At 38.4% G+C, this 57,671-nt stretch carries 54 protein-coding genes, 1 tRNA gene and 1 pseudogene (2 of these 56 running past the window's edge); 37 read left to right on the top strand and 19 right to left on the bottom strand.

Features of this window, described 5'->3' with window-relative positions; translation table 11 throughout:
- The 4 genes in view from ileS to ACKGJN_RS03445 are tightly spaced (at most 41 nt apart) and all read left to right on the top strand, a layout consistent with a single transcriptional unit that may run on beyond the window.
- Positions 1–878, top strand: partial view of an isoleucine--tRNA ligase gene (gene ileS, locus ACKGJN_RS03430; protein WP_409538028.1) — the final stretch only. The gene continues 2,545 nt to the left of window position 1, outside the view; only the last 878 of its 3,423 coding nucleotides appear in the window; its start codon lies beyond the left edge, outside the window; it ends in the stop codon at positions 876–878.
- 4 nt (positions 879–882) lie between these two features.
- Positions 883–1,266 carry a TraR/DksA family transcriptional regulator gene (locus ACKGJN_RS03435; protein ID WP_409538029.1) on the top strand — a complete coding sequence of 128 codons (384 nt, stop codon included), beginning with the start codon at positions 883–885 and terminating at the stop codon, positions 1,264–1,266.
- A 31-nt stretch (positions 1,267–1,297) separates the two neighbouring features.
- Positions 1,298–1,972, top strand: a complete 675-nt coding sequence (locus ACKGJN_RS03440) for a DUF4097 family beta strand repeat-containing protein (protein WP_409538030.1) — start codon at positions 1,298–1,300, stop codon at positions 1,970–1,972.
- A gap of 41 nt (positions 1,973–2,013) precedes the next feature.
- Complete coding sequence (locus tag ACKGJN_RS03445) at positions 2,014–2,631, top strand: lipoprotein signal peptidase (protein WP_409538031.1); 618 nt, start codon at positions 2,014–2,016, stop codon at positions 2,629–2,631.
- 5 nt (positions 2,632–2,636) lie between these two features.
- Here ACKGJN_RS03445 and ACKGJN_RS03450 read toward each other — a convergent pair whose 3' ends face one another.
- The 6 genes from ACKGJN_RS03450 to ACKGJN_RS03475 form a co-directional block, all read right to left on the bottom strand.
- Positions 2,637–3,050, bottom strand: a complete 414-nt coding sequence (locus tag ACKGJN_RS03450; protein WP_409538032.1) for a response regulator — start codon at positions 3,048–3,050, stop codon at positions 2,637–2,639.
- A gap of 6 nt (positions 3,051–3,056) precedes the next feature.
- Positions 3,057–4,508 carry a PAS domain-containing sensor histidine kinase gene (locus ACKGJN_RS03455; RefSeq protein ID WP_409538033.1) on the bottom strand — a complete coding sequence of 484 codons (1,452 nt, stop codon included), beginning with the start codon at positions 4,506–4,508 and terminating at the stop codon, positions 3,057–3,059.
- 61 nt (positions 4,509–4,569) lie between these two features.
- Positions 4,570–5,136 (bottom strand): 5-formyltetrahydrofolate cyclo-ligase, encoded by a 567-nt coding sequence (locus ACKGJN_RS03460; RefSeq protein WP_409538034.1) that lies wholly within the window; start codon positions 5,134–5,136, stop codon positions 4,570–4,572.
- Positions 5,114–6,115, bottom strand: coding sequence for a succinylglutamate desuccinylase/aspartoacylase family protein (locus ACKGJN_RS03465; protein ID WP_409538035.1), 1,002 nt, complete (start codon positions 6,113–6,115; stop codon positions 5,114–5,116). Before ACKGJN_RS03465 ends, ACKGJN_RS03460 begins: the two co-directional genes overlap by 23 nt.
- A gap of 3 nt (positions 6,116–6,118) precedes the next feature.
- Positions 6,119–6,991: a 30S ribosomal protein S6--L-glutamate ligase gene (rimK, locus tag ACKGJN_RS03470; RefSeq protein WP_409538036.1), complete on the bottom strand. Its 873-nt coding sequence runs from the start codon at positions 6,989–6,991 to the stop codon at positions 6,119–6,121.
- Positions 6,963–7,412, bottom strand: coding sequence for an ATP-dependent zinc protease family protein (locus tag ACKGJN_RS03475; RefSeq protein WP_409538037.1), 450 nt, complete (start codon positions 7,410–7,412; stop codon positions 6,963–6,965). Before ACKGJN_RS03475 ends, rimK begins: the two co-directional genes overlap by 29 nt.
- A gap of 177 nt (positions 7,413–7,589) precedes the next feature.
- Between ACKGJN_RS03475 and uvrC the strand changes: the two genes are divergently transcribed.
- The 15 genes from uvrC (at position 7,590) to ACKGJN_RS03550 (ending at position 30,270) form a co-directional block, all read left to right on the top strand.
- Positions 7,590–9,380, top strand: coding sequence for an excinuclease ABC subunit UvrC (gene uvrC, locus ACKGJN_RS03480; protein ID WP_409538378.1), 1,791 nt, complete (start codon positions 7,590–7,592; stop codon positions 9,378–9,380).
- A 205-nt stretch (positions 9,381–9,585) separates the two neighbouring features.
- Positions 9,586–11,811 (top strand): patatin-like phospholipase family protein, encoded by a 2,226-nt coding sequence (locus ACKGJN_RS03485; protein WP_409538038.1) that lies wholly within the window; start codon positions 9,586–9,588, stop codon positions 11,809–11,811.
- 54 nt (positions 11,812–11,865) lie between these two features.
- On the top strand, positions 11,866–12,498 hold the full coding sequence (locus ACKGJN_RS03490) for a Crp/Fnr family transcriptional regulator (RefSeq protein ID WP_409538039.1): 633 nt from the start codon (positions 11,866–11,868) through the stop codon (positions 12,496–12,498).
- Between the two features lie 92 nt (positions 12,499–12,590).
- Positions 12,591–13,058, top strand: a complete 468-nt coding sequence (locus tag ACKGJN_RS03495) for a methyltransferase family protein (protein WP_409538040.1) — start codon at positions 12,591–12,593, stop codon at positions 13,056–13,058.
- Between the two features lie 264 nt (positions 13,059–13,322).
- Entirely contained in the window at positions 13,323–14,483 is a 1,161-nt protein-coding gene (locus ACKGJN_RS03500; RefSeq protein WP_409538041.1) for a homogentisate 1,2-dioxygenase, read from the top strand.
- Positions 14,484–14,607: 124 nt separating this feature from the next.
- Positions 14,608–15,750, top strand: a complete 1,143-nt coding sequence (gene hppD, locus ACKGJN_RS03505) for a 4-hydroxyphenylpyruvate dioxygenase (RefSeq protein ID WP_409538042.1) — start codon at positions 14,608–14,610, stop codon at positions 15,748–15,750.
- A 306-nt stretch (positions 15,751–16,056) separates the two neighbouring features.
- Positions 16,057–16,833, top strand: a complete 777-nt coding sequence (locus ACKGJN_RS03510) for a DUF3108 domain-containing protein (protein WP_409538043.1) — start codon at positions 16,057–16,059, stop codon at positions 16,831–16,833.
- Position 16,834: 1 nt separating this feature from the next.
- On the top strand, positions 16,835–17,797 hold the full coding sequence (locus tag ACKGJN_RS03515; RefSeq protein WP_409538044.1) for a tryptophan 2,3-dioxygenase family protein: 963 nt from the start codon (positions 16,835–16,837) through the stop codon (positions 17,795–17,797).
- A gap of 8 nt (positions 17,798–17,805) precedes the next feature.
- A complete protein-coding gene (locus tag ACKGJN_RS03520; protein ID WP_409538045.1) occupies positions 17,806–19,041 on the top strand; it encodes a M23 family metallopeptidase in 1,236 nt (411 codons plus the stop codon).
- A gap of 6 nt (positions 19,042–19,047) precedes the next feature.
- A complete protein-coding gene (gene pgi / locus ACKGJN_RS03525; protein ID WP_409538046.1) occupies positions 19,048–20,679 on the top strand; it encodes a glucose-6-phosphate isomerase in 1,632 nt (543 codons plus the stop codon).
- 187 nt (positions 20,680–20,866) lie between these two features.
- Complete coding sequence (locus ACKGJN_RS03530; protein ID WP_409538047.1) at positions 20,867–23,401, top strand: TonB-dependent receptor; 2,535 nt, start codon at positions 20,867–20,869, stop codon at positions 23,399–23,401.
- Between the two features lie 10 nt (positions 23,402–23,411).
- On the top strand, positions 23,412–25,130 hold the full coding sequence (locus ACKGJN_RS03535; RefSeq protein WP_409538048.1) for a hypothetical protein: 1,719 nt from the start codon (positions 23,412–23,414) through the stop codon (positions 25,128–25,130).
- Between the two features lie 101 nt (positions 25,131–25,231).
- On the top strand, positions 25,232–26,866 hold the full coding sequence (locus ACKGJN_RS03540) for an Ig-like domain-containing protein (protein WP_409538049.1): 1,635 nt from the start codon (positions 25,232–25,234) through the stop codon (positions 26,864–26,866).
- A 199-nt stretch (positions 26,867–27,065) separates the two neighbouring features.
- Positions 27,066–29,741 (top strand): TonB-dependent receptor, encoded by a 2,676-nt coding sequence (locus ACKGJN_RS03545; protein WP_409538051.1) that lies wholly within the window; start codon positions 27,066–27,068, stop codon positions 29,739–29,741.
- A 91-nt stretch (positions 29,742–29,832) separates the two neighbouring features.
- Entirely contained in the window at positions 29,833–30,270 is a 438-nt protein-coding gene (locus ACKGJN_RS03550; protein ID WP_409538052.1) for a hypothetical protein, read from the top strand.
- A 110-nt stretch (positions 30,271–30,380) separates the two neighbouring features.
- On the opposite strand, the gene ACKGJN_RS03555 is transcribed toward ACKGJN_RS03550, so the two are convergent.
- From ACKGJN_RS03555 to ACKGJN_RS03575, 5 genes are all read right to left on the bottom strand, one after another.
- Complete coding sequence (locus tag ACKGJN_RS03555) at positions 30,381–31,034, bottom strand: HD domain-containing protein (protein ID WP_409538053.1); 654 nt, start codon at positions 31,032–31,034, stop codon at positions 30,381–30,383.
- A 107-nt stretch (positions 31,035–31,141) separates the two neighbouring features.
- Positions 31,142–31,873 (bottom strand): lysophospholipid acyltransferase family protein, encoded by a 732-nt coding sequence (locus ACKGJN_RS03560; RefSeq protein WP_409538054.1) that lies wholly within the window; start codon positions 31,871–31,873, stop codon positions 31,142–31,144.
- Between the two features lie 150 nt (positions 31,874–32,023).
- Positions 32,024–32,401: a hypothetical protein gene (locus tag ACKGJN_RS03565; RefSeq protein WP_409538055.1), complete on the bottom strand. Its 378-nt coding sequence runs from the start codon at positions 32,399–32,401 to the stop codon at positions 32,024–32,026.
- A gap of 129 nt (positions 32,402–32,530) precedes the next feature.
- Positions 32,531–32,941 carry a BrxA/BrxB family bacilliredoxin gene (locus ACKGJN_RS03570; RefSeq protein ID WP_409538056.1) on the bottom strand — a complete coding sequence of 137 codons (411 nt, stop codon included), beginning with the start codon at positions 32,939–32,941 and terminating at the stop codon, positions 32,531–32,533.
- A 90-nt stretch (positions 32,942–33,031) separates the two neighbouring features.
- Entirely contained in the window at positions 33,032–33,208 is a 177-nt protein-coding gene (locus tag ACKGJN_RS03575; RefSeq protein ID WP_409538057.1) for a hypothetical protein, read from the bottom strand.
- Between ACKGJN_RS03575 and ACKGJN_RS03580 the strand changes: the two genes are divergently transcribed.
- The 3 genes from ACKGJN_RS03580 (at position 33,207) to ACKGJN_RS03590 (ending at position 35,293) form a co-directional block, all read left to right on the top strand.
- Positions 33,207–33,920: a TerB family tellurite resistance protein gene (locus ACKGJN_RS03580; RefSeq protein WP_409538058.1), complete on the top strand. Its 714-nt coding sequence runs from the start codon at positions 33,207–33,209 to the stop codon at positions 33,918–33,920. The two genes, ACKGJN_RS03575 and ACKGJN_RS03580, sit on opposite strands and share 2 nt — an antisense overlap.
- A 414-nt stretch (positions 33,921–34,334) precedes the next feature.
- Positions 34,335–34,835, top strand: coding sequence for a type II RES/Xre toxin-antitoxin system antitoxin (parS, locus tag ACKGJN_RS03585; RefSeq protein WP_409538059.1), 501 nt, complete (start codon positions 34,335–34,337; stop codon positions 34,833–34,835).
- Entirely contained in the window at positions 34,835–35,293 is a 459-nt protein-coding gene (locus tag ACKGJN_RS03590) for an RES family NAD+ phosphorylase (RefSeq protein ID WP_409538060.1), read from the top strand. Before parS ends, ACKGJN_RS03590 begins: the two co-directional genes overlap by 1 nt.
- A gap of 658 nt (positions 35,294–35,951) precedes the next feature.
- Here the strand turns inward: ACKGJN_RS03590 and ACKGJN_RS03595 are convergent.
- Entirely contained in the window at positions 35,952–38,222 is a 2,271-nt protein-coding gene (locus ACKGJN_RS03595) for a TonB-dependent receptor (protein ID WP_409538061.1), read from the bottom strand.
- Between the two features lie 101 nt (positions 38,223–38,323).
- Between ACKGJN_RS03595 and ACKGJN_RS03600 the strand changes: the two genes are divergently transcribed.
- From ACKGJN_RS03600 to ACKGJN_RS03610, 3 genes are read left to right on the top strand one after another with little or no spacing between them, the layout of a single operon-like run.
- Positions 38,324–38,980: a metal-dependent transcriptional regulator gene (locus ACKGJN_RS03600; protein WP_409538062.1), complete on the top strand. Its 657-nt coding sequence runs from the start codon at positions 38,324–38,326 to the stop codon at positions 38,978–38,980.
- Positions 38,981–38,982: 2 nt separating this feature from the next.
- On the top strand, positions 38,983–39,804 hold the full coding sequence (locus tag ACKGJN_RS03605) for a ZIP family metal transporter (RefSeq protein ID WP_409538063.1): 822 nt from the start codon (positions 38,983–38,985) through the stop codon (positions 39,802–39,804).
- A gap of 51 nt (positions 39,805–39,855) precedes the next feature.
- Positions 39,856–40,263, top strand: coding sequence for a hypothetical protein (locus ACKGJN_RS03610; protein WP_409538064.1), 408 nt, complete (start codon positions 39,856–39,858; stop codon positions 40,261–40,263).
- Positions 40,264–40,683: 420 nt separating this feature from the next.
- Here the strand turns inward: ACKGJN_RS03610 and feoB are convergent, their stop codons facing one another.
- From feoB to ACKGJN_RS03625, 3 genes are all read right to left on the bottom strand, one after another.
- Entirely contained in the window at positions 40,684–42,777 is a 2,094-nt protein-coding gene (gene feoB, locus ACKGJN_RS03615; protein ID WP_409538065.1) for a ferrous iron transport protein B, read from the bottom strand.
- Position 42,778: 1 nt separating this feature from the next.
- Positions 42,779–43,006, bottom strand: a complete 228-nt coding sequence (locus ACKGJN_RS03620; protein ID WP_409538066.1) for a FeoA family protein — start codon at positions 43,004–43,006, stop codon at positions 42,779–42,781.
- A gap of 73 nt (positions 43,007–43,079) precedes the next feature.
- Positions 43,080–43,754 (bottom strand): SCO family protein, encoded by a 675-nt coding sequence (locus tag ACKGJN_RS03625; protein WP_409538067.1) that lies wholly within the window; start codon positions 43,752–43,754, stop codon positions 43,080–43,082.
- Between the two features lie 149 nt (positions 43,755–43,903).
- Here ACKGJN_RS03625 and rseP point away from each other — a divergent pair, with 149 nt between their 5' ends.
- From rseP to pncA, 9 genes and pseudogenes are all read left to right on the top strand, one after another.
- On the top strand, positions 43,904–45,220 hold the full coding sequence (rseP, locus tag ACKGJN_RS03630; protein WP_409538068.1) for an RIP metalloprotease RseP: 1,317 nt from the start codon (positions 43,904–43,906) through the stop codon (positions 45,218–45,220).
- A 122-nt stretch (positions 45,221–45,342) separates the two neighbouring features.
- Positions 45,343–45,416 (top strand) — tRNA-Asn (locus ACKGJN_RS03635).
- 54 nt (positions 45,417–45,470) lie between these two features.
- Entirely contained in the window at positions 45,471–45,752 is a 282-nt protein-coding gene (locus tag ACKGJN_RS03640) for a GIY-YIG nuclease family protein (RefSeq protein ID WP_409538069.1), read from the top strand.
- Between the two features lie 109 nt (positions 45,753–45,861).
- Entirely contained in the window at positions 45,862–46,143 is a 282-nt protein-coding gene (locus ACKGJN_RS03645; protein ID WP_409538069.1) for a GIY-YIG nuclease family protein, read from the top strand.
- A 164-nt stretch (positions 46,144–46,307) separates the two neighbouring features.
- Positions 46,308–46,415: pseudogene (locus tag ACKGJN_RS03650) on the top strand (IS1595 family transposase); the annotation flags it as partial.
- A 153-nt stretch (positions 46,416–46,568) separates the two neighbouring features.
- Entirely contained in the window at positions 46,569–47,690 is a 1,122-nt protein-coding gene (locus ACKGJN_RS03655) for an ATP-binding protein (RefSeq protein ID WP_409538070.1), read from the top strand.
- A gap of 516 nt (positions 47,691–48,206) precedes the next feature.
- The gene (locus tag ACKGJN_RS03660; RefSeq protein WP_409538071.1) at positions 48,207–48,737 is read left to right on the top strand and encodes a macro domain-containing protein; all 531 of its coding nucleotides are present in this window, start codon (positions 48,207–48,209) and stop codon (positions 48,735–48,737) included.
- A gap of 28 nt (positions 48,738–48,765) precedes the next feature.
- Positions 48,766–50,169, top strand: a complete 1,404-nt coding sequence (locus tag ACKGJN_RS03665; protein WP_409538072.1) for a nicotinate phosphoribosyltransferase — start codon at positions 48,766–48,768, stop codon at positions 50,167–50,169.
- A 3-nt stretch (positions 50,170–50,172) separates the two neighbouring features.
- A complete protein-coding gene (gene pncA / locus ACKGJN_RS03670) occupies positions 50,173–50,790 on the top strand; it encodes a bifunctional nicotinamidase/pyrazinamidase (RefSeq protein WP_409538073.1) in 618 nt (205 codons plus the stop codon).
- On the opposite strand, the gene ACKGJN_RS03675 is transcribed toward pncA, so the two are convergent.
- The gene (locus ACKGJN_RS03675; RefSeq protein WP_409538074.1) at positions 50,787–52,010 is read right to left on the bottom strand and encodes a cysteine desulfurase-like protein; all 1,224 of its coding nucleotides are present in this window, start codon (positions 52,008–52,010) and stop codon (positions 50,787–50,789) included. The genes pncA and ACKGJN_RS03675 overlap by 4 nt on opposite strands.
- A gap of 450 nt (positions 52,011–52,460) precedes the next feature.
- On the opposite strand from ACKGJN_RS03675, the gene ACKGJN_RS03680 reads away from it, so the two are divergent.
- The 3 genes from ACKGJN_RS03680 to ACKGJN_RS03690 all read left to right on the top strand — a co-directional run bounded on the left by ACKGJN_RS03680 (position 52,461) and on the right by ACKGJN_RS03690 (position 55,362).
- A complete protein-coding gene (locus tag ACKGJN_RS03680; RefSeq protein WP_409538075.1) occupies positions 52,461–52,592 on the top strand; it encodes a hypothetical protein in 132 nt (43 codons plus the stop codon).
- Between the two features lie 231 nt (positions 52,593–52,823).
- Positions 52,824–53,654, top strand: a complete 831-nt coding sequence (locus ACKGJN_RS03685; protein WP_409538076.1) for a DUF5602 domain-containing protein — start codon at positions 52,824–52,826, stop codon at positions 53,652–53,654.
- 157 nt (positions 53,655–53,811) lie between these two features.
- Positions 53,812–55,362, top strand: coding sequence for a M20/M25/M40 family metallo-hydrolase (locus tag ACKGJN_RS03690; RefSeq protein WP_409538077.1), 1,551 nt, complete (start codon positions 53,812–53,814; stop codon positions 55,360–55,362).
- 30 nt (positions 55,363–55,392) lie between these two features.
- On the opposite strand, the gene ACKGJN_RS03695 is transcribed toward ACKGJN_RS03690, so the two are convergent.
- From ACKGJN_RS03695 to ACKGJN_RS03705, 3 genes are all read right to left on the bottom strand, one after another.
- Positions 55,393–56,556 carry a DUF3095 family protein gene (locus ACKGJN_RS03695; protein WP_409538078.1) on the bottom strand — a complete coding sequence of 388 codons (1,164 nt, stop codon included), beginning with the start codon at positions 56,554–56,556 and terminating at the stop codon, positions 55,393–55,395.
- Between the two features lie 160 nt (positions 56,557–56,716).
- The gene (locus ACKGJN_RS03700) at positions 56,717–57,079 is read right to left on the bottom strand and encodes a hypothetical protein (RefSeq protein WP_409538079.1); all 363 of its coding nucleotides are present in this window, start codon (positions 57,077–57,079) and stop codon (positions 56,717–56,719) included.
- Positions 57,080–57,141: 62 nt separating this feature from the next.
- Positions 57,142–57,671, bottom strand: partial view of a DUF1028 domain-containing protein gene (locus ACKGJN_RS03705; protein WP_409538080.1) — the 3' portion only. It continues 400 nt past the right edge of the window; only the last 530 of its 930 coding nucleotides appear in the window; its start codon lies off the right edge, out of view; it ends in the stop codon at positions 57,142–57,144.

Below are 57,671 nucleotides of genomic sequence, written 5' to 3' on the forward strand. Positions count from 1 at the left end.
CGAAATTAAGCGCACCGGTTGCTCCGTTTTTTATGGAAAAACTGTACAGGGATCTTAATGCGGTAACCGGTAGGGAAGCCTTTGAATCGGTTCATTTAGCCGATTTTCCAACCTTTGACAGTGCTTTTCTGGATAAGGACCTGGAACATAAAATGGAAAAGGCTCAAATTATTTCTTCCCTGGTTTTATCCCTTCGGAAAAAAGAGATGATCAAGGTGCGCCAGCCTTTGCAACGAATTATGATCCCTGTGTTGGATGAAAAGCAAAAAGCAGAAATCCGTGCGGTGGAGGATTTGATAAAATCGGAGGTGAACGTTAAGGAAATACAGCTTATAGATGATGCATCGGGGATTCTTGTAAAACAGGCGAAACCCAATTTTAAGACCTTGGGTCCGAAGTTTGGAAAGGAGATGAAATTTGTTGTGAATGTTATTAATAAGCTTACTTCAGTAGATATAGCAACGCTGGAGCGGGAAAGCGAATTATTTGTGGATATTAATGGAAAAATGACTAAATTGGTATCCGAATACGTAGTAATTACGTCCCAGGATATTGAAGGATGGCTGGTTGCCAGCAATAAAAACATCACTGTTGCTTTAGATGTTCATATTTCTGAAGAACTTAAGAAGGAGGGAATTGCCAGGGAGTTGGTTAACAGAATTCAGAACCTGCGAAAAGATTCCGGATTGGAAGTAACAGATACTATAGATGTGACCCTACTGAAGGATAGCGTTGTCGAGAACGCCGTCTTAGAAAATTTAAAGTATATAAAAAACGAGACACTCACTGCAAACCTCGAATTTGCGGACGTGGTTGCAGACGGAACAGAAATAGAATTCGACGATGTGACTACCAAATTGTCTATTAAAAAACATTAAACCCATGTCAACAGAAACCAAAGAACGTTACAACGATGCCGAACTGGCAGAATTTAAGGACTTAATCAAAGGAAAAATTCAAAAAGCCCAGGAACAATTGGCCCTTTACAAGAGTGCTTATGTCAACGACGGCAATAATGGTACAGATGACACTTCCCCCACTTTTAAAGCATTTGAGGAAGGGAGTGAAACCATGAGCAAGGAAGCAAATTCTCAATTGGCCATTCGCCAGGAAAAATTTATAAGAGACCTTAAAAATGCGCTGATTCGAATTGAAAGCAAGACTTATGGTATTTGCAGGGTGACCAATAAATTAATAGCTAAAGAGCGTTTAAAATTGGTGCCACACGCCACTTTGAGTATGGAAGCGAAGAATTTGCAGCGTTAAGCGTTAGGCAATATTATTATTAATTATATATGTGCTCCAGTTTGATCTTATTCATATTGGAGCATTTTTTATATCCTTTGGTTGGATGAAGTTTTATGTTTCATTTTTGATATTTTTCAGTGTTGTTTTAAGCGCATTTTCCCAAAAGGATTTGTCGGCAACTTATGATGCTCAAAATATTAAAAAGGTCTATATTTTTACCGATGAGGTATTCAGGATCAATTTGAAAACTTCGGAAAAAGATAAAATCATTCTCACTTCCCATTCTGAAGGGGAATATTTCAATGATATATCGCTAAATGTGGAGCTTTTGCAGGACAGGGTGATTCTAACAACTCAATTCCGGAAAATTCTTCAAAGCGGATATGATAAGCTGAGTGCGCACAAGGTTTTTTCCCTGGAAATCACCCTGGAAATACCTGAAGGTCTTGAGGTGTTTATAAAATCCAATATAGCCTCTGTTTCCGGTAGCGGAACTTATAAAAATCTGGAAGTTGAGTTGAAGTCAGGATATTGTGAACTTACATCTTTTATGGGAAATGCCCTTGTAAATACATACAATGGCTCCATTGATGTGCAAACCCAAAATGCGGAGATCACTGCAATCTCAAGAAATGGGAACGTGCTGGTTTCTCCCGAAATCACGGGAAAAAATAAAATTCATCTCACAACTATTAATGGAAATATCAGGGTACGAGAAAACTAAATAAAATTAGTATTTTTGTGCCGTTTTAATACAAACCTTTCATGTCCTTAAAAAAAGCGAGTCTCATTATTATTCTGATCTTACTGATAGATCAAATTTCCAAATTTTACATCAAGACCAATTTCATTCTTGGAGAAGAAGTTAGAGTAACTGACTGGTTCAGGATTCTTTTTGTTGAAAACGAGGGAATGGCCTGGGGGGCAAAAATCCCGGGAGAATATGGAAAATTACTGCTTACTTTGTTCCGTTTGGGAGCTATTGTAGGAATAGGCTATTGGTTGTGGGATTCCATTAGAAACAATGGTTCCAGGATCCTGATTACCGCCATCGCATTCATTTTTGCAGGTGCGTTTGGGAATATAATAGATTCTGTGTTCTACGGAATCATTTTCGACGACAGTTATGGGCACGTAGCTACTTTTATGCCTGATGCTGGTGCTTATGGCACTTTATTCCATGGGAAAGTAGTAGACATGCTTTATTTCCCCTTATATGATGGAATTTTACCGGAATGGATCCCATTTTGGGGCGGTGAGCACTTCACTTTTTTTGAGCCGGTTTTCAATGTTGCAGATACCGCAATAAGCACAGGTGTGGTGCTTCTTTTATTATTCAATAAAAAAGCTTTCCCAAATAAAGAGGAAGAAAAAAAGGAATAAGAGAATCAGGCCACGTCCCTGTCAAATATTTGCTCAAACTTCTTAAGTTCAATAGGTTTTATCAAATAATCGGTAACCAGATTAAAGGATTTTGCCCTTTCAAGATCTCTAGGATCTATGGAGGATGAAACTACATAAAGGATGATCTTCTTGTCGAAGTTATTCTTGATCTTAATAAATTCCCCAAGAAATTCCCATCCATCCATTACTGGCATATTAAGGTCCAGGAAAATGATATCCGGCAGTTTGTCTTCGGTCATATTGGTTAGGATCACTTTGAAGTAATCTAAAGCCTCCAGACCGTTTTTAAAGATTAGTAAATTTTCAGAAAGATGTTTAATCTCAATGATCTTCCGCACTAAGTTCACGTATATTTTATCATCATCGATAATACACGCCAATTCTATTTTTTGCCCCATTTTAATCTAAAATTTAATTTTAAAAGTTGTTCCAATATTTACGGTGCTTGTAACCGAAATAGAACCTCCCAGGGTTTCTACCTGGTTTTTGGTAATAAACAAGCCAATTCCTTTTGCATCGGAATTCCTATGAAAAGTTTTATACATCCCGAACATTTTTTCCCCAAATTGATCGAGATCTATTCCCATTCCATTATCGCTTATTTCCATAAACGATTGTTCATTAAACAGATAGGTTTGAATGAAAATCACAGGTTTTCTACCAGGCTGTTTATACTTTATTGCATTAGTTATTAAATTTAGTAAAATACTTTCAAGATATTCAGGAATATATTGAATTTCTTTATGGGCTTTAAAATCGGAAATAATGGTAGCACCTTCCCTTTTTATTAGTGAAGAGACCGATGCCATAACCACATCCAGGGCACTGCTGAAACTTGTGGTTTTTCGCTCTTTTGTCATTACATCCTGATGCGTCACCATTTCATTTAGCTTAGAGATCGCGACATCCAGGTTTTCAGAAATATCAGAGATATTTTCCAGCAATTCCATTTTATCTTTTAAAGGCTGGGTTTCAGAAAGCAACTGAACCACCAGGCTAAGATTGCTGCTGTGAGATCTTAAGTTATGCGAAACGATGTGTGCAAAATTGAACAACCTTGAATTTTGTGCCGCAATGATATCCAGGGAGTTTTGTAAATTGAGCTCATTGTTTTTGTTTTCATCTATATTTTGAAAAACTCCACGAATCCCTATGATTTCCTGTTCCTCATTATAAACCGGCTTTCCTGTGGCCCTTACCCAAAATTCTTTTCCATAAAGGGTGACCATTTTTATTTCGGTTTTAAAAGGAATTCCGTATTTCTCACATTTTGTAAACATGGAAAGCGCTTTTTCCTGATGATCTGTGGCGTAAAAACGTAAACGTTCATCATAATTTACCTGGTAATCACCCGGGCAATCCAGGATTTTTTTAGTGACATCGTCCCAGTAAATCGCCTTGTGGAGGGTGTCTATATACCAACCACCGGTAGAGGTCATCTCTGCGGTTTCCCGGTAATAGAAAAAATTCTCCTCAATGGTGTATTGATCCCGTTTACTCTGGTGGATATTTACAAAAAGCAATACCGCAGTATCTTTATTGCTGTTTTCCTTACTTTTTAAATTCCGGCATTCAAACCAACGGTATTTATCATTTTGGAGCTTTAATTTTATTTCCTGGCTTATTTGCGGGGTTTCGGAAGAAAGACTTTCGAAGGCTGTCCTAAAATCGTATTTATAATCTTTATGGAGAATGTTATTTAAAAAATAGGTGAAAATGGAATCCTGGGTGGAAGGTTTACCTACAAGCGCTTCAAAATGCTCGGACCATGTGATTTCGTTTGTAAGAGTATTGATTTTCCAGTAGGCAATATCAAAATCTTCCAGAATACTGTTTAACTGAAGGTCGTTGAGCATCAATTGTGTATATAGTGGTCTAAATGTAGGACAATGTTAAAAATAATGCAAATATACTTACTTATTTTTTGAACTTGTAGATATGATGGGGGCTTACGCAGTAGTCTAAAGCCACGTCACTACTTAAAATCCCGGGAATCTCGTCTTCCGCTTCAAAAAGGGAAAGTCCTATTTTAATCACATCTTTCCTGCAATTGGCGAGGAAAATGTCATAAAATCCTTTTCCATAACCTACCCGGTGCCCGGATTTGTCAAAGGCAAGTAAAGGAACAAATACCACATCTATTTTAGAAGCAGGAACTTCAATACCATCCACAGGTTCTGGAATATCCCATTTGTTCTTTTTGATAAGGGTAGTATCTGTGAGAAGAAAATTTTGCAGTTCTCTCGTTTCAAAATCGCTTTTGGATAGAACGATATTTTTATCTTTTCCCTGTAAAATATGAAGTAGAGGCTCTGTGTGGATCTCTTTTTTTTCTGAAATAGTTAAAAAAAGGTGATAGAATTCGTACTCCCAAACTGGAAGTTTAAGAAGATTGTTGGCTATTTCCAGACTTTGACTTTCAATGTTTTCAGAAGTCAGCGCCTTCCGTAAGCTTCGGTATTTACTTCGCAACGAGCTCTTCATCCTGGATTTTTGGTGGTAGTGTAATATGAAAAATTGCATCACCCTGGTACACAATAGGAGATTCATTTACGTTTATAACATGACCTGTGTGAGGGGAGGAAATTTTATGCCTGAATTTCCCGTAAGGATCGGTAATCGTACCAAGATACTCTCCTTTTTCAACGTGTTTTCCACATTCGATCTTTATATGGAGGAGTCCGCTATATTTTGCACGCATCCAGGTACTATTTTCAACGATAATACTTGGCATAAGGGCTTCCGGGCAATCAAACCTGGGTTTTAGCATCCCAAGGTGGCTTAAGATACGCATCGTGCCTTCCACCCCGTGTTTTGCGATTTCCTTATTGCTGTCCATGGATTTCCCACCTTCAAAAAGCAACACTTTTTTTCCTGCTTTGTGGCAGGTTTCACGATAGGATTTCGTAATGGTTTTAGAATACACCGTGAAAGGGGCATTAAAAATCCTGGCATATTTCATGCTGTTTTCATCCCCTTTATGAACGCGTAACTGGGCCGCATTAAACCTGCTGGAGCCACCGGTATGGAAGTCCAGGCAGAAATCGGCAACGGGAAGAATTTTGCTCGAAAACTGAAATGCAAATCGGCTGGCCAGCGACCCATTTTTAGTTCCCGGAAATACCCGGTTTAGATCCCGGCCATCGGGAAATTCCCGTGCCAGGTTTAAAAAACCAAAAACGTTTACCACCGGAATACAGATAATAGTTCCTTTTACCGGTTTATTTATATTTTTTGATATGATTTGACGAACAATTTCAACCCCGTTTAGCTCGTCCCCATGTATTCCTGCAGTAATTAGCATTACAGGACCCGGTTTTTTAGAACGTTCAATAATAACAGGAACTTCAACCGAAGTAGTGGTATATAATTTTGCCATGTTCAAATTGATCACAGCCCCCTTTCCGGGATGGATTTTTTTACCTAAAATTTCGAGTACATCATCCTTGTCAATGTGAGCCATAAACTAAACGTTTCTTTCTATATATCGTATAATAGTTTTTGCGATGTCCTTTCCGGTTGCCGCTTCAATACCTTCCAATCCCGGTGAAGAATTCACCTCAAGAATAAGTGGCCCTCTGGCACTTTGCAACATATCAACTCCGGCAACTCCAAGGCCCATAGCTTTGGCTGCTTTGATAGCCGCAGTCTCTTCCTCATCGGTTAATTCTATCACAGTAGCCGAACCACCACGGTGAAGGTTGGATCTAAATTCCCCTTCTTTCCCCTGTCTTTTCATAGCTCCTACCACGTGACCGTCAACAACCAGTGCCCTGATATCGGCGCCACCGGCTTCTTTTATAAATTCCTGAACAATGACCCTGGCCTGAAGACCATTAAAGGCTTCAATTACAGATTCGGCCGCATTTTTTGTTTCGGCTAAAACAACTCCAAGACCCTGAGTTCCTTCCAATAATTTTATAATTAAAGGTGCTCCTCCTACGTGGTCTATCACTTCACCTACATCCTTGGAGTAATTGGTGAAAACCGTTTTAGGCAAACCAAGTCTTGCTCTGGATAACACCTGCAAACTTCTTAATTTGTCTCGGCTTCTTACCAGGGATTGAGATTCGGTAGTGGTAAAAACCCCCATCATCTCAAACTGGCGCACTACCGCGGTTCCGTAAAATGTTACGGAAGCTCCAATCCTGGGAATCACAGCATCGGTTTCAAGGATCATCCGTCCTTTGTAAAAAATAGACGGTTTCCTTTTCTCTATGATCAAGTCACATTTTAGGGGATCTATTACTTCCACATGGTGATGTCTTTTCTTTGCGGCTTCAATAAGCCTTTGGGTGGAATAAAGATTGCTATTCCTGGATAGGATTCTTATGTTCATCGTTTTTTGAATTGTAAGATATATCTATTAACTCGGGATCTACTATAAATTTTGTGCTAAGGAACTTTCTTCCTATCAAAACAGGATATCGCATATCTTGCCGGGCAGACAAAGAAAGGGAAATTTTAAAAACCTTTTCAAAAATTTTTATGGTAGATTGAACCTGAAACCTCTTTTGTATCAAACCATTACTGCTTTTCACAAATACAATGTCGTAATCCCTGAAAATGAATTCTTTTCCGTTGTATAACGGATGTTCTTCATCCAGAAAAGTACAGTGAAGAAAGCCCTCTTTTTCAATGATATTGTCACAGTGAATGGATGAGGTATACGCCCCGGTGTCAATTTTAACAGAGATATCCTTCAGGTGTAATAATGGGAAATCAGCCTTATCAAATCGGCCTATTACTGTCTTTTCCATGGGCGCAAGGTACTAAAATGATTAATTATGCTATCTTATAAAGACCTTAAATTATTCAAATAAAATACAAAAAAGTTCCCTTTTTAGATGTTGATTTTTCTCCTCTAAATAAAATTTTAACATTAGTTGATGGCGCTTATTTTATCGCTCCCGGTAATATGTAATATCTTTGGCGGGATGGAAACACCCTCATTGGAAATACAACTGCAAACTTTACCCCAAAGTCCCGGAGTATATCAGTATTACGATAAGAATGGGCGGATTCTTTATGTAGGAAAAGCTAAAAACCTTAAGAAACGGGTTACTTCGTATTTCAATAAAACCCACGACAATCACCGCACAAGTGTTATGGTTAAGAAGATCTACGATATTAAGCATATTGTGGTAGCTTCTGAAACCGATGCTTTATTGCTGGAAAATAACCTGATTAAAAAATATCAGCCGCGCTTTAATGTGATGCTCAAGGATGATAAAACCTATCCCTGGATATGTATTAAAAACGAACGCTTTCCCAGGGTTTTTCCTACCAGAAGATTGATAAAGGACGGAAGTGAATATTACGGACCTTTCACCAATTTTAAAACTGTCAACACCTTGCTGGATTTAATAAAAGGTCTTTATCAATTACGCACCTGCAATTACGATCTTTCTTCAGAAAAAATTAAGAATGGAAAATTTAAGGTATGCCTGGAATACCATTTGGGGAATTGCAAAGGGCCGTGTGAAGCTTTTCAGGAAGAAAAGGAGTATAATGAAAATATAGAAGCCATCAGGCAGATCGTGAAGGGAAATTTTAAGGATTCCCTTCAGCAATTCCGCCATCAGATGAAGGCTCATTCCGAAAAAATGGAATTTGAAGAAGCACAGCGCATCAAGGAAAAGATTGATGTTTTGGAGAACTATCAGTCAAAATCTACCGTGGTAAATTCAAAGATCAATAATGTAGATGTTTTTTCCATTGTAAGTGATGAGGGTTACGGATATGTGAATTTTCTTCAGATCTCTCATGGGGCCATTATTAGATCCCACACCATTGAAATGAAAAAGAAACTCGATGAAAGCGATAAGGAGTTGCTGGAATTGGGTATAGTGGAGATAAGGCAGCGGTTTCGTTCAAATTCAAAAGAAGTTTATGTGCCTTTTAAAGTGGATGTTGGAGAAGATGTTATTATTTATGTTCCGAAATTGGGCGATAAAAAGAAAATCATCGATTTTTCTATCAGAAATGCCCGGTACTACAGGCAGGAGCAATTTAAACAGATGAAAATTGTGGATCCGGACAGGCACGTGAACCGGATTATGGCTCAAATGAAGGAAGATCTTAGGCTGAGTGAGGAACCCAGGCACATTGAATGTTTTGACAATTCAAACATTCAGGGAACCAATCCGGTAGCGGCCTGTGTGGTATTTAAAAATGGAAAAGCAAGTAAAAAAGATTATCGTAAATTTAATATCAAAACTGTAGAGGGACCCGATGATTTTGCTTCTATGGAAGAAGTGGTTTTTAGAAGATACAAAAGACTGCTGGAGGAAGAGGAACCTTTGCCCCAACTCATTATTGTAGATGGCGGAAAAGGTCAGCTTTCTTCAGGTGTAAAAGCACTGGAAGACTTGGGGTTAAGAGGAAAAATTGCGATTATAGGAATCGCTAAAAGGCTGGAAGAATTGTACTACCCCGGAGATTCTATTCCGCTATATTTGGATAAGAAATCGGAAACCTTAAAAATAATTCAGCAATTGCGAAATGAAGCGCATAGATTTGGGATTACCTTTCATAGAAATAAACGAAGTAAAACTGCCTTAAATACAGAGTTGGAAGCCATAACGGGCATTGGGGATAAAACAGTTGTGGAATTGTTAACGCATTTTAGGTCATTAAAAAGAATTAAGGAAGCATCCCTGGAAGATTTGTCCAAATTGGTTGGTCAGGCAAAAGCAAACATTATTTACAGTAACTATCATCAGTAATAAATGAAACATCCTTAACGGCAAGTCGATACACAGGTGGATGATTATTATGGGTGTTACTCCCGACAGCTCGGGAGACTGATAAAAAACAATAAAAAACAGATGAAATGAGCATAACGGAAATAAGATACAAACACCGATGAAAATATGCGAATTACTCCCGACAGCTATCGGGAGACCAATAAAAGACAATAAGTATCTACTTATGAAAAAATTAATCTGTATTATATTTATAATCCTTTCTTTTCAGGGATTTTCCCAGGAAAAAAATGAGGTAAAAGTGGGATTGGTTTTAAGTGGGGGTGGTGCAAAAGGACTGGCTCATATAGGTGCTTTAAAGGTTATTGAAGAGGCGGGAGTAAAGATAGATTACATTGGAGGAAGCAGCATGGGGGCTATTGTTGGGGCATTATATGCTTCGGGATATAGCGCGACACAATTGGATTCTCTTTTTCACGATATCAATTTTAATATTCTTATTCAGGATCAGGTGCCGCGAAGCGCTAAAACCTTTTATGAAAAGGAGGATACTGAAAAATATGCGATCACCCTTCCCTTTGACGGTTTTAAAGTTTCTTTTCCTTCCGGACTTTCCAAAGGCCAGAACATCTATAATTTAGTATCAAAACTTACCCTGCACCTGGGAAATGTTCGCGAATTTAAGAATTTACCAATTCCATTTTTTTGTGTTGCAGCAAATATAGAAACCGGGGAGCAGGTAATTTTAGACAGTGGTTCTTTAGCTAAAGCGGTTTCAGCCAGCAGTGCGATCCCTTCGGTTTTTAGTCCGGTAAGAATAGATGGTAAACTCCTTACAGATGGCGGAGTTGCAAATAATTATCCTATAGAGGAACTTAAACGTAGAGGAGCGGAGTTGATTATTGGGGTCGATGTACAGGATAGTCTGGTAGACCGTGAACAGCTTAAAAGCGTTTTTGAGATCTTGACACAAATTAATAATTTCAGGACTATAAGCGATATGCGTCAAAAAATAAAGATGACAGATCTCTATATTAAACCCGATATCACCAGATTTAATATATTGTCATTTGATAAGGGATCTGCCATAATCGACTCCGGGGAAGTGGCAGCACGGGCAAGGATAGAGGATTTGAAGCGAATAGCTGAGAGCCAAACTTCAGCTCCTTTAAAGCTGAAAAAAGTTAAACCCATTGATAGCATTAATATAAGTTCACTTACAATTGAAGGAAACAATTCCTATCCGCGCACTTATATTCTGGGAAAGTTGAGGCTTAAGTACGGCCGGGGATATACCATGGGGGACTTGGCAGATGGTATTAATAACCTTTCAGCTACCGGAAATTTTGACAGGATCAATTACAATCTTTTTCCCATAGATACTTCATATACGCTGGCTATTCAGCTGGAAGAAAGTCAAAATAAAACCTTCCTGAGGTTGTCCCTTCATTATGATGATCTTTATAAAAGCGGAGCATTAATCAACCTTACAAGGAAAAGTTCCCTTTTCACGAATGATGTAGCCTCACTGGATGTTGTTTTGGGAGATAATTTCAGATATAATTTTCAATATTATATCGATAAGGGGTACTACTGGAGTTTAGGGGTAAAATCGAGATACAATAATTTTAATAAGGGAGTGGCCTTTGATTTTGCCAGGGAGAATGCGGGTATTGAAAATATTGGGATCAACAGGATAGAAGTGGATTATAAGGATTATACCAATCAATTATATGGGGAAACCTTTTTTAAACAGATTTTCTCCCTGGGAATTGGCGTGGAGCACAAACATTTAAAGATAACCTCTGAAACTTTGCTTGAAAATCCCGGCAATGACCTATCCTCTGCAGTCTTTGAGAATAGCAACTACTACAGCGCTTTTGGGTACCTAAAACTGGATAGTTTCGACAATAAATATTTCCCTAAAAAGGGCGTTTATTTTGACGGGGATTTTCATCTTTATTTATTTTCTTCAGATTATAATAATAATTTCTCTGAGTTTTCCATCGCAAAAGGGAAATTAGGATATGTATTTTCTATACTTCCAAAGTTCACCGGCAGAATATTTTCTGAATCGGGTTTTAGGATAGGTACCTCCGGCAGCAACACGTTGGACTTCTTTTTGGGCGGCTATGGAAATGATTTTATCAATAATTTTGTTCCGTTTTTAGGATATGATTTTATAAGTATTTCCGGAGATAGTTATATTAAGGGCATGGTGGAACTGGATTATGAGATCTTTAATAAAAATCATTTAACTGGCAGTGCCAATTTTGCCAACGTAGAAAACAATTTATACGCTAGCGGAAACTGGTTTTCTATCCCTGATTATACAGGATATGCGTTAGGGTATGGTTTGGAGACACTGCTGGGCCCTGTAGAGGTGAAATATTCTTTTTCCCCGGAAATTAAAAGAAGTCAATGGTTTTTTAGTTTGGGGTATTGGTTTTAAGGGGTAAAAGCCGGGTTAAAAACCTTATTTTTAACCTTTGAAAAAAATCAGCCAATGTTAGACGAGTTAAAAAAATCTTATACCGGTATTCTTGAAGATGCAATCCTTGAAGAAATTGCAGAATCAGGAATCCTAAAAACATTTCACGAGAACGAAAAGATCATTGATTATGGAGAATATGTGAAATTCCTTCCGTTGCTTTTGAGCGGAGCCATCAAGATTTTGAGGGAAGATAAAGAAGGGGATGAATTGCTGCTTTATTTCCTGGAAAGCGGGGATACCTGTGCAATGACACTGTCTTGTTGTTTAGGGCAAACCCGAAGCGAAATACGCGCGGTTGCCGAAAAGGAAACTCAACTTATCATGATCCCCATTCAAAAGATGGAGGAATGGACTTCCAAATATAAAAGCTGGCGCAACTTCGTATTTGACAGTTATCATTCCAGGCTTACTGAAATGTTGGAAACCATAGACACCATCGCTTTTTTAAACATGGATAAACGTCTTATGAGGTATCTTCAGGATAAAGCAAAGATCAATCAAAATGAATTGATACAGGTTACACATCAGGAAATAGCTTACGATTTACACACCTCCAGGGTAGTAATATCAAGATTATTAAAGAAACTTGAAATCGACGGAAAAATAGAACTACAGCGAAATGCTATTAGGGTATTGGACCTTTAAAAAAGCCAAAATTTTGATGAAACCCCGGTCTTTTAAACTCCCTTGGGGGAGACCAAATCCCTGAATTAGGGGTAACAAATCTTTTATAGTGTATGAAAGTAGCAGGAAAAGATATTATTTATGTAGCAATTCAGATACTCCTGTTTCTTACTTTTTTGTTAGATGTAAATCTGTTCTCATTTGAAAGTCCCTCATTTTTAGAATTTATCCTAGTTTTAATTGGAATTGTTGGTTTGCTTCTAATTATAATTGCCTTTTTTCAGCTCAATAAAAACCTGTCGCCTTTTCCAACTCCAAAGGAATATTCCAGCTTACTCACCAATGGTGTTTTTAAATTGATAAGGCATCCTATTTATACAGGGATCCTGCTCATATTTTTTGCCATTGCTGTTTTTCAGGGTTCGGGTTATAGATTGTTGATTTCTTTTCTTTTGCTGATTTTATTTCATTTTAAAACCCTGTACGAGGAAAAGAAATTGTCAGAAAAGTTTCCCGAATATGAAATCTATAAAAAGAATACAGGGAGATTACTTCCAAAAATTAAAAACAGATACTCATAATTTATAATGTTTCAGGGGGGGGTTGAGACATTTAAAATTCCTGTTTTATCAATGCTGAACAGCAAAGATAAATTGTGAGTTTTTGAAACTCAGGGAGCTTCTGCCTGTTATTTAAAAAAGGAAATTCAGCAGTTCTTTTAATCCTTCTTTAAGAGAAATTTTCAATATAAATAGCGATATTTGTTACTTTGGATGATAAACTTCAGAATTAATAAGAATAATGAATTTTTTCTTCCGAAGTAATAATTTTAAAACTGAAATCTCATGCCTTTTTATCATAAACTAGGGAAGATTCCACATAAGCGACATACGGTATTTAGAAAACCAGATGGCAGTTTGTATTATGAGCAGCTGTTCGGGACCATTGGCTTTGATGGAATGTCGTCCAATATGTATCACGAACATCGCCCAACCCAGGTTAAGGACATAAAGGGCAGTTACAGCGTTAAACCAAAAATCGCTTCTGAAAACAATATAAAATCCTATAGATTTAAAGGTTTTCAGGTGCCTCCACATCCGGATTACCTTGAAAGCCGAAAGGTGGTGCTAACCAATAGTGACGTGGATATAACTCTGGCAGCTCCGCAGGAATCCACAAAAGATTATTTTTATAAAAATACCGATTCCGATGAGTTGCTCTTTATTCATAAAGGGAGTGGGAAATTAAGAACCCATTTAGGGAATCTTGATTTTAAATATGGAGATTATTTAGTGATCCCGCGTGGTGTTATTTATAAACTCGACTTTGATGATGATAACAACCGGCTTTTTATTGTGGAATCCAGAAGCCCAATTTACACCCCGAAAAGGTACAGAAACTGGTTTGGGCAATTGCTTGAACATTCACCTTTTTGTGAGCGGGATATTAGACAACCCTATGAATTGGAAACCAACGATGAAAAAGGTGATTTTCTTATCAAGGTAAAAAAGCAGGGAGAGATCTTTGATATGATCTATGCCACGCATCCTTTTGATGTTGTGGGATATGATGGGTACAATTATCCATATGCATTTTCCATTCACGATTTTGAACCCATAACGGGAAGGATACACCAGCCGCCACCGGTGCATCAAACCTTTGAGACAGATACCTTTGTGGTATGCAGTTTCTGCCCCAGAAAGTATGATTATCATCCTGAAAGTATTCCGGCGCCTTACAGTCATAGCAATATAGATAGTGATGAGGTATTGTATTATGTTGATGGCGATTTTATGAGTCGAAATGATGTGGAAGCAGGACATATTTCACTGCATCCGGCTGGAATTCCTCACGGTCCGCACCCGGGAGCAGCAGAACGCAGTATTGGACAAACCGAAACCGAAGAACTCGCCGTTATGGTAGATACCTTTAAGCCGTTAAAACTTACCGAGGAAGCGATGAAAATTGCGGATGAGACTTATTACACCTCCTGGTTGGATCATTAGTAAATCTTAAGAATAAAAGGTCATCGAAAAAATAGAATTTATAAACAGAGGGTTTGAATTATTAAATGAAGATTATAGGATCTTTTTTTTCTATGAATCTTAAACCTTCTAAATTAAAAAGATTATGAGCACAGATAACACATCTTTAAAACTAAAGAAAAAGTTTCAGGAAGCAGAAGATTTTTTGCCATTGCTTGGAACAGATTTCGTTGAATTATATGTTGGGAATGCCAAGCAGGCTGCATTTTATTATCAGCAGGCCTGGGGATTTCAGCCGGTGGCGTATGCTGGTTTGGAAACGGGGAGAAAAGACAGTGTTTCCTACGTTTTACAACAGGACAAGATTCGCCTTGTTTTAACTTCTCCGCTGCAACCTGATGGGCCTATTAACGAACATATCAATAAACACGGGGACGGAGTAAAAGTAGTTGCGCTTTGGGTAGATGATGCCAGAAAAAGTTATGAAGAAACTACAAGTCGTGGAGCAAAATCCTACGTGGAGCCTTACGTTATGGAGGATGATAATGGTACGGTGGTAATTTCCGGAATCCATACCTATGGGGAAACCGTACATTTATTCGTGGAGCGAAAAAATTATTCAGGTCCTTTTTTGCCAGGATACAGAACGTACGCTCCAAATTTTAAATCGGAACCCACTGGATTAAAATTTATAGATCATATGGTAGGGAATGTTGGATGGAATGAAATGAACAAATGGTGTGAATTTTATGCCAAAGTAATGGGATTTGCTCAGCTTGTTTCATTTGATGACAAAGATATTTCTACAGATTATACCGCTCTTATGAGCAAGGTGATGAGCAATGGGAATGGAAGGATCAAATTTCCTATAAATGAACCGGCCGTAGGGAAAAAGAAATCCCAGATAGAGGAATATATAGATTTTTACAACGGTGCCGGAGTTCAGCATATAGCCCTGGCTACAGATAATATTATAGCTACGGTAACCGCCCTTAGGGATCGTGGGGTAGAATTTTTATATGTTCCGGAAGCCTATTACGATACCGTCCTGGACAGGGTGGGAGAAATAGACGAGGACCTGGCGCCATTAAAAGAATTAGGTGTATTGATAGACAGGGATGATGAGGGCTATCTTTTACAGATATTTACAAAACCGGTTTTGGACCGTCCAACAATGTTTTTTGAGATCATTCAACGAAAAGGAGCGCAATCTTTTGGAAAAGGGAATTTTAAAGCGCTTTTTGAAGCTATTGAAAGGGAACAGGACTTAAGGGGTACCTTATCCTAAGTATTAAAAAAATGCTATTTCCTTATTTAAATTATTTTAAAAATACCAACTTGATAAATTTATGGTTAAAGTGACATTTTGGGTTGTAAATACTGTATAAAAAACAGACTTTTGCACCGCATTTTGGAGTGGTTACCAAAATGTTTTAATTATTTTCATAATTTAAGTTTTAGTTGGTTAATAAGATAAAAACTCCATCATAATATTTGATGGAGTTTTTTGTTTTAATACATTTGGAATAGTAATTGTAATTCTTCGCATAAATTGAACCCTTCCCGCTGTATGGCGGGTGTTAAACTTACTATTATGAAAATTAGAATTGCTATATTCAGTCTTCTTTTAATGTTCCTGCCATTAAGCGTATTTTCTCAAAAGGCTTTTGATTCTGGTGAATGGTTTAAGTTCCGGGTTCATTATGGCTGGTTTAACGCCAGTTATGCAACTTTGCAGGTAAATGAAGCGAAACTGGATGATAAAAATGTCTTTCACATTGTAGGAAAAGGAAAATCTACTGGCTTGCTGCATTTATTTTTTAAGGTTGACGATAATTATGAAACCTATATCGATAAAAAAACCAATCTTCCATACAGGTTTATCAGAAAAATAGATGAGGGCGGATACACCAAAGATCTGGAAATCGATTTTGACCAAAAGCAGAATAAAGCACACGTCTTTGATAGAAAGCATAATGAAAACTCCACCTTTACTACCAGGGACAACGTTCATGATTTGCTCTCGGCCTTTTATTATGTTCGTAATGATCTTAATGTCAATAAGTTAAATATAGGGGATGAATTTAATTTTCCTATGTTTTTTGATAAGGAAAACCATGATTTTAAATTAAAGTTCATGGGAAGAGAGGTTATCAATACAAAATTCGGTAAAATTGCAACATTAAAATTCAGGCCTTACGTTTTAGCCGGAAGAGTGTTTAAGGAGAAGGAGAGCCTCACTATATGGATAAGCGATGATAAAAATAAAATGCCTGTAAAAATTTCTGCAAATCTGGCAATTGGTTCCCTGGATGCAGATATTGACGAATTTAGAGGATTAAAACATCCATTTAAAATAATTATGAATTAGAATGGAGAAAATCAAGCCTGAAATTGCGGAGCGCATATTAAAACTTGAAGAAAAATTTAAAAATTCAGGACAGGATATGGGTTCTTACCTGGATGGGCTTTTATATGACAAGTATATTACCTATTGGGATTATGTAAACCTTGATACATTACTGAGTTTACAAGTGCCAAAAACACATTTTCCGGACGAGGAGATTTTTATCACCTACCATCAAATCACAGAGCTTTATTTCAAACTCATCATTCATGAGCAAAAACAAATTATTGAAAATCAATCTCTTAATGCAGCCTATTTTACTGAAAAACTGATTAGGATAAACCGGTATATCAGGATTTTAATTAATTCTTTTGATGTGATGATCAAGGGGATGGAACGGGAGCAGTTTTTAAAATTCAGGATGGCACTTTTACCGGCCAGTGGTTTTCAATCGGCTCAATTTCGAATGATTGAACTCTATTCTTCCCCAATAGAACATCTTATCCCATTTAAGGAACGGGAAAACTTTTCTTCAGAAAACAGTATTGAAGAACTTTATGAGAATTTATACTGGAAAAAAGGAGGAATCGATCTGGCAACCGGTGAAAAAACACTCACCCTTAAACAATTTGAAATTCGCTATACCGGGCGTTTTCTAAGGCTTGCTCATCAATTGAAAGGTAATACCCTCTTTCATAAATACCTTGATCTTCCGCAGGAAGAAAAAAACAATCCAGCTCTTATTGAAGCTTTGCGAACTTTTGATACCAATCTTAATATCAATTGGCTGCTTATGCATATGGGGGCAGCGCACCGCTATTTAAACAAAGACAGAAAAACGATAGAGGCAACTGGAGGGACAAACTGGAAAGATTTTTTGCCTCCAAGTTTCCAAAAAAACAGTTTTTTTCCCAATCTTTGGAGCAGTGAAGAATTTGAAAATTGGGGTAAGGAATGGGTTACCCATATGTTTAATACAGAAAAATAAATTTTAAGTTGAAAAAATTAAGTTACCTGTTATTGCTGGCGTTAGCCTTTACAGCCTGTAAAAAGGAAGTTGAAAACAAGGATCTCGGAGAGGTAAAAGTCATTGAAGTGGCACCGCCTGTGCTGGAAGAATATGGGTTTGTGCTGAATGATTTTGAGGTGATCCGGGATACAATTCGGACCGGAGATATCTTTGGGAAGATTTTGGATACCCAGGGAATAACGCCTGGAAAAGTTTATGAAATCACTGAGAAGGTGCGGGAAACCTTAGATCCTACCAGGTTAGTAATTGGGAAACCTTATACTGTTCTAAGATCCAGAGATTCTGCAAGAACAGCACAATTTTTTATCTACGAAAATGATCGTATTGAATATACGGTGGTTAGTATTGGAGATAACATAGCAGCTTATAAAGGAAGTAAGCCTATAAGTATTAAGAAAAGAATGATCTCGGGCGTTATTGTAAGCAATCTTTCAGAAGCGATGCAAAACCAGGGTTTAAGTGTGCTTTTGTCACATGAATTGAGCAGTATTTATCAATGGAGTATAGATTTTTGGAAACTTCAAAAAGGGGATCAATTCAAGATGGTATATAATGAAAAGTATATAAACGACACTATTTATGCCGGTATAGAAAACATTGAAGGAGCTGTATTTGTGCATCAGGACAAGCCTTACTACGCATTTAGTTATATGGTAGATACCGAATCTGGCAAAAGTGATTATTATGATGAAAAGGCACGCCCATTACAAAGTTTTTTCTTAAAAGCACCTTTAAATTTTAGCAGGATCTCATCCAGATATTCCGGCAGCAGGTTTCATCCTGTTCAGAAACGATGGAAAGCACACCGGGGAACAGATTATGCAGCACCGCACGGAACTCCAATATGGAGTACAGCAAATGGAACTGTGATCGCATCTGGATATACAGGCGGAAACGGAAACTACGTAAAGGTTAAACACAATGATACGTACACCACCCAATACCTGCACATGTCTAAAAGACTGGTTAAGGTAGGCGACCGAGTAAAACAGGGAGATGTTATTGGTAAGGTTGGAAGCACAGGCCTTGCTACAGGGCCTCATGTTTGTTATCGGTTCTGGGTTCGTGGAAAACAGGTGGACCCATTCCGTCAAAATCTTCCTGAGGCTGAGCCTATTGCAGAAAATTTAAAAGAGGATTATTTTGCAGCAATTGAGTCTGTAAGAATGGCTATTGATGAAATTGAATTTAAAGAAATATAAAATACCATGAAAAATATAGATCCTACCAAGACAAAAGCCTGGAAAAAACTAGAAAAACACTTTTTGGAGATCAGGGAGTTGGAGATAAAAAACCTGTTTCAGGAAGATCCTCAAAGAGCTGAAGATCTTAAAATTGAATGGGAGGATTTTTATGTGGATTTTAGTAAAAACAGGATCACGGTTGAAACTCAGAAAATTCTTCTTAAACTCGCTGAAGAATGTGGTTTAAAAGAGGCTATAAAATCCTATTACGGCGGAGAAGCTATCAACAAAACAGAGAATCGCCCTGTGCTCCATACGGCATTAAGAGTTCCACAAACTGAGGAAGTGATTTTAGATGGGAAAAATGTGGTCCCGGAGGTGTATGAAGCTAAGGATAAGATAAGGAAATTTTCAACTGAAGTTATTAATGGTGTTCTGAAAGGTCACACGGGATTGGCATTTACAGATATAGTGAATATTGGTATTGGCGGATCAGATCTTGGACCGGCCATGGTAACCGAATCCTTAAAATTCTATAAAAATCATTTAAACCTGCATTATATTTCCAATGTGGACGGGGATCATGTTCATGAAACCTTACAGGATCTCAATCCGGAAACCACCTTGTTTTTAATAGTTTCCAAAACATTTACCACCCAGGAAACCTTGTCTAATGCTAATACTGCCAGAGCCTGGTTAAAAAGAACAGCACCGGATGAGGCGGTTTCCAAACATTTTGTCGCGGTATCCAGCAATATCGAGAAAGTGAAGGATTTTGGTATAGCTTCTGAAAATATTTTTCCGATGTGGGATTGGGTAGGAGGCCGTTTTTCCCTTTGGAGCGCGGTTGGTTTATCGATTAGTCTGGCAATAGGATATCATCAGTTTGATGACTTGCTGGAAGGAGCCCACGAGATGGATCTCCATTTTAAAAATGAAGATTTCAGCACTAATATTCCTGTACAACTTGCTTTATTAAGTATTTGGTACAACAACTTTTTTAAAGCCGAAAGCGAAGCGGTAATTCCATATACGCAATACCTGCAGAAACTCCCATCTTATTTGCAGCAGGCGATTATGGAAAGCAACGGAAAAAGTACAGACAGGAATGGAAAGCCTGTTTCCTATGAAACCGGAAATATTATCTGGGGAGAGCCAGGAACCAATTCGCAACACGCATTTTTTCAGTTAATACACCAGGGAACCAAATTAATCCCGGCAGATTTCATCGGATTTAAACAGTCTTTACATAAAGACAAAGATCATCATCAAAAGTTAATGGCCAATTATTTTGCCCAAACAGAAGCTTTGTTGATGGGGAAAACTGCTGAAGATGTGAAAAGGGAACTGGAAGAAAAAAACCTTTCTTCAGAAGAAATAGAAAAACTCACCCCTTTTAAAGTTTTTAAAGGGAATAAGCCCACTACATCTATCTTGATCGATAAGTTAACCCCAACCAGCCTGGGCAAGTTGATCGCGATGTATGAACACAAAATCTTTGTTCAGGGGATTATCTGGAATATTTTTAGTTATGATCAATGGGGAGTGGAATTAGGGAAGCAACTTGCGACCGAAATTCTCACCGAAATTCAGAAATCTAACGTTCAAAATCATGACAGTTCTACTAAAAGTCTCTTAAATTCCTTTTTAAAATAGCCATTAGGATATTGTTAATAAACCATTAATTACTTTAAACTGCAGGGATTCAATCACTTGAATAATTGTTTTATGTTTGGGATGCAAAAGATGTAAAAAACAGAAGTCTTAACATTGCGTTAAAGTTTGATAAGCCTTATTTTACTTCATTTGCGTTGAATTATAAACATAAAACAAAACAGTTTAAATGATGAGGAAATTATTACTATTGGCGTTGTTTTTAACATCTGCTACAATTTTTGCTCAAGGAACAATTACCGGAACGGTAATAGATTCTGACGCACCATTACCGGGTGCGAATGTGTCGATTATGGGCACTACTATTGGAACAATGACAGATTTTGGAGGGAAATTCTCTTTGAAAGCGCCGTCTAATACTGGTACTTTGGAGATTCGATTCCTGGGTTATAAAACCCTTCAGGTCCCTTTCACAGTGGCCAACGGACAAACATTGGATCTTGGTGAAATATTGCTAAACCCGGCTGAAGATGCTTTGGGAGAAGTGATAATTAGCATTTATTCCCTTGCAATTGACCGAAAAACTCCTGTTGCTGTTTCAACAATTAAAGCAGAAACTATTCTGCAGGAATTAGGGAATCAGGAATTTCCTGAAATATTAAAATCTACTCCAGGTGTCTATGCCACCAAAGGTGGCGGTGGTTTTGGAGATTCTGAGATAACACTAAGAGGTTTTGAATCTGAAAACATTGCTGTACTTATAAACGGTATTCCTGTAAACGACATGGAAAACGGTCGTGTATACTGGAGTAACTGGGCAGGTCTTTCAGATGTTACAAGGTTTATGCAGGTGCAAAGAGGTCTGGGAGCTTCAAAAGTTGCTGTTCCTTCTATTGGAGGTACAATCAATATCGTTACCAAAACTACAGATGCTCAGGAAGGTGGTAGCGCTTTTTATTCTTTAGGGAACGACGGATATCAAAAAGTATCTGCAACAGTTTCAACCGGAAAAATGGATAATGGTTGGGCAGCTACAGTTTCTGGTGCAAAAGTTACCGGAAACGGTTATGTAGACGGAACTGAATTTAACGGCTTTTCTTACTTTATAAACATCGCTAAAGACTTGAACGAAGATCACCAATTGTCTTTCACTGCTTTTGGTGCACAGCAAAGACACGGGCAGCGTCAAAACGCCTTGCCTATGGAGATCTATAGAATTAGCGAGAGTGGTACAAAATTTAATCAGGACTGGGGTTACAAGAATGGGCAGGTGGTTCATGTGGAAGACAACTTCTACCACAAGCCTCAAATGTCCTTAAATCACTATTGGGATATTTCTGTTGATACAAAATTGAGTACCTCTGCCTATGCTTCCTTTGGTTCTGGTGGCGGTGGTGGATATAGGGGAGTCAACAAATTTGGACTCGGTACCGAAAGTAATCCTTCCCCTTACCGTGACGGATACCTTCAACCATTGAACCTTGATCTTATTGTAGATGAGAATGTGGAACGTGGAGCTCTGGGAGCTGAATCTTACTTAAGAGCTTCAAGAAATGATCACCAGTGGTACGGAGTTCTTTCAACTCTTTCTTCACAGATTCTTCCCAGTGTAGAATTTACCGGTGGTCTTGATTTTAGATACTATGAAGGATCGCATTTTACTGAGCTTACCGATTTACTTGGTGGTGCATATGCCCTGGATGACAGTAACGTTAATAATCCATTAAATGCTGCCGGAGTTGGTGACAAGATCAGTTATTACGACGTAGGAACTGTGCTATGGGAAGGCTTATTCGCCCAGGCAGAATATTCACAAGATGCGCTTTCAGCATTCGTTACTGTTGCAGCGTCAAATACTTCCTATAAAAGAAAAGATTTCTTTAATTATTTAGATACAGATCCAAATCAGGAAACAGATTTCCAGCATTTCTTTGGATATAGTGCAAAAGGTGGTGCTAACTACAACTTGGACAACAACCATAATGTTTTTGCTAACGTTGGTTATTTTGAGAAGGCACCTTTTTCTAATGCTGTTTTTCTTAATTTCAGAAATGATATTAACGAAGGAGCTGAGAACCAGAAGATTTTTAGTGCAGAACTTGGATATGGATACCGAAGTGCAAACTTCAGGGCAGATTTGAACGTTTACCGTACTGAGTGGAATGATAAAACTTTTGTACAAAGATTCCAGCAGCCAGACGGAACAACAGCTTCTGCAAACATCTTAGGTCTTGATGCTCTTCACCAGGGTGTGGAACTAGAATTTAGCTACCGTCCAAGTGAAAGACTTACTATAACCGGTATGGCCTCTCTTGGAGACTGGACATGGAAAAACGATATTACAGGTGTCGATATCTTTAATGAAGACCAGGAAATAGTAAGAACTATCAACCTTTTTGTAGAAGACCTTAAAGTAGGAGGATCAGCGCAAACAACATTTGCAGCTGGTGCAGATTATCAGGTTTGGCCTAGTACATCAGTACGCGTAGACTGGAACTATTATGATGACCTTTACGCTCAATTTGATCCTGAGACAAGAAGTACAAGAGAACTTGGACAGTCCTGGGAATTACCTGCGTTTGGACTAGTTGATTTTGGTTTAACCCATAAATTTGATTTAGGTGATTTCGAAGCCATGCTGATAGGTAACATTAATAACGTTTTAGATACAGAGTATATCTCAATTGCCCGTGGCGGAATGAACGAGGGGGTATTCTACGGATTCGGAAGAACATTCAATGTTGGTGCAAAATTTAATTTCTAAAAAAAAGAAAATGAAAAATTCAATTTATTTACTAATGATGTTCCTGGGACTTGCACTAACAAGCTGTGAGCCGATGGATGACATTCATAACGAGCTTGATGCAAGTTTGGATAACCGTGCTATTGAGGGTATGGCTAAGTATACACTCACAGATGACGATTACGATGACCTTGATGTTCAATTCGGGAATTTCAGTTCCCTTGAAGAGGCCGGAGCCTTAATACCGCAACTGCTTTCAGATAAATTTCCGGTTTGGGGGCAGGGTTCTCTTGCACAGGTGACTTTTGACCTTTACGCGCCAATTAATCCTGAAGAATATACTGTAGTAGAAGCAGATTATGGAACTATTGGTTTAAACAGAAGTTATTTCACCCAAACTTCCGAAATTAAAGACTTTCTTAGACTTCAATTTTCACAGGCTCAGTCCAACGATTATGTTAAACTTACCTACAAAACTGTTGCGGTTGAAATGTTCCATGATATTTCAAATGATGACTTTGATGTAATCGAAGAAAAATTAGCAGCGACATATCCTGATCCTGCTTCTAGTGCTGCAAGATTCAATAATTTTGACAGAAGAGAAGGAAGAGACGCATACTGGAGCAATGAAATGATCCTTGAGGCCATAAATATAGTTTTAAATGAAAACTATCCGGCGGTGGAAGGACAGACTTATGAAGTAAGCTACAGAATTTATGACGGGAATAGCGGTGTAGAAAGTATGAAGGTTAGGTACAATGGAAGTTCTTATGTTCAATTTGGGGCAATGGCCCATGATATTTCAAATAATGATTTTGAATTTATAGGTGCAGAATTTAGTGAAGAATATCCCGATCCTGCTTCTAGTGCTGCAAATTTCAATAATTTTGACAGAAGAGAAGGAAGAGACGCATACTGGAGCGATGAAATGATCCTTGAGGCAGTTAATGCCCTGCTTATGGAAAGGTACTCAGATGCATCTGAAGGCACTCAATTTAATGTGTCTTATAGAATTTACACCGGTTCGGCAGGTAGTGATTTAATTTCGGTTGTATTGGAAAATGGAGAATATGTGTTAAATGAAGAGGAGACCATTTCTACCTTAATGAAAACCCAGGTATTTGCTTACGGTGGTGGTAGTTGGATGTTGCCTATGGAATTACCTGAAAATATTTATACCCAGGAGTTTGAACAGAGATTCAACAATTTTGGTAATGAATCTGATGCAGGATTCTACATTGGTAGATGGTTGGAGCCTCGTTTTCCTTATGGGCAAGATGGAGATTTTGTTTCTGTAGAATATGATTTTTTCGATGGTGGAGTAGTAACTCGTTACGCAAGTTTCATTTATGATGAAGACAAAAGGGAGTGGGAATTTATTCCAAGTGTTATTGAAAAAACACTCCAGTTTGGTCATGAAGGTACAGGGTGGGTAGTGGATAATACTATCGTTTATGTCTTAGCCGTTGCAGACTATGCTTTTATTGGTGATGAACTTGCCGATGAATATCCTGGTCCTTCCGCCAGTGCTAAAAGATTTAGTAACTTTGACAGAAGACCGGGTAATGCCAATCAGTGGACAGATGCAATGTTGCTTGAAGCATTCAACCTCCTGTTGAACGAAAGTGTAACACCAAATGCTGCAGAAGGCCAAAAATATCTTATGACTTTTGATATTTACAACGGAACAAATACTATTGAACAAATGCATCTTATCAAAGAAAATGGTGTGTGGGTTCCGGTACAATAATTTATATCTTTAATTTTTATAGCAAAAACCTCTTAACTTTCAGCTAAGAGGTTTTTGTACTTTAACCTGCCGGTATTTTCCGGAAAAGAAAACATTTTTTAATGAAGAAGATTTTATTTTTAATTGCCGCATTACTGATTCTGGCCTGCAACAAAGACGATGAAGGTGGAGTAAAACCTCCTGTGGAACCACCTGCGGCTGAAGTGCCTTTAGCGGTAGATGATGCATTAAGCACATCAGAAAATACTTCCCTGAAATTTAGTGGGCTGCTGGACAATGATACGGTATATGAATATGCCAGGATCACCTCTATTGATTCTCAAACCACAAAAGGGGGAACTGTGGTGGATAATCGCGATGGCACCTACACCTATACCCCTCCTACAGACTTTATGGGAGAAGATACTTTTGAATACACCATGTGTGACAACGCGTCCCCCAAAAATTGTTCTTCAGCAGCAGTTACAATTACGGTTACTGCAGCTTCAGTTTTGGCTGTAGATGATGCTTATGAAACGGAGGAAGATAAGGTCCTGACAATTACGAATCATCTTGACAATGATGATTTCCCGGATAATGCGGTGGTCAGCTCTGTTGACGCAGAAGATACTGATGGAAGCGTGGAGCTCCAGAACGACGGAACAATTAAATATACTCCGGCCGATAGTTTTGCAGGGGAAGATAGTTTCACCTATACTATTTGTAATGATCATGATACTCCCATCTGTTCTACGGCAACTATCACAATTACAGTTAATGATGAAGGCGATCCAGTTGCTGTTAAAGATGAGGTGGTTATGAGTTTTGGAACGACAAGTTTGACTATAGCCAGTTTACTGGAAAATGATGTGGTTATTGATGGCGCCGTTATCACATCGGTTGAAGCATCAGGAACCGGAAGTGTAGTAATTAATGAAGACGGCACCGTCACTTATACTCCTATGCCTGCATTTAAGGGGAATGATACCTTTATATATACATTATGTGATGACGATACTCCGGAACCAAGCTGTTCTACTGCTACTGTAACGGTAAGTATTATTGAGGCGATTTCATTTAATATTCCTGAAAGTCTTCAGGAATATTACGGCGACTTTTTCTTAACAACAGATACAGATATAAACTTCACGCAAGTCTCCAATCTAACCATCAATGCCCACACTACCATTCTTTCCTATGGTGAACGTCATAATTATTTATATGATGCCGATGAAGATCTTAACAATCCGGATAATGTCATTCTTATGTACACCGGGGAGTCGAGGTATTGGGAAGAATATTGGTCAGATTCCAATAGTTATTCCCCACAAACTTTTAATACGGAGCACATTTATCCACAGTCCAGATTAAGTGCTGCAGATGCGGTTACAGATATGCATCATTTGAGGGTTGCAGATTCCGATATTAATTCGCTACGTCTCAATTATCCTTTTACCGAAGGAAGTGGTGAAGCAGGTTTAATTAATGGAAATAGCTGGTATCCTGGGGATGAATGGAAGGGAGATGTTGCCAGAATGGTCTTATACCTCAATATTAGATATGGAGAGACTTTTAACAAGGTTGGTAATCTTGATCTCTTCCTGAAGTGGAATGCTGAAGACCCGGTCTCAGAATTTGAGATCCAGCGAAATAATGTTATAGAAGGAGCACAAGGAAATAGAAATCCATTTATAGACAATCCGTACCTCGCCACATTGATTTGGGGCGGTGATGCTGCACAAAATAAATGGGATTAGTACATAATTGTCAAACTTTACTTTACAAAAATAAACCATTTATCCTTTTAAATTGAAGGAATTCAATCACTTGGATATCGGTTTAAAGGTTGCGATGAAACAGTTGTTAAATCAGAATTCTTAACATTAGGTTAAAGTTTGATAAGCCTTATTTCGCGTCATTTGCCGGGAAATATAAACATAAAACAAAAAAGTTTAAATGATGAGGAAATTATTACTTATGGCGTTGTTTTTAACATCTGCTACAATTTTTGCTCAAGGAACAATTACCGGAACGGTAATAGATTCTGAAATGAATGCACCATTACCAGGCGCAACCGTAGTGGTAGTAGGTACCACCAACGGAACAACTACCGATTTTGAGGGGAAATTCTCGCTTAATGTAGCCACTGCTACAGGAAGAATTGAGATCAGTTTTATTGGTTTCGAAAGAAGGTCCGCCAACTTCAACGTTGCCAGTGGTCAAACCCAGGATTTGGGAAGAATTGTTCTTACTACAGATGCCGATGCCCTTTCAGAAATTATCGTTATTGGGCGAGGAGTAATGGATCTTGAAGAAGATCGCAGAACCCCAATTGCGGTTTCTACCATCACAAAATCTGAAATTCAGCAAAAAGCTGTAGGAAACGTAGAATTTCCTGAATTAATGAAAAATGTACCATCGGTTTATGTTTCAAACCAAACCGGTTTTGGAGATTCTCAAATGTTTCTTCGTGGATTTGACCAAACCAACACTGCATTCCTATTAAATGGACAGCCAATTAACGGGATGGAAGATGGTAAAATGTACTGGTCTAACTGGGCCGGGATGGCTGATATCGCTAACGCGGTACAGGTGCAACGTGGACTTGGTTCTTCTAAATTGGCCATTTCTTCTGTAGGAGGAACGGTAAACATTGTTTCGAAAGCAACTGAAAGAAATGAAGGTGGTTTTGCACGTACGATGGTAGGTAATGATAGTTTCCTTAAAGGAACTGTTAGTTACGACTCAGGTTTGAACGATAACGGCTGGGGATTCTCGCTTATGCTAGATCACTGGCAAGCTCATAGAAAATACAGACAGGGGACCCAAGGATCTGGTCAAAATTATTTTCTTTCTATAGGAAAGCTTTTAGGAGATCATAATTTTAACTTCCTTGTTTTTGGAGCACCACAACAACACATGCAGGCATGGTCACAACCTGAAGAAACTGCTAGAGAATTTAGAAAATATAATCAGCACTGGGGTGTGGATCAAGGAGAAATTATCTCTGAAAGAACAAACTTCTACCATAAACCGGTTATGAACTTTAACTGGGATTGGGATATTTCAGATGATTCTTCACTATCTACTGTTGCTTACGCCTCTTTTGGCCGTGGTGGTGGAACAGGACCTCGTGGCCGAGGACGTATTCGTGAGCCAGATTATAATATAGCAGGTGGTATTAGCGGTCAAATAGATTTTGATGCGATTAGAGAAGCTAATGCTCAAATTGGATTAGGTGAGCCTCGAAATGATGGATACATTAGACGTGCTTCTATGAATAACCACCAATGGTTTGGAGTGGTATCTAACTACAGTCACGATTTTAATGAAAACTGGAGCATGAATGCCGGAGCCGATATTCGTTTCTACAGCGGAGATCACTTTAGACAAGTTATCGATTTCTTCGGTCTCACAGGTTGGGCAAATGACCGTCCTGATGGAAGAGTCGTTACTGAATCTTTCAGCATCAATCCTTGGAAGACTTTCTTCACTTCTGCCGATGAGAATGAAAGAATTAACTACGATTATTCAGAAGATATCAATTACCAGGGAGCTTTTAGCCAGATAGAATACGGAACAGATGCTTTCTCTGCATTTTTCCAGGGAGCGATTTCTAATCAGTCTTACCAGAGAGAAGACAGGTTTGCTAGAGATGCAAATGGAAACCAAACCACTAAAGAATCTGAGAAGACCAATAAAACAGGTTATAACCTGAAAACAGGAGCGGCTTACAACTTTAATGATAGCCACAGCATTTTTGCCAATGCAGGTTTCTACAGCCGTCAACCATTCCTTGATAATATTTTCGCCGCAACGGCTGAACTTGCAACTCCAGCAGTAGAGAACGAGGAAATCACCGGTATTGAAGCTGGATATAAATTGACTGAAGGTAACTTCAAATTGAATGTAAACCTTTACCGTACCGAATGGGCTAACCGTTTTGTAGCTAATGGAAATGTAATTGCAAGTTACGAGGGTCAGGATGAAGAAAACAATCCCATCTTAGGACAGGAAATTGACATTAGCCGTGAGCAAACAGATGTTACTCAAATTCACCAGGGTATCGAGATTGATGGCCAGTACCGAATGAGCAATAAGCTTAGACTTGGTGCTTACGTTTCTATAGGGGACTGGAAATATGCTGATGCAACTCCTTACCGTACAAGAGATTTTAGAGATAACACTTTCTTTACTAATGCTGATATCAATGATTACAGAACTCGTGAAGGGGAAACCCTTTCACCTAATTTCTTCAACGGAGAAGTAAATCTTGACGGAGTGGAAATTAGTAATGCTCCTCAAACCTCTTTCGGAATTAACGGGATGTACAACGTCACCAATGGCTTTAAAATTGGACTTGACTACAACTACTTTACAAGACTATATGATTTTATAGATGTAGCCGATGTAGTAGCTCAGGGGAGCAGTTACGAAACTACCGAACTTGATGGTTATGGAGTAGTTGACTTTACTACTGCTTACGATTTTAATTTTGGAGGTAACAAATTTGTACTTGCAGCAAACATTTACAATCTGTTAAACAGCGCATATATTAGCCAAACTGATGCTTTTGGAGTATTCTACGGTCTTGGCAGAACCTGGAATGCGTCTTTAAAATATAATTTCTAAAAAAATCTTTTTTAAATATTATTTAAACCGCCCCCAAATTTCGGGGCGGTTTTTTTGTTAAAAAAAACTATATTTACTGAAATTAAAAATTATGTACGAAACAGTTCAATTTATTCACTCCTACTGGGCTTATCTTGTTTTAATAGTCTTGATAATAGCCTCTGTAAATTCCATTGTGGGATATGTTTCCAATAAAGAATATGGAGCAGCCAATTTCAGGATCGCGCTTTTTACCCTTATCGCCTCCCATATACAGTTGTTGATTGGAATCGTGCTTTATTTTGTATCACCTCATTTCAGAAAGTTTAGTGAAATTGGTATGGGTGAAGTGATGAAGGATTCAATCTCAAGATTGTATCTTGTAGAGCATCCTCTTATTATGATTATTGCCATTGTTCTTATTACCATGGGATATTCAAAGCATAAAGGGAAACTAACCTCTAAACCAAAATTTAAATTACTTGCTATTTTTTACAGCATTGCTTTAATCTTAATGCTATCCAGAATTCCCTGGAATGCATGGTTTTAAAATTCGGGATTCAAGATTCAGAATTCCGGATTCAAAATTGAAAATTCAGGACTATAAATAAATCAACTCTCTCTTTCTTTCCATTTTTTGGGGAAGCCGGAGAGGGTTTTTTATTTTTCTCCCTTCCATTCGGCATAGAACTGCTCCAGGAAATGTTCCATATAGCGATGTCGTTCTTCTGCTATTTTTCTACCTGATTCTGTATTCATCCGTTCTTTTAGCAAAAGAAGTTTTTCATAGAAATGATTGATCGTTGGAGCGGTAGATGCTTTATAGGTTTCTTTGCTCATAGCAAGATCCGGCTTAATTTGGGGGTCGTAGAGAGCTCTTTCTTTAAATCCGCCATAATTGAACGTTCGAGCAATTCCAATGGCGCCAAGCGCGTCTAAACGGTCGGCATCCTGAATAATATCCAGTTCCAGAGACGTGAATTGCTGTTCCTCATTCCCTCCCTTGAAAGAAATATTCTCAATGATATTAACAACATGGGTGATCACTGCAGAAGGAACTTCCTGGGTCGTTAAAAATTCAGATGCGATTTTAGGACCAAGGGTTTCATCTCCATCATGGAATTTGGAATCGGCAATATCGTGAAGTAAAGCTCCCAGTTCAACTACAAACAAGTCGGCATTTTCGGTTTCAGCAATAAGTTTTGCGTTGTTATAAACCCGCTGTATATGAAACCAATCATGCCCGCCTTCGGCGTGTTGAAGCGTTTGTTTAACAAATGACTTTGTGTTTTCTATGATTTGCGACTGGGTCATAAACTTGATTTTTACTTTAAACATCGCAGACTTTAAAATTCTAAAAGTTAGGTTGAAGTTTAAACCCCACAGGTTTTTAAAACCTGTGGGGTTTAATTTAAATTTCGCTATTTAATATCTAAAATTATGGTTCGTTCTACCTTTGCGATAAGGCTGTCTGCATCATCTGAATTTGCAGGAATGGGTTCATGAACCTTCATGGTTATGTGAACTCCAATTCCCAGTGGAAATTGCCCATATTCAAAGAGTTTCCAGGAATTATTGATGGTTATTGGAACTACAAGGGCATCCGGCATTTTTTTGAACAGAATTTGCATTCCCGTTTTCGCAAAACTTTTCGGCTGCCCGTTCCTGCTTCGGGTTCCTTCCGGAAAAATGACTGCAGAATGCCTTGTCTTATTTAAATACTTTGCAAAACCAGCCAATGCTACAACTGCCTGTTTTGGGTTTTTTCTGTCTATGAGGACCGAGCCTCCATGCCGCAAATTGAACGAAATTGAGGGAATTCCTTTTCCAAGCTCCTTTTTACTTACAAATTTAGGATGATGTTTTCTTAAATACCAGATAATGGGGGGAATGTCATAAATCCCCTGGTGATTCGAGACAAATATACAAGGCCTGTCAACCGGAATATCGTGAGGATTATCTATGCTAAAACGTGTTCCTAATATATTAAGACAGCGCATCAGGAAAAAATTAAAAACATCCACCGACGTTTTATGGGCCTGATACCCTCCAATTTTAAGGCTTAACCACTGGATTACGTGGAATATTCCAAGGGTGAGGAAGAAAAAAAAGTACGAAATTATTGAAAGAGGATAGGCTAATATTTTCTTCATATCTTATTTAATTCCAGCAGTAGATTTTTTTATCCAGTCCCGTTCTATCGGGCTTCATCGAAATTTCTTTATTTTACTTATCCGGCTCGCCATCGGGAACTTTATTAATGCAAACATACATTTTTATGAAAAAATATCGGGAAAGAATCATTATTGAATTTGAATACATTTCCCATCTTCACAAGCCAGTTTTTCTGGTGGAGCCGGAATACTGCAATCGCTAATAATGCGGTTTTGTTTGTTGTAAGCTTCTTCTGCTTTGCGGTGTTTTTCAACCATTTTATGAAGTGCCGGGACATCTGTTTCTGAAGAGAATAATAGATATCCCTGTGGACCGCCGCAGGCTTTACTTCCGAAGGGCATAAAGGAACATTCCGAGCCCGGGGAACAATCTCTTTTGTCTATAAATGCGTAGATCTCCTGAAGCTGCTTTTCCAGTTCCAGAATGGTTAATTCCTGATCAGATTTTATGTCATCGCATCCGGCAAAGCTTGTTGTGAATATCAAAAGAATAAGAAAAGTCTTCATCGGTTCTAAATTTTTTCAGGATAAGCAAGATACAAAATAAGCTTCATTTCAAATCATAAAAAAACCGAACTGGAAACAGTTCGGTTTAATTCCTCATTGAGGATTTAATACTTTCAGATAAAAATCCTTTTAACAGAACTCGTTATAAGCACTTGTAAGATTTTCTGCAATCATTTCCGCAGGACGCCCTTCAATGTGATGACGTTCAAGCATGTGAACCAATTCACCATCTTTAAAAAGTGCCATACAAGGAGAAGATGGAGGGAAAGGCACCATATAGCCACGGGCTTTGTCTGTGGCTTCCTTATCTACACCTGCAAAAACGGTCACTATGTTATCTGGGGTTTTACTGTTTTGTAAGGAAATTCGAGCTCCCGGACGGGCATTTGCTGCCGCACATCCGCACACTGAATTCACAACAACAAGTGTAGTTCCCTTTTTTTCCATGGCCGCATCAACTTCGGCAACAGTATGTAATTCCTGAAAACCTACTCTTGTAAGGTCTTCTCTCATCGGTTTAACTAAATCTGCTGGATACATATATATAGAGTTTTATTAAACATTTATAAAGCGCAAATATACGGAATTTACTTAACCTGCCTTATCTCAAATCCCTATGAATTCATAGGCTTAATTTATTGGTTTATAGTAATATTCCACCAGGTAAATAGTCGATAGCCGGTAAAAAATGGCTTCTTTTAGAATTTGGATTTTTTCAAACTGTTTATAGGCCAACCAATTCCTGTATAGATTCGTATATACACCTCCAAAATAGTATATTTGCCCCTTTAAAAGAAGAATTTTCATGTTCAAATGGATTTTGGCCGTAGTAGGCTTTATGTTTTTTAGGTATCCGGGTGCTATTCTCGGATTTATTATTGGAACCTTAATAGATAACTGGAAGCGTCCTTCCGTAGGTTCACAGGATCAAAAAGTTTCGCCGGGAGATTTTGAGCTTAATTTGCTTTCCCTGGCTTCCCTGGTAATAAAAGCAGATGGGAAAGTATCCCAAACCGAACTGGATTATGTGAGGGCTTATTTTGTGCAGGCTTATGGAAAAGAGCGCGCAAATGCAACCTTCAGGACATTTAACGAGGTTATTAAAAGCAGGGAAATATCCGGGCAGCGCATTGGATTGTATCTTCAAAAACGCACCCGGTATGAGGTTCGCTTACAAATACTTCACTTTTTATTCAGTATCGCAAAAGCCGATGGCCATGTTTCTGAAGCTGAATTAAGAGAACTATCCGAAATTTCTGCCCATTTAAACCTGATGAGAAGGGATTTTGAAAGTATAAAGGCCATGTTCTTTAAAAGTGCCGATAATGCTTATAAGATCCTTGAGATCGAAAAATCTGCAACCGATGCTGAAGTAAAGCAAGCCTTTAGGACCATGGCTAAAAAATATCATCCCGATAAATTACAGCATATGGATGAAGCTTACAGAAAAGGAGCTCAGGAAAAATTCACCAAGGTCCAGGAAGCCTACGAGCATATTCAAAAAGAACGGGGCATATAAACTTATTAAATCACTTACTGTTTTATTCGTTTAATCCAGGCTTTTACTTAGTTGGAAGTCAGACTATTCAATTCTTAGGTTTCCATGACTTTTAGCTGCGGAAGCTTTATCGTGATACCAGAAATCTTTTATTATATATCTGTATTTTTCATCCTTAAATGATAGATCATTTGTAAAGGAAATATACCCAACAAAAACAGCTTCTGTTGCTAAATTAATATAGCTTACCGCACTATGGCAAAAAATGCCATCCAGACAAGTTACTGCATATGGATGAAGCCTACCTTAAAGGTGTTGAGGACTAATTCAGGCAATTTAAAGAGCGTATGAGCAACTGCAGAAAGAGAAAAAATTTTAAAATAAACTTGAAATACTGAGACAAATGACTTAAATTTGAGGACAAAAGTTTGTGAGATGAATTTGTTTGAAGAATCTTTAATTCAAATTAATGAAGCAGCAGCAATCTATGTTGCTCAGGCTCCTACATATTTAAGGCAAGGTAGTTTGGATAAAAATTTCTCCTTTGCTGATTTTTTGAACAATAAATTGTTGGTTATCCATTCTATAAGATCAGGTATTACTTTTTCTTTGTTTTCTGAAATCACAAAAATCACCCCATTTTCTGATGAAGATTGGGCTGAAATATTGAACATTTCTTCCAAGTCGTTGCAACGTTACAGAGCAGAGGAAAACTTTCGCTTTAAGCCCATTCATTCAGAAAAAATCATTGAGATTGCTGAAGTGTCCCTTTTAGGTAATACTGTTTTTGACACAAGCAGTAAATTTTATATGTGGTTAAATATTCCATTATTTGCACTGGGGTCTATGAAACCCATCGAACTGCTTAAAGATTCTTATGGTAAAGAGATGGTGCTTAATGAGCTTCACAGGATTGACCAGGGTATTTTTGTGTAATGCAAGTTTTCAGGTTATCGCGAAAAAAATATGCCGCCAAGCTTTCAGGAAAAGGAGCAGCTTTGTCGGGTAATCGCTGGAATTCTAAAGGGGTTGAAATGATTTATTGTGCAGATAGCCGTGCACTTGCTATGGCCGAAGTAGTGGTTCACCTTCCGTTTTACTTGCTGCCCCAGGATTTTGAGATGCTTGAAATTTCAATCCCTGATATCCTTAAAATCAAGACAGTCTCCCAAAAGGAACTCCCGGAAATGTGGAATAGATTTCCCCATCATCCCAAAACGCAATTGATAGGGGATCATTTTATTAGGACGAATGAATATGCTGTTTTAAAAGTGCCTTCAGCAGTGGTAAAAGGCGATTTTAATTTTTTACTTAATCCTTACCACAAATACTTTAAGAAAATCAAAATCAAAGCGCATTCCCCTTTTATTTTTGACAGCCGGTTTTTTGAATAATAACCAGACAAAAGAATTTAGATAATCAGTAATGTCCGGTAAAGAGGCAAGATCGTTCCGCCTTAGCCGTAACTGCAAGAACCAAGAAAAAAAACTTGATTTTAATTAACTTATTTCATTTAGTTATGATTTCTAATTTTAGAGAACACTTTAATCCCTCATTGAGGGTTTAATTCCCCGAGGCTTGCCTCGAATTTTTAAAAGTATTTTCCTCCCGATATTTCGGGACATACCTCGTGGGCTTGCCCCGAGGTTTTTGATTTATCGATATAATTGAAAAATTCAGAAAAATTAGGTTTGGTTCTTAAAATCCCATTGGAATGCCCAATGAATGAGTGGTTTTCAGCTTTCAAAAAATGTTTACCGGACAACAATGATAGATAATAAATTATACCCTATTAAGGTGATAAACAGGAAATTAACTTATTTTATGTGTCAATATATTACCGTTGCCTTAATACGTAAAAAAAATACCATCCCGATAAATTACAGCATATGTATGAAGCCTACAGAAAAGGAGCTCAGGAAAAATTTACCAGGGTCCAGGAAGCCTATGAGAACATTCAAGAAGAAAGAACGTGGAATTTAAAAAAAAATTCTAAATTGTTTTATTGAATTCCTCTTTCATACATTCATTTGTAAATCAGCTAATTGTGGTTTAAAAATTATAATTAAGGTTCAACATCAAATTCCTTCCGGGACTGCTCACATTAAAAGCCCTGAGAATGGACATATGATCTACATAGGTTTTGTTGAGCGCATTATATAGGGTGATCCCAATTTCCATATTGTTTTTTTTTAGATTGATTTTTTTGCTTGCACCTAAATTGAGCAGCACGTATCCCGGTGTTTTTTTTTCGTTAAAACCAACCCTGTTTTGAGTTTCAATAAGCCTTAATTTTGAAAATAGATAAAGTGTTCTATCTTCAAGTGCAAAATAGCTTATTTCTGCATTGTAATTATTGGGAGGGATAAAACTTATGTTTTCATTCGATCCCTTTTCTGATGCTCTTACAATGGCTCCTGAAATAGCGGTTTCCAGTCGGTTATTTTTTAACCAGCTGTGTTTTAAATCAAACTCCATCCCATAAAAATCGGCATCGGTTTGGAGATAAGACCATATTTCAAGGCCATCTTCTTCCCGGATTTCATCGGTGGAAGCAAAAAAGATATAGTTGTTTATCCGGCTTCCAAAAATGGAGATTTGACCTTGAAAATCATTTTTTCTATAGCTGTAATTCGCATCTGCCTGGAAACTTTGCTCCCTTTCAAAATTTTCATTTCCTTTTTCAAACCTGCTGGTTCCGGGGTGGGGACCGTTGGAGAATAACTCTGCGAGGTCCGGTGCCCTAAATCCGGTTGAAAAATTTAATTTGAGGGTGTTGTTTTTGTTAAATTTGGTGGTCATTCCAAACGAACCTGTAATTCCGCTGAATGTTTTTGTGAGTCTGCGGTTTTCAGGATTCCCTGGCAGGATAAAATTATAAGCCACCAAAGCTGCCGATGTTGCATCAGCGGTAACGGTTCTGTAATCATACCTAAGAGCGCCCTGTAAAAAAACAGATTTAAGATCCAGGCTGCTCAGGTAATAAATCCCGCTTTCAAAAGTTCGGGCATTCGGGATCAGAAATTTTTGAGCGGTCTCCAAATTATCATTTCGCTTAAAACTTCCCTGGATTCCTATGCTGTGTTTGATTTTTCCCTTTGGAAACCGCAGTCTGAAATTGTAAAATGTATGATGCTGCATCAATCCAAGGTCTACCAAACTGGATTCGGTTTCAATTTCTTTCCTTTCATTAAAATGATGCGAAAGGTGAACAAAACTTTCCAGATTCTCATTTTGAGTTCCCTGATTATAAGAGATCAGGTAATCTTCCACTTCCTGAAAAGGCAGTTGCATATCCCTGTCATTCCTGGAAGTAGCAAGGGATTGGGATTCAGTCATTTCCTCATCACTTATAATTCCCAGATTCTGATTGTTGTAGGTTAAGGACAATTTATTCTGAAAATTCTCTTTTTCAATTCCGGTATGTAACCGAATGGTTTGGGTATTAAACCTACTGTTTCCAATAATTCTCCCAGCTCCGTTTTTATAATCTGCATGCGTTTCATAGGCTGCATTTACAGCGAAAAACATGTCGTTTTTATAAGATTTCCCCAAAGATCCGTAGGTCCTTAATCCGTTGGAAATACTGTTGAAGGTAACACCCGCATTTCCTGCAAGTTTCCTGGAATTAAGATAAAAATCATCATCTTTTGAAAGCAACACCCCGCCCAAAGCTCCAGATCCATATAAAACTGAAGCCGGACCTTTAATCACATCCACACTTTTTATCCCAAGATCGTTGATCCCCAGTCCGTGATCTGCTCCCCACTGGTGATTTTCGAGTTTATTGCCTTGATATATGGTAACTATTCGTGAAAATCCGAGTCCGCGAATAAATGGTTTTACAATTCCCTGTCCGAATTCTGCTCCGTAAATTCCCGGTACTTCCCTCAGGATTCCCATCATTCCGTTTGGGTTTCCTTTATTTTCAATTCCTGCCATGCTTATGGTGGAAACATTGTATGGCGTGCGTCGTGCTAAACCGGATTGTTCATCTATAATTAAAACTTCAGAAAGTTCACTGGAGGAAATTTCCAGCCTGAAATCTATTTTTAATTTTTGGTTGGGACGTATGGAAATTTCTTTTTTCACAGTCTCGTATCCCACGGCACTTATTTGCAATATATGGGTTCCCTGCGGAATGTTTTTTAAGGAATAGCTCCCGAATTCATTTGTGGTAGTTCCTGATTTTAAATCTTCTATATAAATATTAGCAAAGGGAACCGGTTCATTTTCAGATAAAATTACTCCGGAAAGTTCTCCTGATTGTGCATATCCATTTGTCCCGAATAAAAATAGCGCCAAATATATTAAATACTTCATTAAATTATTTTTTTACAAAACTACAAATTAAATTTAGACTAGTCTAAAAAAGCTTTTATTTAAAATAAAAATGTATTTTTGAACCATAAAAAAAGAGATTTATGTTCAGTCTTTCAGAAGAAAATTATTTAAAAGCTATTTTTCATTTGGAAAATTCGTATCCGGAGGGGGTTAGTACAAACGCCCTTGCAGAGGAGATGGAGACCAAGGCATCTTCAGTAACCGATATGATCAAGAAGCTTTCAGAGAAAAAATTGCTGAATTACAAAAAATACCAGGGGGTAAAATTGAGCAAATCCGGAAGGGAAACAGCAATAGCTGTAATACGAAAACATCGGTTATGGGAGGTTTTCCTGGTTGAAAAGCTCAATTTTAACTGGGATGAAGTTCATGATGTGGCAGAGCAACTCGAGCATATCCGCTCTGAAAAGCTCATTAGTGAACTTGATAAATTCCTGGGGTTTCCAAAACGTGATCCGCACGGAGATCCAATTCCGGATTCCGAGGGTAAATTTGCTGTATCCAATAAAATGTTGTTATCAGACGTGGAAAAGGGTAGTTCCGGTATATGTGTTGGCGTGCGGGATTCTACTGCACCATTTCTTCAGTTTTTGGATAAAAACGGAATTGCCCTAGGGAAAGAATTACATGTGCTGGAAAAGGAATCTTTTGACCAATCGATGCTGGTAAAAATCAACGACAGGGAACTTCGTATTTCACATTTAATCTCAGGGAACCTTTATGTTAAAACATCATAACTATGGAAATAATAATTGAATACTTTCAAAGCATTAATCCCATTCTTGCCGCTTTTCTTGCTACACTTTTCACCTGGGCACTTACCGCGTTAGGCGCTTCACTCGTTTTTTTGTTTAAAGGCCTTAACCGTGCCTTTTTTGATGGAATGCTCGGTTTTACTGGTGGAGTTATGGTTGCGGCCAGCTTCTGGAGTTTACTGGCGCCCGGAATAGAAATGAGTCCCGGAGAGGGCTTTATTAAAGTGATACCTGCGGTAGTGGGTTTTACCCTGGGAGCATTTTTTCTTTTCGGACTGGATAAGATCCTTCCGCATTTGCATGTAAATTTTAAAATGTCAGAAACTGAAGGTATTAAAACCCCGTGGCATAAATCCACTTTATTGACCCTGGCCATTACCTTGCATAATATTCCGGAAGGATTGGCCGTGGGCGTTTTATTTGGAGCTGCTGCGGCAGGTCTTGACGGCGCTTCCATAGGAGGTGCTGTTGCACTCGCCATTGGGATTGGACTTCAAAATTTTCCCGAAGGATTTGCTGTAGCCATGCCGTTACGAAGACAGGGTTTAAGCAAATGGCGGAGTTTCAATTACGGCCAACTATCAGCCGCCGTAGAGCCTATAGCAGCGGTTTTAGGCGCCTGGATGGTACTAACTTTTGAACCTGTTTTGCCGTATGCGCTCTCCTTTGCTGCCGGTGCCATGATATTTGTAGTTGTGGAAGAAGTGATCCCGGAATCTCAGCAGGAACGATTTACAGATATTGCTACTATGGGATTTATAGGAGGTTTTATCGTAATGATGACATTGGATGTTGGTTTGGGCTAATAATTGCAACATCCGGTTTTTATGTTCGTCTTTAAAGTAAAACCACATTCGATGAAATATTTTTTAGTATACGCTTTCCTGATTTTCTCTTTTTCTGTTTTGGGTCAGGAAACCTCAGAAACCAGGAGTTATAACACTGCATTTCAGCAGGGAGAATTGGTGAATTTTGGTAATCGATCCCTGAAATTTAAAGATGTAATTTCAGATTCCCGATGTCCAATTAATGTTACTTGTATTTGGGCTGGTGAAGCCAAAGTGCTGGTAGAACTATTTGAAAATGGAAAGTTTTTAGAAGAAAAGATACTTTTAGTTAATTCAAAAAACAGGTCTTTGAGTTTTTTATCGGAAGCCGTTGAATATAGTATTTCAGAAATTGATTTAATGCCCTATCCAACCGTTGAGTCTAAAAATACAAAACCGGATTACAGCCTTAAGATGTGGGTGAGCAAAAAATTGTAATTTTTTTTTCAGTAATGTCCGGTAAAGAATCAAGATCGTTCCGCCTTTGGCGCAACTGCTAGATTCAAGAACAAAGACTTATTTTTAATTAACTGATAAAACATTAAGTAATAACCTAATTTTTACAGAACACTTTAATTTTAAAAATTAAGGTCTTTATTTTAAAATTTCATTGTAATGCCTGCTGGAGGTGTGTTTTCAGATTTAACAAAAATGTTTACCATTCAAACCAAATCAGTGACAGCCACAGTCGGAAACACCACAACTTTTATCTGAACTCTTTTTGCTTTTTAAAAAAGCGGGTTTCCAAATAAACTTTGTGAACATATACCCCAAAGCAACCGCGAAGGTTAAAAAGACCAATGTTTCCTGAAGTACTTCCATAATTTCTTAAGTCAAAATTTTAAATTACGCTACACATTATTTTAATAATTGGAACGCAATTAAAGCTACAAGATAGGCAAAAAGGCTCATAATTACCAATTGTAAAACGGGCCATTTCCATGTATTTGTTTCCTTTTTCACAATTGCCAGGGTACTCATGCATTGCATCGCAAAAGCATAGAAAAGCAGTAAACTAATTCCGCTGGCAAAGGTGAACAGGGGTCCGCCAAGTATGGGGTTTGTTTCAGCTGCCATTCGGTTTTTGATGGTTTCTTCCTCATCACTTCCCACACTGTAAATAGTTGCCAGGGTGCCTACAAAAACTTCGCGGGCGGCAAAAGAACTCAGGATTGCGATCCCTATTTTCCAGTCATATCCAAGGGGTGTGAATACAGGTTCAATCGCTCTACCGGTAATTCCGATATAGGAATGTTTTAGTTTGTAGGAGGCAATCTCTTCCTCCAGTTCTTCTTCTGAAATATTTTCGGTTTGGTTGCTAACAATCTCTTCAGCATTGTCAAAATCATCGCCCGGGCCATAACTGGCCAAAACCCATAGTATAATAGAGATTGCCAGGATTATTTTTCCTGCTCCAAAAACGAAGGATTTTGTTTTTTCAACAACATTAATTGCTACATTTTTAAAAAGTGGTAGCTTATAGTTGGGCATTTCTATCACAAAATAGCTTTTGGATTTTATTTTTAAAACCTGATTTAACAGCCACGCAGAAAAAATTGCCGTTCCAAAGCCTATCAAATACAGCAACATTAGGGTTAATCCCTGCAAATTAAGGCCGTAATAGGTTTCGTCAGGAATAACCAATGCAATTATTATAAGATATACAGGCAACCTTGCAGCGCAGGTGGTAAAAGGGATCACTAAAATGGTGATAAGTCGTTCCTTCCAGTTTTCAATATTTCGCGTTGCCATTACCGCGGGAATAGCGCAGGCAGTTCCGGACACCAGGGGAACAACGCTTTTGCCGCTAAGTCCAAACCTTCTCATGATCCGGTCCATCAAAAATACCACGCGACTCATGTAACCGCTTTCTTCAAGGATAGAAATAAACAGGAACAGGAAAGCGATTTGAGGAATAAAAATTACAATTCCTCCAAGACCTGGTATAATTCCTTCTGAAATCAGGCTGGTAAAAGGACCTGTAGGAAGTGCGGTTTTTACCCATTCGCTAAGGGATGCAAAGCTTACATCAATAAAATCCATCGGGTAAGTGGACCAGTCGTAAATCGCCTGAAAGATCAGGAGCATAATTCCGAAGAAAATAAGATATCCCCAAACTTTATGCGTTGTGATCCTGTCCAGTTTTATACGAAGATCGGAGGCTGAACTAAGGTCTACGGTCATAGCTTGTTTAAGCAACCCATTGATGAACTGATATCGCAGAATTGTTTCTTTTTGCTGAAGCCTTTTCAGGTCGCTGGAATTTTTTGTCTTAAAATCGGGATCGGAATTTAAGGAATGCCGGTTAACATTCCCGAAATTTACATCCTGGGTAATTACCAACCATAGTTTGTATAAAGATTGATTTGGAAAAGCTTTTCGCAATCTTTCAAAATATTCAGGGTCTATTATAGATGCATGCAAACAGGGCTCGGTGGAAATCTGCCTGTAATTAATGATCATCTCCTTTAGCTCTTCGATTCCAGTTCCTTTTCGGGAGCTTACCAAAGCAACTTTTGTATTCAGTCGTTCTTCCAGAAGGGCGATATCGAGTTCGATCCCTTTGCGTTTCATCCTGTCCGCCATATTTATAACAAGGATGGTTGGGATCTCCAGGTCTTTTATTTGGGTAAAAAGCAACAGGTTTCGTTTAAGGTTTTCCACATCGCTTATCACAATGGCAACATCGGGAAAGTCCTTATCGTTTTTATTGAGCAATAGTTCAATCACCACGTTTTCATCCAGGGAGGAAGCGTTCAGGCTATAAGTACCGGGGAGATCCAGGATATGAGCTTTCAGGCCGCGGGGTAATTTGCAGATTCCTTCTTTTTTTTCTACCGTAATCCCCGGATAATTTCCTACCTGTTGGTTAAGTCCCGTAAGCTGGTTAAAAACCGAGGTTTTACCGGTGTTTGGGTTTCCAATTAACGCAACATTAATTTGTTTCCCCATATTATATCAATTCTATTTCAATAAGCAGTGCTGTTTCCTTTCGAATTGCTAAATGACTTCCGTTTATATTTAAATACATAGGATCCCGAAAAGGCGCGGTTTGTACCAATTCTACTTCATTTCCCGGAAGACAGCCCATTTCCAACAGCTTAAGCGGAACATTATCAACAGAAAAATCTTTGATAATACCTTTCTGGCCACGTTTTAAATGAGCGATAGTAAGCTTCATTATTTAGATTGATTTTAAACAAGGCAAAAGTAGCCTAAAATTATCGGCTGCAAAAGTTTACAGGAAAAATCTGCTATTCTTTGTATTCAGCTTTTAAAATTTTAAGATCTTTCAGCAAATCATCAATTGCCTCCGGATTGGTGCCATCGTAGAAACCACGTATCTGGCTGTTTTTATCAACCAGCACAAAATTTTCGGTATGGATCATATCATAAGGGCCTCCATCACCATCAGACTTGGAGGCGAGATAGGATTTTCGGGCAAGCTCATAAATGTGTTTTTTATCCCCGGTAACCAGGTTCCATTTGGAATCTATTACGCCTTTATCCAAGGCATATTCTTTTAGGACAGGAACGCTGTCTGCAACTGGAAAAACGGTATGGGAAAGCAATAACACTTCTGGGTCTTCTTTTATTTCTTCCTGAATTTTAACCATATGGTCTGTCATAATCGGACAAATAGTTAAACAGGTAGTAAAGAAGAAATCGGCTATGTAGATTTTGTCTTTGTAAAAGGCTTTGGTAATGGTATCCCCATTTTGATTGTAGAGTTCAAAATCGGCTATTTTGTGATACTTTCTTACGAATTGCACGGTGGTATCCACCAATTCTGTATTTACCATATCCGGCTGATAGACGGGAAGCCTTTTTTCCGGAGTTAAAAGGGTATAAATAGCATAAATAATGATCACTGAAAGAACCAGGAGTACAATTCCCAAGGTTTTGAATTTTGAAAAAAACTGAAGCATTTTTTAAAACTTTTAGCAAAATTACGGTCTAATAATCAATTAGTAGCGCACGGAGTATTAAAATTACATCCACAGCCGATTTGATTTATGCTTTTTTAGGAGTATTTAAAAGGTTACTTTTGTGCGATTTAAAATTTGAAGATTAGAGAATGGATCCATTTTTAATAAAAGCTATACAATTATTACTCAGTTTGTCCCTGCTGATTGTTTTACACGAATTAGGACATTTTATACCGGCCAAATTATTCAAAACCCGGGTTGAAAAATTCTATTTATTTTTTGATGTAAAATTCGCCCTTTTTAAGAAGAAAATTGGTGGAACCGAATATGGAATTGGATGGTTGCCCCTGGGAGGTTACGTAAAAATTTCAGGGATGATCGATGAGAGCATGGACAGGGAGCAAATGGCAAAACCACCGGAACCCTGGGAATTTCGGAGCAAACCGGCATGGCAGCGATTGATAATTATGCTTGGCGGGGTTACCGTGAATCTTGTGCTGGGATTTGTTATTTATATGATGGTATTGTTTGTTTGGGGAAGCAGTTTTGTGACCCCGGAAGACATGCCTCGCGGATTTGTAGTAGCAGAAGAATTCAAGGAATTTGGATTTCAGGATGGAGACAGGATCCTGGAAGTTAATGGGCTTGAGTTTGAAAATAGTCTGGATATTAACCGCCACCTGTTTATGCGGGATGTTAAGACTATCACGGTTTTACACCAGGACGGAACAGAAGAAACGGTTTCTGTACCGGCAGAAATAGGTTCCAAAATGTTTGAGGAAGGGGTAATGCAGCCGTTCATTCCTATACAAAATGCTGTGCTGGATAGTGTTCTTTTGGATAAAACTGCCGGAATAGCAGGATTGCAGAAAGGTGATAGTATTATTTCTTTTAACAATCAGGAAATAGGATATTGGCATGAACTTTCACCTTTATCTCAGGATGCTAAAAACAAAGAGGTAGAAGTGGTGTTTAAAAGGGGCGCTGAAATTAAAAGTCTTAAGGTAACTCCGGATGAAGAAGGCTTGATAGGAGTCACCTCCAAAAGGGACTTCAACGTTCAATCCCGACAATATGGTTTTGCCGAGAGTATTACAGAAGGATTTAAATTTGGATACTGGACCCTGCATGACTATGTAGCCCAATTCAAATATGTATTTACGGCCAAAGGAGCAACCCAGGTTGGCGGATTTGGAGCTATAGGAAGTATATTTCCCGATGCCTGGGATTGGCAGGGATTCTGGATGGCAACTGCCTTTATTTCTATCATTCTGGCCTTTATGAACATTTTGCCAATTCCTGCTTTAGATGGGGGGCACGTGGTATTTTTGATGTATGAGATCATCTCCGGAAAAGCACCCAACGAGAAATTCATGGAATATGCCCAAATGGTTGGGTTTTTTATCCTGATTGCCCTGGTTTTATTTGCAAACGGGAATGACATATATCGCTGGTTATTCGAGTGATAGAAAAAAATAGTTTGGAGTCTGATTTTTAATATAAAATTTCCTCAAAAAAAGTCTGCTTTTGTTTTGAAGTCATTTAAAAAATGACATATATTTGCAACCGCAAAAGAGAAATGCGAGATTCCTCCTTAGCTCAGCTGGTTAGAGCATCTGACTGTTAATCAGAGGGTCCTTGGTTCGAGCCCAAGAGGGGGAGCAAAAAGCCTGACAGAAATGTCAGGCTTTCTTGTTTTTTAGATATTTTAGGAAGATGTATTGCGTATATATTTTATATTCTAAAAAGCTCGATCGGTTTTATACTGGTTCGACATCTGATTTTGATAAAAGAATGGAATTTCACGATTCCCCGGAGGCTCGCAAGTTTACTGCGAAAGCACATGATTGGGTGTTGTTTGATACTATAACCTGTGAAAGCAAATCTCAAGCATTATCAATTGAAAAACATATTAAATCAATGAAGAGTAAAATTTATATAAGGAATCTCAAGCAATATGTTGAGATCAAGGAAAAGTTAAAATCTAAATTTGAGTGACTATTAATCAGAGCCCCGATAGCTATCGGGGTTGGTTCGAGCCCAAGAGGGGGAGCAAAAAGCCTGACAGAAATGTCAGGCTTTCTTGTTTTTTAGATATTTTAGGAAGATGTATTGCGTATATATTTTATATTCTAAAAAGCTCGATCGGTTTTATACTGGTTCGACATCTGATTTTGATAAAAGAATGGAATTTCACGATTCCCCGGAGGCTCGCAAGTTTACTGCGAAAGCACATGATTGGGTGTTGTTTGATACTATAACCTGTGAAAGCAAATCTCAAGCATTATCAATTGAAAAACATATTAAATCAATGAAGAGTAAAATTTATATAAGGAATCTCAAGCAATATGTTGAGATCAAGGAAAAGTTAAAATCTAAATTTGAGTGACTATTAATCAGAGCCCCGATAGCTATCGGGGTTGGTTCGAGCCCAAGAGGGGGAGCAAAAAGCCTGACATAGATGTCAGGCTTTCTTGTTTTATATTGTAAGCTGAAGGGTGCAACTATAGTGGAACATTCTTTACTTTTATCAAAATCAATCTTCAACTCACTTTGCAATTATACCTCAATGAGTTTGTATACAAGCTTAACAGGAGGTGTTTTGGGGACAAATTATTTGAGAGGTTAGTAGTAGCAAGCATTACAGCCAGTGGACGATAAACGGATATTCAAATTTTTTTTGTGATTTTTCCTTTAAATTACAAATTCAAATAAGGTTGTATAAGTTTTAGAAAAATATAATTTTTTTAAAACTTATATTTGGGGAATACAATCCCCAAAAAACATTATATTTGGGGAATACAATCCCTGAATATGATAAAAAGAGCATTAGAAAAGAAAATTGAAAATCGTTTTGGAACAGGCAAAGCGATCCTTTTAATTGGTCCCAGACAGGCAGGTAAAACTACCCTTTTCAATAAATTATTGGAAGGAAAAGAATATCTTTTTTTAAACGGTGATGATCCAACAGTTCGAAAACTTCTTTCAAACCCCAACTTAGAACAACTCAAGAATATAATTGGGACATATACTATTGTCTTTATAGACGAAGCCCAGCGTATAGAAAATATTGGGCTTAGCCTCAAATTGATTACAGATCAATTAAAATCAGTTCAACTGTTGGTTAGTGGCTCATCTGCGTTCGACTTAAACAATCAAACTCAGGAACCTCTTACAGGCAGAAAATGGGAGTATCAGCTGTACCCTATTTCCTGGGGAGAATTCGAATCAAATGTGGGATATCTTAAAGCCGAGCAACAATTAGAATTGAGGATAGTTTACGGAATGTACCCGGATGTAATCAATAATTTTAGTGAAGAAAAAGAAATTCTCAAACAATTAACCGACAGCTATTTATACAAGGATATACTGAGTTATGGAGGAATCCGTAAGCCAGAGGTTTTGGAAAAATTATTAAGGGCTCTTGCCTTTCAAATCGGCAGTGAGGTAAGTTATAATGAATTAGCTCAATTGTTAGGAATTGATAAAAAAACTGTAGCTACTTATATTGACCTTCTTTGCCAGGCTTACGTAATCTTCAAACTCCCAAGTTTCAGCAAGAATTTACGGAATGAAATAAAAACCAATCAAAAAATATTTTTTTACGATACTGGGGTTAGAAACATGATAATAGGCGATTTAAGCCCTATGGATGATAGACAAGACAAAGGTAATCTTTGGGAAAACTTTCTAATAGCTGAACGTTTAAAATTTAGGGCTTACAACAGCTCCCTGGCAAAAGGGTATTTTTGGAGAACTGTACAGCAGCAAGAAATTGATTATGTTGAGGAAGAGGAGGGTTGGGTGAAAGGTTTTGAAATAAAATGGAATCCAAAAAATAAAATAAAGGTGCCTAAGACTTTTTTACAAGCTTATGATGCGAAAGTAAAAATTATTAATAGAGAAAATTTCAGGGATTTTTTGAATAAAGAGTAGCCAACTGCTTTAAATGTTAGTATAACTTTTAAGAATGATCCACAATTCTTTCTATTCCAGAAGCACCTGTTGCGGGAAGTCTCCCGACTTCGCGCCTTTTGCAATAATCCTGATAGCACCAAAATCTTCCGAAAGTCTCCTGACTTGCTGTTGCAATCTGGTTAGAACTGTTTGCGAGTTTCCGGACTTATCACAATTCGTTTTAACGTCGGGAGACGTTGGGTAAGTGAAAAAAATTAAAGACGTGAGAGTATCTCAAAGTCATGAGACTTTGCGCAGCTGTGGCTAAAATTATTTGGGCATTGGACTTAGATCAATTTTGGCTGCTTTTGTACAGTGAGTCTTTACTGTTTCACTTAGGCCTAACAGATCTCCAGGATATGTTAGGCCTGGGGTCAAGCCTTAATATTGGTTAACCGGTAAATGATGGGTTTTCTTGATTTTAACATACCTGCCGGTTCACAGGTCCATCTTTATTTACAGATAAATTGTATCTTAATATCTAAATGTTTTGATATGCCAATTACCTATAAGAATATTGAGTTTGAAGCGGTTCTGGGAGATATTACCAATCAGCCGGATGTTGAGGCCGTAGTAAATGCAGCCAATGCTGAACTTGCTATTGGCGGTGGGGTGGCAGGTGCAATTCACCGGGCGGCAGGGCCAGAACTTTATGAGGAATGTAAGCCCTTGGCGCCTATCAATCCTGGTGAAGCGGTGATCACCAAAGCTTATAATTTACCGAATAAATATGTGATCCATTGCCTGGGGCCGGTGTATGGAAGCGATAAACCTGAAGATGAGTTGCTGGCAAATTGTTATAAAAACGCGTTGCGGCTTGCTGAAGAAAATAAAATTTCCTCCATAGCATTTCCTTCTATTTCTACAGGAGCCTTCAGATATCCTTTTCAAAAGGCGACAGATGTCAGTTTTAATACAATTTTAGGGGAATTAGAGAGGTTCAAACATTTGCAAAAGATTAGATTTGTTCTGTTTAGTGAGCAGGATCTCAGGTTTTATGAGGAGAAACTCGGGAAATTAGAATAAAGGCTCACCGCAACCAAACTTTCATGATATGCTAAATATTACTGCTACTTATACAGATCAATATCAACTTGCGATGGCGCAGGTTTATTTTCAAAATGGACAACGGGAAACCACCGCTGTTTTCGATTATTTTTTCAGAAAACTTCCCTTTCGTAATGGTTATGCGATTTTCGCCGGATTAGAGAATCTTTTGGAAATTCTGGAAGATCTCAGGTTTAGTGATGCCGATATCGACTTTTTGAAAAAACAGGAGTTTTCCGAAGAGTTCATAGAATATTTAAGGAATTTCAAGTTCAGGGGAACTATTTATTCAGCAAAAGAAGGAGATCTTGTGTTTCCAACCCGTCCTGTGCTGCAGGTTGAAGCTACGATGATTGAAGCTCAAATTATCGAAACCATGCTCCTCAACATACTTAACTTTCAAACCCTTATCGCCACCAAAGCCAGCCGGATGCGTCTTGTTGCTGGAGACCGTAAATTACTGGATTTCGGACTAAGAAGGGCGCAGGGTTCCGGTGGGTATTATGCGAGCAGAGCAGCCATAATAGGCGGTTTTAACGGTACCAGTAATGTAGTTGCGGGAAAAGATTTTGATATTCCGGTATCCGGAACTATGGCGCATTCCTTTATTCAGAGTTATGATGATGAGCTCACGGCCTTCCGTGCATTTGCAAAAGGACGACCGCATGATTGCGTGCTGCTTGTAGATACCTATGACACCTTAAAAAGTGGACTTCCTCACGCGATCAAGGTAGGGAAGGAGATGGAAGAGAAAGGAGCGAAGCTTGCCGGAATTCGCCTGGATAGCGGGGATTTGGCCTATCTGGCTAAAGAAAGCCGAAAAATGCTGGACAATGCTGGTCTTGAATATGTGAAAATAGCAGCTTCCAATCAACTGGATGAATTTGTGATTAAAAGTTTACTGGAGCAACAGGCACCCATAGATGTGTTTGGAGTAGGAACCAACCTGGTAACAGGAAGTCCGGACGGCGCTTTGGACGGTGTCTATAAACTGGCGGAATCAAACGGGAAACCAAGGTTGAAAATTTCTGAAAGTCTTTCAAAAGTGACCATTCCGCACAAAAAACAAGTGTACAGATTAAGCAATCCGGATGGACAATTGCTTGGGGCAGATGCCATCACGATGCGAAGTGAAACTAAAATAGACCGCATCTACGATCCAATGGAATCCCTTAAATCACTTTCAATTGAAGGGGCTAAATTGGAGGCTTTGTTGCAACCAGTTATGATAGATGGAAAACGAACCGAAAAATCAAGGAGTCTGGAGGAAATTTCCCAATTCGCTAAAGAGCGGCTGGAAACTTTGCCCGTAGAATACAAACGCTTTTATAATCCGCATATTTACAAAGTGGGCATAAGTGCCAGGTTGAAAGAAGAGCGTGAAAATTTACTCAAAAAATATAATAGGTAAAGTATGAGAGCACTTGTGATAATTGATGTTCAAAATGATTTTATACCCGGCGGAGCTTTGGCCGTTCCGGAAGGTGGTAAAATTGTGGATTTGATAAATAAACTTCAGAATAAATTTGAGCTTGTAATCGCTACCCAGGATTGGCATCCGGAGGATCATTCCAGTTTTGCGATAAATCATCCCGAAAAAGAGGAATTCGATAAAATAACGTGGAGAGGCAGTGAACAGGTTTTATGGCCTGTGCATTGTTTGCAAAACAGCTGGGGTGCAAAGTTACATCCCAATTTAAAAACTTCCAGGATCGAAGCTATTTTCAGAAAAGGAACCAATCCGGAAATAGATAGTTACAGCGCATTTTATGATAATGGCCATGAAAAAACAACAGGCTTGGCAGGATATCTAAAAGAAAAAGGTGTTGATGAGCTTTACTTTTGCGGCCTTGCAGCCGAAATTTGTGTGTATTTTTCTATGATGGATGCTTTAGAGGAAGGTTTTGATTCAACAATCATTGAAGATGCAACCCGGGCTTTAAATCCTGCCGATTTTGAAAATGCTAAAAAAAACATGCTGGAAAAAGGAGGCAAGATCAAAAATTCTTCAACTATTTATTCTGAACTTTAAAAAATCTCTTTAAATACCTGTATCAATTTTTCCACTTCTTCGGCGGTGTTGTAATGCACCAAACTCACGCGCACCACACCGTCCTTTTTTTCAAGATCCAGATCCTGAATTAGCTTTTTGGCATAAAAATCTCCAAACCGAATTCCAATATCGGCTTTATCAGTATGGGATATAATTTCCGAACTTTTAAAATCCTCGTGAATAAAAGAGATTGTTGGGACCCTTTTTAAAGCTGAACCTGTTTTTTGACCTATAATTTTGATCTCTTTTACTGAATTTAAATAATTCAGTAATTGTTCAGCCAATAATCCTTCATAAGCTTCTATGAGTTTAAAGCTTTCTTTATATTTTTCTTCTTCTGAAGTATTTTGATGTCCGAAATGATGATCGTAGATCTCGCCTAAATATTCAGGAATAGCCCGAAGTCCATAGGTGAGTTCAAAATTATAATTCCCTGGCTGAAATTTATACGGGATATCTTCGGGCTTGAAAAAGTAATGATTAAGACCTTTCATCCCGGTTAACAATTCAAGTTTTCCATACATCAAGGCAAGATGTGGTCCGTAGGTTTTATACCAGCTAAACGTATAAAAATCCACATCCAGTTCCTGCACGTCTATTTTGCGGTGTGGCGCATAGGCTACTCCGTCTACACAAATAAGCGCTCCGGCATCATGAACCACCTTTGCTATCTTTTTTATAGGATTAATGCTGCCCAAAACGTTGGAACAATGGGTAACCGCAACAAGTTTTGTCCGATTGGAAAGCAATTTTTCAAGTTCCTGAAGTTCAAGTTCAAAATTTCCCGGATTTACTTTCCAGATCTTTATTTTGATTCCCTTTTTCTGAAGCTCTGTCCAGCAGGATACATTTGCCTCGTGATCTGTATTAGTAACGATCACTTCATCCCCTTCCAGCCAGGAATCGCTCACACAAAGACTCAGGATGCGCAGCAGCATCGTAGAAGTTGGCCCTATCACGATTTCTTTTTGATCCTTTGCATTTACAAGTTTTGCAACCTGCCCGGTTACCTTATTCAATCGTTCTCCCGCCAGTGCCGAAATTTTATAAGAAGCGCCAAGCTGTACATTGGAATTTATTAAATAGTCACTTATATAATTTACAGAGCGACCCAGGATTTGAGAACCTCCGGCATTATCCATAAAAATGAATTCGCTTTTAAGCGCTGGGAATTGCTCTCTTACAAATTTGATGTCCATTAGGTTTCTTTTAAGCATTATTTGCAAGGTATATAAATTTCAACTTTAAAATTAGGGAAATGGTATAAGCCCATATGTATTTGCAGGCTGTTAATTAAGAGTAGTTTAAGATTATGTTTCAGGTTTTATTTTTAAATTCAAATGAGTTTCTATTAAGTATTTACGTCGTTAAGAAATTGAAAAATTATTTGTCCTCCCTAAATTGGTTAAAATTCGCCCCCTAATTTTTATAACCAGGTTTTAAAAATTAAATAAAACTACACATCACACCATGATTAAAGTCTCAGAAATTGCCGCGGATATTTACCGCATGAAGTGCAATCATTTTAAAATAAAGGCGAAGACCTTATGCTTTATCACAGGTGAATGAAACAGATGTTTCCGGCTTTATTGGAAGAAGCCTACATCTAAGATAAGATGGATGGGGATTGATAAATTTAGGGTAGATGAATGCGGTGGGTTAATGAATGGTTGCAGGCAGTACTAAATACCAAAGCTGTGTGCAGTGAAGCAAGTCCTGTTGTCAATATGGTGGCCTTTTCAAAAAGAGAGGTACAAGACATGCAGGACAATCCGGTTTAGTATTCAGGTATGAATGGGAATTAAAGAAAGGGAATCAAACAAGGAGAGGTTTCTGGAATCATTGTCAATCTACCTTTAGGATAAATATTTAACAATTACGAAGTTAATTTTACCTAGCGAAGATGAACTCGAAACAGAAGTTTATGAGTTAAATTTTGTACAAGTGGATTAGGAATGAATTTGAAAATAGTTTTAAAAATTAAATCAATGTTAAATTAAAATTAATGAATCATGAAAAAATCAAAAAATTTCTTAGCAATGCCCCAAATTTTATTAAAGTTTTTTCCCCTGATTATTGTTTTTTTATTTTCAAGTTGTGAAAAGGAGGCTTTGACAGCTATTGAAAATCAATCGGCAGACCTTAGTTTTTTACCTTCTAAGGCTCATCCGGAAAAAATGAATACATTTTATGGACCGGCAAAACCATTTGGGAAAGGTGTTGCAAGAGCTATGGTAACTATGACCCATGATGGGGAGCCACGGGCTATTGGAATTAAATTTTCTGAAAGAGCACTTGAAAACCTTCCGACTGATCCTGAAGAATTTACTTTTCAACTTCCTAATAAGGCAAAAGGATTAGCTTTTGATCATATTGATCTTGGATGGAACCCAGAGGGACATGAGCCACCAGGGATTTATGACATTCCTCATTTTGACATCCATTTTTATATGATCTCTGAGGAAGAAAAAATGGGAATTACAGATCCCGATTTGGCCGAAATCCTTCCCCCTAGCCAATTGTGGCCTGAAAACTATTTCTCAACTCCCGGTTTTGTGCCCATGATGGGCAAACATTGGCTTAATATGTTTGCAGATGAACTTGAGCCTGAAGGTATATTTACACAAACCTTTATATATGGCTCTTACAATGGTGAATTTATTTTTTATGAACCTATGATTACCCTTGGTTATTTATTGGAAAAGTCCAGTATACAATATAATATTTCGCAACCAGCGGCATTTCAAAGAACCGGGTATTATTATCCTACTACATACAGTATAAACTACGATTCTACCAAAAAAGAATATACCATATCATTGGAAGGAATGGTACTTAGATAATATTTTTTAATTTCTATGGAAAGAGCTGCTGTAAAAGGCAGCTTTTTTATTGGCCAGCTCAAAATGATAACATTTATCATTTCTTTTTCCAAGCCCCAATTCATTTTTATAGGAATGTTATATTTGGGATTCTAAAAATATAATTTAAAACGGTTTTATGAAAAAAACGCTATTGTTGGTCACTGCATGCACCTCCTTGCTATTTGCTCCGCTGCAAGCTCAGGAAGCAGATCAGGTTATTGAAAACATTATTAAAGAAGCCAATGAGAATTCTCAACTTGAAACTTTAGGACACCAGTTAATGGACGTAATCGGACCACGTTTGGTAGGAACCCCAGAAATGAAGCAGGCTCATGACTGGGCGGTAAGTACGTACGATGGCTGGGGAATCTCTGCCGAAAATGAACAATGGGGTGAATGGCGCGGCTGGAAACGTGGGATCACTCATATAGATCTTATTGAGCCAAGGGTGAGGAGCCTGAGTGGAATGCAACTTGCCTGGAGTCCCGGGACGAAAAAACCTGTGATTGCTGAGGTTGTATTGCTTCCTGAAGCCCAGGATTCTGCTGCATTTGCAAAAATAATGTCTCAGGTAAAAGGGAAACTGGTGATGATCTCTATGCCTCAAGTGACAGGGCGACCAGATTATAACTGGGAAGAATTTGCTACAGATAAATCTTTCGAAAAAATGAGAGCAGACCGGGAGGAACAAACCAATGCCTGGAGAGAAAAAATCAGCAATACCGGATATAATGGAAGAAGTCTTCCACAAGCACTTGAAAATGCAGGTGCAGTTGGTATTATTACTTTAAACTGGTCCCGTGGATTTGGGGCAAATAAGATATTTTCTGCCTCTACAAAAAAAATTCCAACCATAGATCTTTCTCTTGAAGACTACGGAATGGTGTATAGACTGGTTGAATCCGGCAATAAACCAAAACTTAGAATTGTAGCTGAATCTAAAGAGCTGGGAGCTGTTCCGGCCTTTAATACCATCGCAACTATTAAAGGGACCGAAAAGCCCGAAGAATATATTATACTTTCGGCTCATTTCGATTCCTGGGATGGTGCTACCGGCGCTACCGATAACGGAACCGGAACCATTGTGATGATGGAAGCTATGCGTATTTTAAAGAAAATGTATCCCAATCCTAAAAGAACCATCATTGCAGGTCATTGGGGAAGTGAGGAACAGGGATTAAACGGTTCCCGTGCTTATGTAAAGGACAATCCTGAAATTGTTGAGAATTTACAGGCATTGTTTAATCAGGACAATGGTACCGGGAGAGTTGTAAATCTTTCCGGAGGTGGTTTTCTTCATGCGTACGATTATTTAGGAAGATGGCTGGAAGCCGTTCCTGAAGAGATCTCGGGTGAAATTGAAACCAACTTCCCTGGAACCCCTGCCGGAGGCGGATCAGATTATGCTTCTTTTGTGGCTGCAGGTGCTCCCGCTTTTAGCCTGAGTTCTATAAGCTGGTCCTATTGGAGTTATACCTGGCACACCAACCTGGATACCTATGATAAGATCGTTTTTGATGATGTAAGAAATAACGCGATCCTAACCGCAATCCTGGCTTATAAAGCAAGTGAAGATCCTGAAAAAACTTCAAGGGAGAAAAGGGTACTTCCTGTAAGCCGAAGAACGGGAGAGCAAATGACCTGGCCAGAGGCAAGGGATGCCACCAGGAAAGGTGGATTAGACTAAGTTAAAAAAGTAACCTTTTACAATAAGCGGCTACATTCCGGAGAATTTTTCCTTCAGATTGTTAGCCGCTTTTGTATATCCTCCATCGGCCCCATCCACAAAATGGATATGCTCATCTGTAGACATATCCTTGACATAGCAGGACATCACGCTTGCATTGCTAACGTGCAGGCCGTATTTGATCTTAAACGATTTTTCAAGTTCGTTCAGAAAGGAAATCAATGCTGCCCGTTGTTCCGGGGTGCCGGAGATTACCGTGTTTATCCGGCCGTCAATGGTTAGGGTATCGGTGAGTTCAACCAGTTTTTCAAGATACTCTTTTCCGGCCTGGCTGTGTTTCAAATAAATATCGCCAACCCGGGTTTTAAACCAGTTTTTTATGAAATACAACCTGTTATACCCTCCAAGTTTCACCTTCATTTCAGATTTTAGCAATCTTGGTTCCTGGCTGAGCTCCAGGTGTTTTACAGAAATGGGTTTCCGGCGTTTTGGAGATCCATAAATGTCGTCAATAGCATTCAATACCTGGGAAAATATTTTTGAAGGTTCCTGATTGCCGCATCCGCTCACTATTAAACTTATTACTTCCTGGCCTTCTTCAGGTGGTTTAATCTTTTTCCATTTGCATTCCATTCCATCAAGATTCAATGGGAATTGATCTGCCGGAAATTTGTTTAAATGGAAGTCTTCATCCTGTTTTATATGGTTTTCAGCATATTGTAACCCATTCCCTAAAACAACCGGGATACTAAAAGCATCGCTTATCTTTGCTTTGGAGATAATTAATTCAATATTATTTTTATAAATTTCACCCACAGAAATATGGCCAATTTTTAAATTGAATCCGAAATTTTTAGCGGTGTTCTCACGGTGTTTTTTCAAAGCGGAAATACCGCTTTCCAGAAGTTTTTCAGGAACCAGGATCACGGCGCCATCCCCTCCAAAGAAAAAAGGGATACTAATATTTGCTTTTGCTGCAAGGTTTAAAATAGCGATCACACTTCCGGTGGCTATAAGGTTTACATCCTGATGCCGTCCTTCCTGAATCGCTTGTGAAGAATTTTTTATATCTGCTGCCAGGATATGCCAGTCTTCAGGAACCGAAACGAACCGGGATTTGTCAGCGATTAATTCGCTTAACCGAATATCCTGAACAGGTAAATCTGAATAAAAAGTCTCGGTAGCGATGGCCATTTTTTAGATGTGTAGTCGGAATATTCAGAGAAAATTTCTGAAAAAGGATTTCTTTTTCAGGTAAACGCAGCCTTCAGGATACCTGAAAGCCTTCCGAATATATCGAATAAATCATTTCTGAAGGATCTGTTTTATTTTCTGAAACTTCGGTGCTGAAAAGCTATTTTTTCAGGTCTGCTCCTACAGGAATAGAACAATCGTGCCCAGGTTGCCCATGAGGCGGATTTTTTACCGGTGCCTCATCACTGTTCCAAACAGGGGAAACCCCGGTTGAAACAGGTGGAGGGTTTTGAGCTTTCGTATTTCCTGCCGCCTGATCCAGTGGTGCTCCAACCGGAATGTCACAACGGTGATTGGGTTGTCCATGCGCCGGATTTAAAGTGGCAGTGGTTTTAGTATTTGAATTGGTAGACTCAACTTCTGTTTGGGTAGGAGCAACCTCATTTTTTTCTTCATCTCTACAGGAAACCATAAGGGAAACTCCCAGTGCGATAATTGCAAGACTTATAATTCTTAATTGCATAACAATGAATTTTAATGATTTAATATATAAAATAACTTACGGATGTAAACAGTATTTAACAGTTATTTTACGATCCGGTTTAATTCCTCTTCAGTAACATCAAGTAATCCAGAGGCGGGTAATCTCATGGTCATTTCCCGCCAGTTTTCATCCTCTTCAAAGATTGATTTAAACACCGGAATTGCCTCATTAAACCTTTTACTGTTTGCAAGCGCGACTGCTTTCCAGAATTTCATTTCCAGATTTTCAGGAAATAAATTTTCTGCCTTCCCATATTGTAAAAGGGCATCATTCACATCTCCGGCTTCCATCGCCAGGTCGCCCTTATTCATAAATTCGTATGCACGCGCAACTTTAAGCAAACGTTCCAGTTCCACAAGTGGATTTGGATGATCGTCTACGCGGAGATCTATCTTTTTATCCTCCCAGGAATTCTCAACTTTATTTGCTCCTACAACGATTAACGCAGCCGATTGCTTTCCGCGGATATCCCCACCTGCCTCCTGTGCTGCCTTCAATGCCTCAACAACTCTTTCGGCCAGGGGAAGTTTTGAATTTTCAGCAAATGCTTTTTTCATCGCAGGAATTACAT

Source organism: Gillisia xinjiangensis (genome assembly GCF_046298265.1).
Taxonomy (GTDB): domain Bacteria; phylum Bacteroidota; class Bacteroidia; order Flavobacteriales; family Flavobacteriaceae; genus Gillisia; species Gillisia xinjiangensis.

What these genes read in the sequence shown, in the direction of transcription:
- ACKGJN_RS03590 (WP_409538060.1), top strand. Translation starts at nt 34,835, where the DNA reads ATGCAAGTTTTCAGGTTATCGCGAAAAAAATATGCCGCCAAGCTTTCA.
- ACKGJN_RS03550 (WP_409538052.1), top strand. Translation starts at nt 29,833, where the DNA reads ATGTACGAAACAGTTCAATTTATTCACTCCTACTGGGCTTATCTTGTT.
- ACKGJN_RS03540 (WP_409538049.1), top strand. Translation starts at nt 25,232, where the DNA reads ATGAAGAAGATTTTATTTTTAATTGCCGCATTACTGATTCTGGCCTGC.
- ACKGJN_RS03565 (WP_409538055.1), bottom strand. Translation starts at nt 32,401, where the DNA reads ATGAAGACTTTTCTTATTCTTTTGATATTCACAACAAGCTTTGCCGGA.
- ACKGJN_RS03575 (WP_409538057.1), bottom strand. Translation starts at nt 33,208, where the DNA reads ATGAAAATTCTTCTTTTAAAGGGGCAAATATACTATTTTGGAGGTGTA.
- ACKGJN_RS03460 (WP_409538034.1), bottom strand. Translation starts at nt 5,136, where the DNA reads ATGAAGAGCTCGTTGCGAAGTAAATACCGAAGCTTACGGAAGGCGCTG.
- feoB (WP_409538065.1), bottom strand. Translation starts at nt 42,777, where the DNA reads ATGGGGAAACAAATTAATGTTGCGTTAATTGGAAACCCAAACACCGGT.
- ACKGJN_RS03455 (WP_409538033.1), bottom strand. Translation starts at nt 4,508, where the DNA reads ATGCTCAACGACCTTCAGTTAAACAGTATTCTGGAAGATTTTGATATT.
- ACKGJN_RS03675 (WP_409538074.1), bottom strand. Translation starts at nt 52,010, where the DNA reads ATGGACATCAAATTTGTAAGAGAGCAATTCCCAGCGCTTAAAAGCGAA.
- ACKGJN_RS03475 (WP_409538037.1), bottom strand. Translation starts at nt 7,412, where the DNA reads ATGGAAAAGACAGTAATAGGCCGATTTGATAAGGCTGATTTCCCATTA.
- ACKGJN_RS03700 (WP_409538079.1), bottom strand. Translation starts at nt 57,079, where the DNA reads ATGCAATTAAGAATTATAAGTCTTGCAATTATCGCACTGGGAGTTTCC.
- pgi (WP_409538046.1), top strand. Translation starts at nt 19,048, where the DNA reads ATGAAAAATATAGATCCTACCAAGACAAAAGCCTGGAAAAAACTAGAA.
- ACKGJN_RS03625 (WP_409538067.1), bottom strand. Translation starts at nt 43,754, where the DNA reads ATGCTTCAGTTTTTTTCAAAATTCAAAACCTTGGGAATTGTACTCCTG.
- ACKGJN_RS03655 (WP_409538070.1), top strand. Translation starts at nt 46,569, where the DNA reads ATGATAAAAAGAGCATTAGAAAAGAAAATTGAAAATCGTTTTGGAACA.
- ACKGJN_RS03510 (WP_409538043.1), top strand. Translation starts at nt 16,057, where the DNA reads ATGAAAATTAGAATTGCTATATTCAGTCTTCTTTTAATGTTCCTGCCA.
- rseP (WP_409538068.1), top strand. Translation starts at nt 43,904, where the DNA reads ATGGATCCATTTTTAATAAAAGCTATACAATTATTACTCAGTTTGTCC.
- ACKGJN_RS03560 (WP_409538054.1), bottom strand. Translation starts at nt 31,873, where the DNA reads ATGAAGAAAATATTAGCCTATCCTCTTTCAATAATTTCGTACTTTTTT.
- ACKGJN_RS03665 (WP_409538072.1), top strand. Translation starts at nt 48,766, where the DNA reads ATGCTAAATATTACTGCTACTTATACAGATCAATATCAACTTGCGATG.
- rimK (WP_409538036.1), bottom strand. Translation starts at nt 6,991, where the DNA reads ATGAACATAAGAATCCTATCCAGGAATAGCAATCTTTATTCCACCCAA.
- ACKGJN_RS03490 (WP_409538039.1), top strand. Translation starts at nt 11,866, where the DNA reads ATGTTAGACGAGTTAAAAAAATCTTATACCGGTATTCTTGAAGATGCA.
- ACKGJN_RS03610 (WP_409538064.1), top strand. Translation starts at nt 39,856, where the DNA reads ATGAAATATTTTTTAGTATACGCTTTCCTGATTTTCTCTTTTTCTGTT.
- uvrC (WP_409538378.1), top strand. Translation starts at nt 7,590, where the DNA reads ATGGAAACACCCTCATTGGAAATACAACTGCAAACTTTACCCCAAAGT.
- ACKGJN_RS03680 (WP_409538075.1), top strand. Translation starts at nt 52,461, where the DNA reads ATGCGGTGGGTTAATGAATGGTTGCAGGCAGTACTAAATACCAAAGCT.
- ACKGJN_RS03580 (WP_409538058.1), top strand. Translation starts at nt 33,207, where the DNA reads ATGTTCAAATGGATTTTGGCCGTAGTAGGCTTTATGTTTTTTAGGTAT.
- hppD (WP_409538042.1), top strand. Translation starts at nt 14,608, where the DNA reads ATGAGCACAGATAACACATCTTTAAAACTAAAGAAAAAGTTTCAGGAA.
- ACKGJN_RS03570 (WP_409538056.1), bottom strand. Translation starts at nt 32,941, where the DNA reads ATGTATCCAGCAGATTTAGTTAAACCGATGAGAGAAGACCTTACAAGA.
- ACKGJN_RS03500 (WP_409538041.1), top strand. Translation starts at nt 13,323, where the DNA reads ATGCCTTTTTATCATAAACTAGGGAAGATTCCACATAAGCGACATACG.
- ACKGJN_RS03640 (WP_409538069.1), top strand. Translation starts at nt 45,471, where the DNA reads ATGTATTGCGTATATATTTTATATTCTAAAAAGCTCGATCGGTTTTAT.
- ACKGJN_RS03645 (WP_409538069.1), top strand. Translation starts at nt 45,862, where the DNA reads ATGTATTGCGTATATATTTTATATTCTAAAAAGCTCGATCGGTTTTAT.
- ACKGJN_RS03435 (WP_409538029.1), top strand. Translation starts at nt 883, where the DNA reads ATGTCAACAGAAACCAAAGAACGTTACAACGATGCCGAACTGGCAGAA.
- ACKGJN_RS03660 (WP_409538071.1), top strand. Translation starts at nt 48,207, where the DNA reads ATGCCAATTACCTATAAGAATATTGAGTTTGAAGCGGTTCTGGGAGAT.
- ACKGJN_RS03485 (WP_409538038.1), top strand. Translation starts at nt 9,586, where the DNA reads ATGAAAAAATTAATCTGTATTATATTTATAATCCTTTCTTTTCAGGGA.
- ACKGJN_RS03690 (WP_409538077.1), top strand. Translation starts at nt 53,812, where the DNA reads ATGAAAAAAACGCTATTGTTGGTCACTGCATGCACCTCCTTGCTATTT.
- pncA (WP_409538073.1), top strand. Translation starts at nt 50,173, where the DNA reads ATGAGAGCACTTGTGATAATTGATGTTCAAAATGATTTTATACCCGGC.
- ACKGJN_RS03605 (WP_409538063.1), top strand. Translation starts at nt 38,983, where the DNA reads ATGGAAATAATAATTGAATACTTTCAAAGCATTAATCCCATTCTTGCC.
- ACKGJN_RS03600 (WP_409538062.1), top strand. Translation starts at nt 38,324, where the DNA reads ATGTTCAGTCTTTCAGAAGAAAATTATTTAAAAGCTATTTTTCATTTG.
- ACKGJN_RS03555 (WP_409538053.1), bottom strand. Translation starts at nt 31,034, where the DNA reads ATGACCCAGTCGCAAATCATAGAAAACACAAAGTCATTTGTTAAACAA.
- ACKGJN_RS03445 (WP_409538031.1), top strand. Translation starts at nt 2,014, where the DNA reads ATGTCCTTAAAAAAAGCGAGTCTCATTATTATTCTGATCTTACTGATA.
- parS (WP_409538059.1), top strand. Translation starts at nt 34,335, where the DNA reads ATGAATTTGTTTGAAGAATCTTTAATTCAAATTAATGAAGCAGCAGCA.
- ACKGJN_RS03495 (WP_409538040.1), top strand. Translation starts at nt 12,591, where the DNA reads ATGAAAGTAGCAGGAAAAGATATTATTTATGTAGCAATTCAGATACTC.
- ACKGJN_RS03595 (WP_409538061.1), bottom strand. Translation starts at nt 38,222, where the DNA reads ATGAAGTATTTAATATATTTGGCGCTATTTTTATTCGGGACAAATGGA.
- ACKGJN_RS03695 (WP_409538078.1), bottom strand. Translation starts at nt 56,556, where the DNA reads ATGGCCATCGCTACCGAGACTTTTTATTCAGATTTACCTGTTCAGGAT.
- ACKGJN_RS03530 (WP_409538047.1), top strand. Translation starts at nt 20,867, where the DNA reads ATGATGAGGAAATTATTACTATTGGCGTTGTTTTTAACATCTGCTACA.
- ACKGJN_RS03620 (WP_409538066.1), bottom strand. Translation starts at nt 43,006, where the DNA reads ATGAAGCTTACTATCGCTCATTTAAAACGTGGCCAGAAAGGTATTATC.
- ACKGJN_RS03450 (WP_409538032.1), bottom strand. Translation starts at nt 3,050, where the DNA reads ATGGGGCAAAAAATAGAATTGGCGTGTATTATCGATGATGATAAAATA.
- ACKGJN_RS03535 (WP_409538048.1), top strand. Translation starts at nt 23,412, where the DNA reads ATGAAAAATTCAATTTATTTACTAATGATGTTCCTGGGACTTGCACTA.
- ACKGJN_RS03515 (WP_409538044.1), top strand. Translation starts at nt 16,835, where the DNA reads ATGGAGAAAATCAAGCCTGAAATTGCGGAGCGCATATTAAAACTTGAA.
- ACKGJN_RS03465 (WP_409538035.1), bottom strand. Translation starts at nt 6,115, where the DNA reads ATGGCTCACATTGACAAGGATGATGTACTCGAAATTTTAGGTAAAAAA.
- ACKGJN_RS03545 (WP_409538051.1), top strand. Translation starts at nt 27,066, where the DNA reads ATGATGAGGAAATTATTACTTATGGCGTTGTTTTTAACATCTGCTACA.
- ACKGJN_RS03685 (WP_409538076.1), top strand. Translation starts at nt 52,824, where the DNA reads ATGAAAAAATCAAAAAATTTCTTAGCAATGCCCCAAATTTTATTAAAG.